Annotated in this window: 51 protein-coding genes (2 of these 51 cut by a window edge); 20 read left to right on the forward strand and 31 right to left on the reverse strand. The window is 62.5% G+C overall.

Annotation, left to right across the window (positions count from 1 at the left end; genetic code table 11):
- A protein-coding gene (locus tag AABE10_RS30300; protein ID WP_342936836.1) for an AAA family ATPase crosses the window boundary here: on the reverse strand, positions 1–303 show its beginning. The gene continues 693 nt to the left of window position 1, outside the view; the window shows 303 of its 996 coding nt (coding positions 1–303); its start codon is at positions 301–303; the stop codon falls past the left edge of the window.
- A 174-nt stretch (positions 304–477) separates the two neighbouring features.
- Between AABE10_RS30300 and xsc the strand changes: the two genes are divergently transcribed.
- From xsc to AABE10_RS30315, 3 genes are all read left to right on the forward strand, one after another.
- Entirely contained in the window at positions 478–2,307 is a 1,830-nt protein-coding gene (gene xsc, locus AABE10_RS30305; RefSeq protein ID WP_342936837.1) for a sulfoacetaldehyde acetyltransferase, read from the forward strand.
- Between the two features lie 318 nt (positions 2,308–2,625).
- Positions 2,626–3,378: an IclR family transcriptional regulator gene (locus AABE10_RS30310; protein WP_342936838.1), complete on the forward strand. Its 753-nt coding sequence runs from the start codon at positions 2,626–2,628 to the stop codon at positions 3,376–3,378.
- Positions 3,379–3,826: 448 nt separating this feature from the next.
- A complete protein-coding gene (locus AABE10_RS30315; protein ID WP_342936839.1) occupies positions 3,827–4,753 on the forward strand; it encodes an NAD(P)-dependent oxidoreductase in 927 nt (308 codons plus the stop codon).
- Positions 4,754–4,792: 39 nt separating this feature from the next.
- On the opposite strand, the gene AABE10_RS30320 is transcribed toward AABE10_RS30315, so the two are convergent.
- The 3 genes from AABE10_RS30320 to sauS form a co-directional block, all read right to left on the reverse strand.
- Positions 4,793–6,175 carry an MFS transporter gene (locus AABE10_RS30320; RefSeq protein ID WP_342936840.1) on the reverse strand — a complete coding sequence of 461 codons (1,383 nt, stop codon included), beginning with the start codon at positions 6,173–6,175 and terminating at the stop codon, positions 4,793–4,795.
- A gap of 107 nt (positions 6,176–6,282) precedes the next feature.
- Positions 6,283–7,953, reverse strand: coding sequence for an AMP-binding protein (locus AABE10_RS30325; protein WP_342936841.1), 1,671 nt, complete (start codon positions 7,951–7,953; stop codon positions 6,283–6,285).
- Positions 7,950–9,395 carry an acylating sulfoacetaldehyde dehydrogenase gene (gene sauS / locus AABE10_RS30330; RefSeq protein ID WP_342936842.1) on the reverse strand — a complete coding sequence of 482 codons (1,446 nt, stop codon included), beginning with the start codon at positions 9,393–9,395 and terminating at the stop codon, positions 7,950–7,952. Before sauS ends, AABE10_RS30325 begins: the two co-directional genes overlap by 4 nt.
- Before the next feature lie 200 nt (positions 9,396–9,595).
- Between sauS and AABE10_RS30335 the strand changes: the two genes are divergently transcribed.
- Positions 9,596–10,360: an IclR family transcriptional regulator gene (locus AABE10_RS30335; RefSeq protein ID WP_342936843.1), complete on the forward strand. Its 765-nt coding sequence runs from the start codon at positions 9,596–9,598 to the stop codon at positions 10,358–10,360.
- Between the two features lie 52 nt (positions 10,361–10,412).
- On the opposite strand, the gene AABE10_RS30340 is transcribed toward AABE10_RS30335, so the two are convergent.
- Together AABE10_RS30340 and AABE10_RS30345 are read right to left on the reverse strand one after the other, a co-directional pair.
- On the reverse strand, positions 10,413–11,717 hold the full coding sequence (locus AABE10_RS30340) for an MFS transporter (protein WP_342936844.1): 1,305 nt from the start codon (positions 11,715–11,717) through the stop codon (positions 10,413–10,415).
- A 97-nt stretch (positions 11,718–11,814) separates the two neighbouring features.
- The gene (locus tag AABE10_RS30345) at positions 11,815–13,470 is read right to left on the reverse strand and encodes a choline dehydrogenase (RefSeq protein WP_342936845.1); all 1,656 of its coding nucleotides are present in this window, start codon (positions 13,468–13,470) and stop codon (positions 11,815–11,817) included.
- Between the two features lie 185 nt (positions 13,471–13,655).
- On the opposite strand from AABE10_RS30345, the gene AABE10_RS30350 reads away from it, so the two are divergent.
- Positions 13,656–14,519: an IclR family transcriptional regulator gene (locus AABE10_RS30350; protein ID WP_342936846.1), complete on the forward strand. Its 864-nt coding sequence runs from the start codon at positions 13,656–13,658 to the stop codon at positions 14,517–14,519.
- 83 nt (positions 14,520–14,602) lie between these two features.
- On the opposite strand, the gene AABE10_RS30355 is transcribed toward AABE10_RS30350, so the two are convergent.
- The 4 genes from AABE10_RS30355 to AABE10_RS30370 form a co-directional block, all read right to left on the reverse strand.
- Positions 14,603–16,048, reverse strand: coding sequence for an amino acid permease (locus AABE10_RS30355; RefSeq protein WP_342936847.1), 1,446 nt, complete (start codon positions 16,046–16,048; stop codon positions 14,603–14,605).
- Positions 16,049–16,222: 174 nt separating this feature from the next.
- On the reverse strand, positions 16,223–17,644 hold the full coding sequence (locus AABE10_RS30360; RefSeq protein WP_342936848.1) for an FAD-binding oxidoreductase: 1,422 nt from the start codon (positions 17,642–17,644) through the stop codon (positions 16,223–16,225).
- A 19-nt stretch (positions 17,645–17,663) separates the two neighbouring features.
- On the reverse strand, positions 17,664–18,065 hold the full coding sequence (locus AABE10_RS30365; protein ID WP_342936849.1) for a nuclear transport factor 2 family protein: 402 nt from the start codon (positions 18,063–18,065) through the stop codon (positions 17,664–17,666).
- 189 nt (positions 18,066–18,254) lie between these two features.
- Positions 18,255–19,784, reverse strand: coding sequence for a PLP-dependent aminotransferase family protein (locus AABE10_RS30370; protein WP_342936850.1), 1,530 nt, complete (start codon positions 19,782–19,784; stop codon positions 18,255–18,257).
- A 647-nt stretch (positions 19,785–20,431) separates the two neighbouring features.
- Here AABE10_RS30370 and AABE10_RS30375 point away from each other — a divergent pair.
- Positions 20,432–20,731, forward strand: coding sequence for a GNAT family N-acetyltransferase (locus AABE10_RS30375; protein ID WP_342936851.1), 300 nt, complete (start codon positions 20,432–20,434; stop codon positions 20,729–20,731).
- On the opposite strand, the gene AABE10_RS30380 is transcribed toward AABE10_RS30375, so the two are convergent.
- A complete protein-coding gene (locus AABE10_RS30380; RefSeq protein WP_428983412.1) occupies positions 20,728–21,174 on the reverse strand; it encodes a hypothetical protein in 447 nt (148 codons plus the stop codon). The two genes, AABE10_RS30375 and AABE10_RS30380, sit on opposite strands and share 4 nt — an antisense overlap.
- Before the next feature lie 122 nt (positions 21,175–21,296).
- On the opposite strand from AABE10_RS30380, the gene AABE10_RS30385 reads away from it, so the two are divergent.
- The 5 genes from AABE10_RS30385 (at position 21,297) to AABE10_RS30405 (ending at position 25,368) form a co-directional block, all read left to right on the forward strand.
- Positions 21,297–22,142 carry a YkgJ family cysteine cluster protein gene (locus tag AABE10_RS30385; RefSeq protein WP_342936852.1) on the forward strand — a complete coding sequence of 282 codons (846 nt, stop codon included), beginning with the start codon at positions 21,297–21,299 and terminating at the stop codon, positions 22,140–22,142.
- 54 nt (positions 22,143–22,196) lie between these two features.
- On the forward strand, positions 22,197–22,916 hold the full coding sequence (locus tag AABE10_RS30390) for a DUF1223 domain-containing protein (RefSeq protein WP_342936853.1): 720 nt from the start codon (positions 22,197–22,199) through the stop codon (positions 22,914–22,916).
- Positions 22,917–23,225: 309 nt separating this feature from the next.
- Positions 23,226–23,837, forward strand: coding sequence for a sigma-70 family RNA polymerase sigma factor (locus tag AABE10_RS30395; protein WP_342936854.1), 612 nt, complete (start codon positions 23,226–23,228; stop codon positions 23,835–23,837).
- Positions 23,827–24,477: a DUF1109 domain-containing protein gene (locus AABE10_RS30400; RefSeq protein WP_342936855.1), complete on the forward strand. Its 651-nt coding sequence runs from the start codon at positions 23,827–23,829 to the stop codon at positions 24,475–24,477. Before AABE10_RS30395 ends, AABE10_RS30400 begins: the two co-directional genes overlap by 11 nt.
- A 174-nt stretch (positions 24,478–24,651) precedes the next feature.
- Positions 24,652–25,368, forward strand: a complete 717-nt coding sequence (locus AABE10_RS30405; protein ID WP_342936856.1) for a DoxX family protein — start codon at positions 24,652–24,654, stop codon at positions 25,366–25,368.
- 287 nt (positions 25,369–25,655) lie between these two features.
- Here the strand turns inward: AABE10_RS30405 and AABE10_RS30410 are convergent, their stop codons facing one another.
- Genes AABE10_RS30410 through AABE10_RS30420 form a run of 3 tightly spaced genes read right to left on the reverse strand, consistent with a single transcriptional unit; the run spans position 25,656 to position 26,722 of the window.
- On the reverse strand, positions 25,656–26,060 hold the full coding sequence (locus AABE10_RS30410; RefSeq protein ID WP_342936857.1) for a cytochrome c: 405 nt from the start codon (positions 26,058–26,060) through the stop codon (positions 25,656–25,658).
- 19 nt (positions 26,061–26,079) lie between these two features.
- Positions 26,080–26,511, reverse strand: a complete 432-nt coding sequence (locus AABE10_RS30415) for a hypothetical protein (RefSeq protein ID WP_342936858.1) — start codon at positions 26,509–26,511, stop codon at positions 26,080–26,082.
- 31 nt (positions 26,512–26,542) lie between these two features.
- A complete protein-coding gene (locus tag AABE10_RS30420) occupies positions 26,543–26,722 on the reverse strand; it encodes a hypothetical protein (protein WP_342936859.1) in 180 nt (59 codons plus the stop codon).
- A 506-nt stretch (positions 26,723–27,228) separates the two neighbouring features.
- On the opposite strand from AABE10_RS30420, the gene AABE10_RS30425 reads away from it, so the two are divergent.
- From AABE10_RS30425 to AABE10_RS30440, 4 genes are all read left to right on the forward strand, one after another.
- A complete protein-coding gene (locus AABE10_RS30425) occupies positions 27,229–27,699 on the forward strand; it encodes a MaoC family dehydratase (RefSeq protein WP_342936860.1) in 471 nt (156 codons plus the stop codon).
- 13 nt (positions 27,700–27,712) lie between these two features.
- Complete coding sequence (locus AABE10_RS30430; RefSeq protein WP_342936861.1) at positions 27,713–29,449, forward strand: class I poly(R)-hydroxyalkanoic acid synthase; 1,737 nt, start codon at positions 27,713–27,715, stop codon at positions 29,447–29,449.
- A 210-nt stretch (positions 29,450–29,659) separates the two neighbouring features.
- Positions 29,660–30,430 carry a TerC family protein gene (locus tag AABE10_RS30435; protein WP_342936862.1) on the forward strand — a complete coding sequence of 257 codons (771 nt, stop codon included), beginning with the start codon at positions 29,660–29,662 and terminating at the stop codon, positions 30,428–30,430.
- A gap of 173 nt (positions 30,431–30,603) precedes the next feature.
- Complete coding sequence (locus AABE10_RS30440) at positions 30,604–31,026, forward strand: nuclear transport factor 2 family protein (protein WP_342936863.1); 423 nt, start codon at positions 30,604–30,606, stop codon at positions 31,024–31,026.
- Positions 31,027–31,132: 106 nt separating this feature from the next.
- On the opposite strand, the gene AABE10_RS30445 is transcribed toward AABE10_RS30440, so the two are convergent.
- From AABE10_RS30445 to AABE10_RS30485, 9 genes are all read right to left on the reverse strand, one after another.
- Entirely contained in the window at positions 31,133–31,510 is a 378-nt protein-coding gene (locus AABE10_RS30445; protein ID WP_342936864.1) for a BON domain-containing protein, read from the reverse strand.
- Between the two features lie 32 nt (positions 31,511–31,542).
- On the reverse strand, positions 31,543–32,688 hold the full coding sequence (locus AABE10_RS30450; RefSeq protein ID WP_342936865.1) for a porin: 1,146 nt from the start codon (positions 32,686–32,688) through the stop codon (positions 31,543–31,545).
- 84 nt (positions 32,689–32,772) lie between these two features.
- Positions 32,773–34,401, reverse strand: a complete 1,629-nt coding sequence (locus AABE10_RS30455) for a 3-(methylthio)propionyl-CoA ligase (protein WP_342936866.1) — start codon at positions 34,399–34,401, stop codon at positions 32,773–32,775.
- A complete protein-coding gene (locus AABE10_RS30460; protein ID WP_342936867.1) occupies positions 34,389–34,751 on the reverse strand; it encodes a Rieske (2Fe-2S) protein in 363 nt (120 codons plus the stop codon). Before AABE10_RS30460 ends, AABE10_RS30455 begins: the two co-directional genes overlap by 13 nt.
- A gap of 36 nt (positions 34,752–34,787) precedes the next feature.
- Positions 34,788–35,348 (reverse strand): RBBP9/YdeN family alpha/beta hydrolase, encoded by a 561-nt coding sequence (locus AABE10_RS30465; protein WP_342936868.1) that lies wholly within the window; start codon positions 35,346–35,348, stop codon positions 34,788–34,790.
- 19 nt (positions 35,349–35,367) lie between these two features.
- Positions 35,368–36,216 (reverse strand): TauD/TfdA dioxygenase family protein, encoded by an 849-nt coding sequence (locus AABE10_RS30470; protein WP_342936869.1) that lies wholly within the window; start codon positions 36,214–36,216, stop codon positions 35,368–35,370.
- Positions 36,217–36,226: 10 nt separating this feature from the next.
- Positions 36,227–37,207 carry a quinone oxidoreductase gene (locus AABE10_RS30475; protein WP_342936870.1) on the reverse strand — a complete coding sequence of 327 codons (981 nt, stop codon included), beginning with the start codon at positions 37,205–37,207 and terminating at the stop codon, positions 36,227–36,229.
- A gap of 122 nt (positions 37,208–37,329) precedes the next feature.
- Complete coding sequence (locus AABE10_RS30480; protein ID WP_342936871.1) at positions 37,330–38,652, reverse strand: MFS transporter; 1,323 nt, start codon at positions 38,650–38,652, stop codon at positions 37,330–37,332.
- Positions 38,653–38,824: 172 nt separating this feature from the next.
- Positions 38,825–39,880, reverse strand: a complete 1,056-nt coding sequence (locus AABE10_RS30485) for a 3-keto-5-aminohexanoate cleavage protein (RefSeq protein WP_342936872.1) — start codon at positions 39,878–39,880, stop codon at positions 38,825–38,827.
- Between the two features lie 225 nt (positions 39,881–40,105).
- Between AABE10_RS30485 and AABE10_RS30490 the strand changes: the two genes are divergently transcribed.
- A complete protein-coding gene (locus tag AABE10_RS30490; RefSeq protein ID WP_342936873.1) occupies positions 40,106–41,107 on the forward strand; it encodes an AraC family transcriptional regulator in 1,002 nt (333 codons plus the stop codon).
- A gap of 49 nt (positions 41,108–41,156) precedes the next feature.
- On the opposite strand, the gene arcC is transcribed toward AABE10_RS30490, so the two are convergent.
- The 3 genes from arcC to arcA all read right to left on the reverse strand — a co-directional run bounded on the left by arcC (position 41,157) and on the right by arcA (position 44,494).
- Positions 41,157–42,095, reverse strand: coding sequence for a carbamate kinase (gene arcC, locus AABE10_RS30495; RefSeq protein WP_342936874.1), 939 nt, complete (start codon positions 42,093–42,095; stop codon positions 41,157–41,159).
- A gap of 81 nt (positions 42,096–42,176) precedes the next feature.
- Positions 42,177–43,187, reverse strand: coding sequence for an ornithine carbamoyltransferase (locus tag AABE10_RS30500; RefSeq protein ID WP_342936875.1), 1,011 nt, complete (start codon positions 43,185–43,187; stop codon positions 42,177–42,179).
- 53 nt (positions 43,188–43,240) lie between these two features.
- Positions 43,241–44,494, reverse strand: a complete 1,254-nt coding sequence (arcA, locus tag AABE10_RS30505) for an arginine deiminase (RefSeq protein WP_342936876.1) — start codon at positions 44,492–44,494, stop codon at positions 43,241–43,243.
- Positions 44,495–44,954: 460 nt separating this feature from the next.
- Between arcA and AABE10_RS30510 the strand changes: the two genes are divergently transcribed.
- From AABE10_RS30510 to AABE10_RS30525, 4 genes are all read left to right on the forward strand, one after another.
- Positions 44,955–45,200 (forward strand): hypothetical protein, encoded by a 246-nt coding sequence (locus tag AABE10_RS30510; protein ID WP_342936877.1) that lies wholly within the window; start codon positions 44,955–44,957, stop codon positions 45,198–45,200.
- Positions 45,201–45,380: 180 nt separating this feature from the next.
- Positions 45,381–47,744 (forward strand): ornithine decarboxylase, encoded by a 2,364-nt coding sequence (speC, locus tag AABE10_RS30515; RefSeq protein WP_342936878.1) that lies wholly within the window; start codon positions 45,381–45,383, stop codon positions 47,742–47,744.
- A gap of 32 nt (positions 47,745–47,776) precedes the next feature.
- Entirely contained in the window at positions 47,777–50,026 is a 2,250-nt protein-coding gene (potE, locus tag AABE10_RS30520; RefSeq protein ID WP_342936879.1) for a putrescine-ornithine antiporter, read from the forward strand.
- Positions 50,027–50,107: 81 nt separating this feature from the next.
- Positions 50,108–52,423, forward strand: coding sequence for an Orn/Lys/Arg decarboxylase N-terminal domain-containing protein (locus AABE10_RS30525; RefSeq protein WP_342936880.1), 2,316 nt, complete (start codon positions 50,108–50,110; stop codon positions 52,421–52,423).
- Between the two features lie 64 nt (positions 52,424–52,487).
- Here AABE10_RS30525 and AABE10_RS30530 read toward each other — a convergent pair whose 3' ends face one another.
- The 5 genes from AABE10_RS30530 to AABE10_RS30550 form a co-directional block, all read right to left on the reverse strand.
- Positions 52,488–52,991, reverse strand: a complete 504-nt coding sequence (locus AABE10_RS30530; protein ID WP_342936881.1) for a hypothetical protein — start codon at positions 52,989–52,991, stop codon at positions 52,488–52,490.
- Positions 52,992–53,134: 143 nt separating this feature from the next.
- Positions 53,135–54,013, reverse strand: a complete 879-nt coding sequence (locus tag AABE10_RS30535; RefSeq protein ID WP_342936882.1) for a hypothetical protein — start codon at positions 54,011–54,013, stop codon at positions 53,135–53,137.
- Between the two features lie 69 nt (positions 54,014–54,082).
- Positions 54,083–55,000 (reverse strand): DUF2950 domain-containing protein, encoded by a 918-nt coding sequence (locus AABE10_RS30540; protein WP_342936883.1) that lies wholly within the window; start codon positions 54,998–55,000, stop codon positions 54,083–54,085.
- 12 nt (positions 55,001–55,012) lie between these two features.
- Positions 55,013–56,443, reverse strand: a complete 1,431-nt coding sequence (locus AABE10_RS30545; protein ID WP_342936884.1) for a DUF3300 domain-containing protein — start codon at positions 56,441–56,443, stop codon at positions 55,013–55,015.
- 230 nt (positions 56,444–56,673) lie between these two features.
- On the reverse strand, positions 56,674–57,671 hold the 3' portion of the coding sequence (locus AABE10_RS30550; RefSeq protein ID WP_342936885.1) for a hypothetical protein. Its footprint extends 55 nt past the window's final position; the window shows 998 of its 1,053 coding nt (coding positions 56–1,053); its start codon lies off the right edge, out of view — the gene reads right to left on this strand; the stop codon is at positions 56,674–56,676.

Below are 57,671 nucleotides of genomic sequence, written 5' to 3' on the forward strand. Positions count from 1 at the left end.
GCTGATGTGACCATCCAGATTGACGCGCACGCACGGCCAGTTCAGGCGCGCGGCTACCTGTTCGATGTGAGACGACTTGCCTGTGCCGTGAAGCCCCTGAACCATCACACGCCGGTTGCACATGAAGCCGGCGAGGATCGCTAACGTCACTTCAGTGTTGAAGCGATAAACCTCGTCGATTTCCGGAACGCGATCGTCCCGCTCGCTGAACGCGGGCACTTTCAGATCTACATCGATGCCGAACACGCTGCGCGCGTCCATCATGCGATCCGGCTTGCCAGTCACGATATCGGTCACTTCCATCCTCCTGTTCGAACGCGATCACCAACGCCTTTCCCATCATAACGTCGTTATCTTTTAGATACAAATCGTTCCATTAATCGTTTTTGTAGGTTGACTGTGGCCTCCTTTCATCCTAAATTCTGATCATGCATCTTATTTGGAACGTTTCGTTCCGTTTAATTAACTGGAGACACCATGAGCGAGCAAGATCCGGCCATTTCCGCCCCGCATGCCACCGCCGCCAGCGGTCCACAGGACATGACGCCGTCCGAAGCCTTTGTCGAAACCCTGGCCGCCAATGGCGTGACCGAGATGTTCGGCATCATGGGCTCCGCCTTCATGGATGCGATGGACATCTTCGCGCCCGCCGGCATCCGTCTGATTCCCGTCGTCCACGAACAGGGCGCCGGTCACATGGCCGACGGCTATGCGCGCGTCTCGGGCCGCCATGGCGTGGTCATCGGCCAGAACGGGCCCGGCATCAGCAACGCCGTCACCGCGATTGCCGCCGCCTACTGGGCGCACAGCCCCGTGGTCATCGTCACGCCCGAGGCGGGCACCATGGGCATCGGACTGGGCGGCTTCCAGGAAGCGAAGCAGCTGCCGATGTTCCAGGAGTTCACCAGATACCAGGGCCACGTCACGCATCCGGCGCGCATGGCCGAGTTCACGGGACGCTGCTTCGACCGCGCGATGGCCGAGATGGGACCCACGCAGCTCAACATCCCGCGCGACTACTTCTACGGCCAGATCAGGGCCGAGATCCCGCAGCCGCAACGGCTCGATCGCGGCGCGGGCGGCGAGCAGCGCCTGGACGAAGCGGCCGGCCTGCTCGCGCAGGCGAAGTTCCCCGTGATCATCTCCGGCGGCGGCGTGGTGATGGCCGACGCCCTGGACGAATGCCAGGCGCTCGCCGAGCGGCTCGGCGCGCCCGTCGTCAACAGCTATCTGCATAACGACTCGTTCCCGGCAAGGCACCCGCTGTGGTGCGGCCCGCTCGGCTACCAGGGCTCGAAGGCCGCGATGAAGCTGCTCGCGCAGGCCGACGTCGTGCTCGCGCTGGGCTCGCGTCTGGGCCCGTTCGGCACGCTGCCGCAGCACGGCCTCGACTACTGGCCGAAGAACGCGAAGATCATCCAGATCGATGCCGATCACAGGATGCTCGGGCTGGTGAAGAAGATTTCCGTGGGCATCTGCGGCGATGCAAAGGCCGCGGCCAGTGCGCTCACCGCGCGCCTCGCGCAGCGCACGCTCGCCTGCGATGCCACGCGCGAGGCGCGCGCCAGCCAGATCGCCGAAGAGAAGGCGGCATGGGAGAAGGAGCTCGACGGCTGGACGCATGAGCGCGACCCGTACAGCCTCGACATGATCGAGGAGCAGAAGAACGAGCGCCCCTTCAGCGGCGGCGAGTATCTGCATCCGCGCCAGGTGCTGCGCGAGCTGGAAAAGGCAATGCCCGACGATGTGATGGTGTCCACCGATATCGGCAACATCAACTCGGTGGCCAACAGCTATCTGCGCTTCAACAAGCCGCGCAGCTTCTTCGCGGCGATGAGCTGGGGCAACTGCGGCTACGCGTTCCCCACCATCATCGGCGCGAAGGTCGCGGCGCCGCATCGTCCCGCGATCTCCTATGCGGGCGATGGCGCGTGGGGCATGAGCATGATGGAGACGCTCACCTGCGTGCGGCACAACATCCCCGTGACGGCCGTGGTGTTCCACAACCGCCAGTGGGGCGCGGAAAAGAAGAACCAGGTGGACTTCTACAACCGCCGCTTCGTCGCCGGCGAGCTGGACAATCCGAGCTTCGCGGGCATCGCGAAGGCCATGGGCGCCGAGGGCATCGTCGTCGACCGGCTCGAGGACGTCGGCCCGGCGCTGAAGAAGGCGATCGACCTGCAGATGAATCACGGCAAGACCACGATCGTCGAGATCATGTGCACGCGCGAACTGGGCGATCCGTTCCGCCGCGACGCGCTGTCCCGCCCCGTGCGCCTGCTCGACAAGTACAAGGACTACGTCTGATCGAGCCCTCCCGCAGCGCGGCGTTCCCCGACACCTTCCGGCTGTGCCGGGAACGCCGCCTGTCACGCCGCAATAACATTACATCGTCGTCCGGGAGTACGGGAGGCACGCACCATGGACACGACAGCGTCGTTCGGCGACGCAGCGATGGAGCCAAAAGCATCCGACAACAGGGGCAGCATCACATCGACTCGTTCCGAAATTCGAAATCGGACGGCTTCTGACGCGTCCACTTCGTATGATCCGGACCCTCCGCCGAGCCCACGCGGCAAGCGCATTCAGTACAATACGGCCGATCCATTTTCCGGAACGGCGGACATGAACAAGGCTGACACTCCGACGCTGCGCGCGTTCGCTCTGCTCGAACATCTCGTCGCCGCGGACGGCCCCGTGTCGCTGGCCGACATCACGCACGACATCGATCTTCCGAAGGCGTCGTTGCATCGCATGCTGAGTTCGCTTGAAGCCGGCGGCCTCGTGATACGCGAACCGGGACAGAAAAACGCCTACGTGATCGGCCCGCGCCTCGCGCAACTGGGGCTTGGCGTGATGATGCAGTCGAGCGCCCGGCGCCTGAGGCATGCGATCCTCGGACACCTCGTCGCGGATCTCGGCGAGACGTGCAACCTGACGATGCTTCACGAAACGGAAGTGCTCTATCTCGACCGCATGGAGGCGCCGTGGCCGTTACGCCTCGACCTGAAGCCCGGTTCGCATGTGCCCGCCTATTGCAGCGCGAGCGGCAAGTTGCTGCTTGCGATGCTCCCTCGCGAAGACCGCGCGGCGCTCGTGCGGGCGCTGCAATTGCAGCGTTTCACCCCTAACACGCTCACCGACCCCGCGTTGCTCGAAAGCGAGCTGGACCGTATCGCGCATAAGGGAATCGCTGTGGACAATGAAGAATTTGTCGTCGGAATTGCCTGCGTGGCCGCGCCCGTCAGAAACGAACAAGGGAAATGTATTGCCGCCATCGCGGTGCATGCCCCCGTGTCGCGGACGCCGCTTTCACGGGCTCTGGAATTCATTCCCCGGCTGCAGGAAGCGGCGAGTGAACTCGCCAGGACATTTTGATTCCTTGTAGCCGGCTGCGGGAGATAGCAGGTCGCAGGAACGTGGTCACGTCCGCGACGCTTCTATTTTTGACTGGCTCCCGTTACCACCTGCCTTCGCGCGATCCGCTTGCCGCCATCGATGTCACTCGCGCGGATGCCCACCGCGGCATCCCGCCCTACGCCTGCGTATAGTCAAGATTGCGGCTGCCGAGCCTCGGCGAAGAAGAACTACCGCGCAGCCACAAGTCCCGACTGCTGAATCATCGACGCCGCGCAAGTCAGCACGAACGACAGCCCAATCGAGCGCGCGCTTGCGCCCGGCGCGATCAGGCTGAACGGCGAGACGAACGCAGCAGCCGACAGCCGATTCGATGATCGGCAGTCAGCCGCTGTATGCCGTCGATTCAGTCTCGCGCCGTCCTGCGATAATCGTTGTTCCCTTCCCCGTCTTCTTCCAAGGAGTCACAGTGAGCGATACATCAGCCCCGGTTACGGGAGGCGCGGCACCGCGTGTCGCACGTGTTGCGTTTCTCGGCCTCGGTGTCATGGGTTATCCGATGGCAGGGCATCTGGCGAAGTCCGGCCTCGACGTGACGGTCTATAACCGCACCGCGTCGAAGGCTGCGCAATGGGCGTCGGAATATGGCGGACGCGCAGCTCCGACGCCGCGCGAAGCAGCGAACGGCGCCGAGCTCGTGCTCGCGTGCGTCGGCAACGACGATGATCTGCGCAGCGTCGCGCTAGGTGATGATGGTGCTTTCGCCGGGATGGCATCGGGCGCCGTCTTCATCGATCACACGACGGCCTCGGCCGATGTGGCGCGCGAACTCTTTGCGCTTGCAACGCAACGCGGCCTGCACTTCATCGATGCGCCCGTATCGGGCGGCGAAGCGGGCGCGAAGAATGGCACGCTGACCATCATGTGCGGCGGCGACGCTGACGCCTTCGAACGCGCTCGCGGCACGCTGGAGCACTACGCCGCTGCTGTCACGCTGCTCGGCCCCGCAGGTGCCGGCCAGCTCGCGAAGATGGTCAACCAGATCTGCATCGCGGGCCTGGTCCAGGGCCTGTCGGAAGCGCTGCATTTCGGCCAGCGCGCCGGGCTCGACATGGCGCGCGTGCTGGAGGTGATCGGCAAGGGTGCGGCGGCCAGCTGGCAGATGGCCAACCGCGGCCCGACCATGCTCGAAGGCAAGTTCGACTTCGGCTTTGCCGTCGACTGGATGCGCAAAGACCTCGGCATCTGTCTCGACGAAGCGAAGCGCAACGGCGCGTCGCTACCCGTCACGGCGCTCGTCGATCAGTTCTACGGCGACGTGCAGGCGCTCGGCGGCAACCGCTTCGACACGTCCAGCCTGATCTGGCGGTTGCGCAAAGTGAATCCCGCGGGCTGAGGTTCGTCGCGGCCGGGATTCGTCACGCACATCAATGCATCACTTGCGCCAGCGCAACGGGCGACGCAAGTGATGCCGTTCGAGCCGCAGCCCCGGCGCCGCATGCGCGAAAGCAGGCATTCCGCTCATCTCGACGCCTTCGAGACGCTCGCGCTCCTCGTCCGCTTCGACCGTCTTGCCCGTATCGATGAAACACGCCGCTATCACGCCCACGGCCAGCAGTCCCGCCGAGATCGTGAATGGAACGTTGTAGCTGCCCGTCGTCTGGATCAGATAGCCGAACACCACGGGCGACACCATCCCCGCCACGCCGAAGCCCGTGTTCATCATGCCGCCCGCCGTGCCCGCGTACTTGCCGGCGATATCGAGTGGCAACGTCCACAGCACCGGGTTCGTGATCTCCAGGAAGAAAAACGACGCCGACAGGAACCACACAGCCGTCAGCGGATTGGTGGCCGAGACCATGGGCAGCAGAAACGCGAGCGACCCGCCCATGCCGACCACCAGCACCGCGCAGCGAGCGAGACGCAGACGTCCCGTCGCCTTGTAGAGCTTGTCCGATACGACGCCGCCGAGCGTATCGCCGATCACGCCCGCGAGCAGCGGCAGCGCCGTGAAGAGTGCGAGATGCTTCAGATCGAAGCCGCGCGATTCCTTCAGATACGACGGCAGCCACGTCAGATAGACCCATAGCAGCCAGCCATAGCAGAAGTCGACGAACGTGACGAGCCACATCCGGCGAATCAGCTTGCGCCACGGTGTCGCCATCCGCTTCGCACGGTCGCAGTCGCCGACGCAATAGCCGATTTCTGCCGTTTCTTCCGGCGTGATGCGCCTGTTCTGCTCCGGCGAATTAGTGAAGATGCACAGATAGAGCACGGTCCACGCAAGACTCGCGACGCCCAGCAGAATGAACGCGTCTCGCCAGCCGCCCGCCGCGACGACGGCAAGCACGAGGGGAGGCGTCACGGCGCCGCCCAGGCGCGCGAAACTGTGCGTGATGCCCTGCGCAAAGCCCCGCTCGGCCACGGGCATCCAGTACGTGAACGCGCGCGTGGCTGTCGGAAACGCGCCGCCTTCGCCGATGCCGAGCGCAAAGCGCAGCGCGACGAGCATCGCGACACTGCCGGCGAAGCCCGTCGCGAGCGTCGCCACGCCCCATATGATCGACAGCACGGTCAGCACGGCCTTGGGCCCGTACTTGTCGGACAGCCATCCGCCGATGATCTGCATCATTGCGTATGGATAGGCGAACGCAGAGAACACCAGACCGAGTTCCGCCGATGTCAGCCCCATCTCATGACGGATCAATGGACCCGCCACCGCGATGTTCACGCGGTCGATGTATGAGATGAAGTACATCACGCACATGACCGCCAGAATGATGTGACGCGTCTTCACGCGCCGCGTATGCTTTTCCATGCTGTCTCCTGTGTCTCTCGTTATGGAACGCCTACGACGTCGATGGTGTGTCGATAGCCAGGGCGGATCGAGGCCGCTTCTGTATGTGTCTCCTCGTTGCGCCGCGCTCAGGTGTTCAGCAGCTTGAGCCGCTGCACCTTGCCCGACGGCCCGCGCGGCAGTTCCGTGACGAACCGGAACTCCTTCGGCGTCTTGTACCGGCCGAGTTCGCGCAAACAATGCGCACGCAGATCGGCGACATCCAGCGATACGCGCGCTTGTCCTTCTTCGAGCGCCTCTTCTTCTCGCGCCCGCGCGACGATGAACGCGACGATGTCCTGCCCATACGCGCTATCGGGCACGCCGACCGCGGCTGCATCGAGCACGCCCGGATGTCTGAGCAGCGCTTCGTCGATTTCGCGCGGCGCGATGTTTTCGCCGCCTTTGATGATCAGTTCCTTCGCACGGCCGTTGATGTAGAAGTAGCCGTCATCGTCGCGATAGCCGAGATCGCCTGTCCGAAGCCAGCCGTCCGGCGTAAACGCGGCGAGCGTGTCTTCCGGGCGCTTGTAGTAGCCGCTCATCACCTGCTCGCCGCGCAGCACGAGTTCGCCGCATTCGTGTGGCGCGCATTCGCGGCCTTGCCGGTCGATCACCTTGGCTTCCGCGCCCGAAGGCAAGCCGATGCTGCCGACCCTGCGTGCCTGTGCCTCATACGGATTGCTGAAAATGGGCGCAGCCGTTTCCGTCATGCCCATCGTCTCGATGATGCCGATGTGAAAGCGGGACTCGAACGCACGGTGATGGTCAGCGGGCAATGCCGCCGACGCGCTGCGGCAGAACTTCAGCGCCGACATGTCGTATGCGCACGGTTCGTCGCTGTTCAGCAGATATGCGACGATGGTCGGCACAACATTGATCCATGTGCAGCCGTGACGGACAGCATCGCGCCAGAACGTGCGGGCGGAGAAGCGCGGCGTCATCACGACGGAGCCCGCGTGAAAAAGCGGCGCGAGCAGCGTCACAACGAGACCGTTGATGTGATAAAGCGGCAGCGATGCGAGCACGCGATCGTCGGCGCCGAGACGATGCTCGGCTGTGATATTCGCCGAGTTGGCCAGCAGATTGCGATGCGTGAGCAATACGCCTTTCGGGGCGCCCGTCGTGCCGGATGTGTACATCAGCAGCGCGACATCGGATGCGCGCATGTCGTTCGATGCGGTAACAGCGTCGCCGGATTCGGCGGCGCGTCCGGCCGTTACCGTCGTGAGCCGCGCGTCGCCATCGGTAAGCGTTTCCGCGAGTGCCCGTTCCGCGCGCGGGAGCGTCGGGATTGCGGATGCATCCGGCGCGGTCTGCACGATATGGATTTCGCGCGCGAGACCCTGCGCCTGCAACTCTGCAATCGACGACTCGATCGCCTGGCGCGTATCGCGTTCGACGAACACGGCACGCGTGTCCGAATGCTCGACGATGTAGCGCAACTGCGACGGCTGGCACAACAGATTGAGGGGATGTGCAACAAGCCCGCTGTACATTGCGGCAAGCAAGAGCCGCGCGGTCTGGATGCCGTTGCTCATATAGACGGACACCGTGTCGCCCGCATGCAGGCCGGCGTCGCGAAAACGCGCTTCAAGCGCGCGGCAGTCGTCGCGCAGTTCGCCGAAGGTCAGCGCGCGGCCACGGGTAGTTCTGCCGCCCGCGTCGTCTTCATCGGGACAGGCGAGCAGGAACGGCTTGTCGGGATACTGGGCGGCGCGTTCGTCGATCAGCGCGCGGAGCGTCGAAGGCGTATTCATCGGCCGTATCTCCGGAAGAAGTCGCCGAGCAATTCGTCTGCGTCGGGCACGTGCTCCTCGATCGGATAAGCGACGCGCGTGATGTTCAGATACTGCTGAAAGCCCAGATTGCTGGAGAAGTTATTGCGTCCCCAGGTGCCGCATCCCATCGACAGCGAGAACGGCAAGCCATTGTCGAAGTTGCCACCCGTCGCCAGGCAGTGCGCCTGATTGACGATCACGCGCGAAACCGGCAGCGTCGTGCCTAGTTGGACGGCCTGCCCGGCATCCGCGGAATGCAGGCCGACGGAATGACCCGCGCCCATATACGCATAGATGTTGCGAACGATCTCCGCAGCGGCGTCGAAGTTGCGCGCGCGATAAATCGTGAGCACGGGGGCCAGTTTCTCGCCTGAAAAAGGATGCTGCGCACCGAAGCCCGTTTCTTCGACCATCAGGAAAGCAGGCACGCGCATCGCGATGTCGTCGAGACCGGCCACGCGCGCTATCGTCTGCGCCGGACGCGCGGTGCATTGCGCGGACAATTTGCCGTCCTGCCACATCGCGGCCTGCAGCTTCGCTTTTTGCGCTTCGTCGAGCAGCACGCCGCCGCACGAGATCAGTTCGTCGAGCATCGGCTGATAGACGGCTTCTTCGATCACGACACTGTTTTCCGATGAACAGCTGGTCGCGTTATCGAAGGTTTTCGAACGCGCGATCTTGCGCGCCGCATCGCGTAGATCAGCCGACGCCGTGACGAGCGACGCGACGTTGCCAGCACCGACGCCGAAGGCGGGCGTGCCGCTCGCATACGCCATCCGCACGTTCGCCTGTGAGCCCGTCGCCACCACAAGATCGCATTGCCGCATCAGCTCCGCCGTCGCCGCCTTGCTGATGGGGGCGGGCAGCATCTGCACGAGGTCAGTCGAAAGTCCCGCTTTTGCGAGCTGCGTATGGATGAAGCCGATCAGCAGTGCGCACGACGAATACCCTTTCGGCGACGGCGCGACGATCACTGCATTGCCGCATTTGAGCGCATTGACGATCTTGTTCGCGGGCGTCGCGGCGGGATTGGTCGACGGCGTGACAGCTGCCACCACACCCACCGCTCGCGCGATTTCCACGATGCCCTTCGACGCATCGCGCGCGATCACGCCCGTCGTCGCTTGATCGTGCAAATCGCGCAGCAGGCCGAGCGTCTTGCGAAAGTTCTTGCGAAACTTGTCGTCGGCATTGCCGAGGCCCGTGTCCTGTACCGATAGTTCAGCCAGTTGCCGGTTGCGCGCGGGCTCCATGATCGCCCACGCGGCAGCGGCGGCAGCCATATCGAGTGCTTCCTGTCCCGCGTTTTCGAACTCCCGCTGCGCGGCGCGGGCCCGTTGGACTAGCGCCGCGACTGCTCGCCGGACGTCGGCATCCTGTTGTTCGCCCACCACTTCGGCGGATGTGGCTCTGACATTCATACGGTTTGCTCCGACTGGAAAGATTGGCTGTGAAGTGAATCTAGCCAGCCTTGAGAACCGCGTAGTCCCGTTTTCCGAACGATCCTTTACTGCGTGGTCCTGAGAATCGGAAAACGCGAAATTCGGGACTTTCCGCAGTCCCGAAAACCGTATGAATCGATGCAAAATCTATTCTGACCACAAGAAGCACAGGAGATGGGATGTCGACTTCGAACCAGTCGAATGCGGCAGCCGTGCGCGCGTTTCGCGTGCTGGAGACGCTGGCGCAAGCGGGCCAGCCACTCTCGATGATGGATCTGGTCAACGCGCTCGGATTGCCGAAGCAGACCGTGCACCGGATCCTCGTGCAACTGATGGATGCATGGCTCGTCACGCGCAGCGCGGGAAGCCGTCTCTACGAATGCTCGCCGCGCGTGCGCACGCTCGCCGTCAATGTGCTGATGCATGCGGGGCCCGCCGCCGCGCGCCATGTGCTGCTCGAACAGCTGGTCGCAAAGGTCGGCGAGACCTGCAATCTCACGATGCTTGCCGGCAACGATGTCGTGTATGTGGATCGCGTCGAAACCGAGTGGCCACTACGAATGCACTTGCAGCCGGGCTCGCACGTGCCGCTGCACTGCTCGGCGAGCGGCAAGCTTCTGCTCAGCTTTCTTCCGAAGGAACGGCGCGAGCGGATGATCGATACGCTGCCACTGCGCGCATATTCGGAGCGCACGATCACCGACCGTGATGCACTGCGGCAGGAGTTGATGACCACACGCAGGCGGTTGCTCGCGATCAACGACCAAGAGCATCTGCAAGGGCTGATCGCGATTGCCGTCCCCGTCATGCTCGACCGCAACCGCGCGTGCGCGGCGATTGCGGTTCAGGCACCCGTCGGCCGCGTAACGCTCGACGACCTGTTGTTGTTCGTGCCCGATCTGCGCCATGCGGCCGACGAAACAGCGAAGACGTTTCGCGAGTGAGCGGAGCGTCGCGCGGTAAGCGGCGTCCGCCTTGCTCCACGTACCCGAGCCTTCAGTGCGCGCTTGCCGTCACGCCATACGCCTCGGCGCGCCGCTCGATCGCGCGTGCCGACCACGCCGACACCAGTGCCGACAGCATCACATACGCGCAGACCATCCACGGTTTGCCCTCGTTGATACGCAGCAGTGCCGTCGCGACGATCGGCGTCAGCCCGCTCGCGAAGATGCCCGAGAACTGATAGACGAACGAGATGCCCGTATAGCGCACCTTCGCATCGAACAGTTCGGCAAACAGTGCCGCTTCGGGGCCATACACCATCGCGTAGAAGATGCCGAACGGCACCACGATCGCAAGCCAGATCATTAGCGTGCTCGTCGAATGGGTCTCGATCAGCCAGAACGCAGGCAGCACCGAAAGTCCGCAAATCAGCGAGCCCCAGCGATACACGCGCGTTCGCCCGAGCTGATCGGAGAGCGCGCCGAAAAGCGGTATGAAGAAGCACATCACGATGGCCGCGATCATCACGCCGAGCAGCGCGTCGGTACGGCTCATCGACACGTGCTGCGTCAGATAGCCAATCGAGAAGACGGCGAAGATGTTGAAGAACACGCCGTCGATATAGCGCGCGCCCATGCCGAGCAGGACCGCGCCGCGATAGCGGCTCATCATGTCGACAAACGGAATCTTCGCTTCGCGGCGGCTGCGTTTGAGCGCGAGAAACTCGGGTGTTTCCATCACCTTCAGACGAATGTACAGGCCGATCAGCACGAGCAGCAGCGACGCGCCGAAAGCGATGCGCCAGCCCCACGCGAAGAACGACGCTTCGGGCAAGAGCCGCGAGACGCCCGCCACCATGCCGGACGCGAGACACAGCCCGATCGACAGGCCGATCTGCGGCAAGCTCGCATACAGCCCACGCTTGCGCGGCGGCGCGTATTCGTAGGCCATCAGCACCGCGCCGCCCCACTCGCCGCCAAGGCCGATGCCTTGCAGCACGCGCAGCGTCAGCAGCAGGATCGGCGCCCAGATGCCGATCTGCGCGTAGGTCGGTACAAACGCGACGCCTGCCGTCGATACGCCCATGATCACCAGCGTGAGAATCAGCGCGGACTTGCGCCCGACGCGGTCGCCGAAGTGGCCGAACAGCACGCCGCCGAGCGGCCGCGTAACGAAGCCGACTGCGAAGGTCGTATAGGCAAGCATCGTCGACACGAGCGGATCGCCGGCGGGAAAATAGAGCCGGTTGAAGACGATGCCAGCGACGACGCCGTACAGAAAGAAGTCATACCATTCGACGGTCGCGCCTATCACGCTGGCGAGTGCGACACGACGGACGACGCGTTGATCGATTGTCATAGCTGCTCCTCCATAGGACGGCCGGGCCGCCATTGCACGGCGGCATTAGCAAAGGCCCGCGTGGTCTCCCCCGGGCCCGACGCTGCAATGCTGTGAATCAGGCGGCGGCTTCCGCCGGCACGTTCGCGCGATCGTGAAGACGGGATGTGCGTGCGTCGTCGAGAATCATGTCGGACGCTTTTTCCGCGACCATCACGACCGGAACGTTGGTATTGCCGGAAACGAGCGTCGGCATGATCGAGCAATCGACGACACGCAGCCCGCGTGTGCCGTACACGCGCAGACGCTCGTCGACCACCGCGAGCGGATCGCCGGCCGTGCCCATCTTTGCCGTGCCCGACGGATGGAAAATCGTCTGTCCGTACTCGCGGCAGAAATGCAGCAGTTCATCGTCCGTCTGCGCGTCGGCGCCAGGGCGCACTTCGCGTTTCATCAGCGAGGCCATCGGCTGCGTCGCGGCGACGCGCCGCGCAAAGCGCACGCCCGCGACGGCCGTGCGCCGGTCGAGCTCGGTCGCGAGGTAGTTCGGCTGGATCGACGGCGCTTCGAGTGGATCCGTCGAGCGGATGCGCACTGCGCCCCGCGATGTGGGCCGCAACTGGCAGACCGAATATGTGCAGCCGGAAAACGTGTGCACGTCGCCGCCGGCGGAATCGGCGGAGAGCGTCGAGAAGTGGAACTGGATGTCGGGTGTCTGCGCTTCGTCAGGCAGCGCGCGGCAGAACATGCCGCCCTGGTTGATGCCGACGGCGAGCGGACCGCCACGAAACAACGCCCATTGCAGGCCCATCTTTGCGCGGCCCGTCCATGAACGAAGCTGGTCGTTGGTGGTGATCGGCTTCGCAACCTCGTAGATCAGGCGGAACTGCAGATGGTCCTGCAGGTTTTCGCCGACGCCCGCGCGAGCGGCCACGACGGGAATGCCGTGCTCTTGCAGCAGCGCGGCCGGCCCGACACCCGACAGTTGCAGCAGCTGCGGCGACTGCAATGCGCCTGCCGCCAGTATCACCTCGCGATCCGCATGCACTTCACGCACCTCGCCGCGCTGCACGTATTGAATGCCCATTGCGCGCGTGCCGTCGAACAGAATCCTTGACGCCTGCGCATCCGTTTCAACGTGCAGATTCGCGCGCTGCCGCGCGGGCTTCAGATAGGCGACGGCTGTCGAGCAGCGCAAGCCGCGGCGTGTCGTCAACTGATAGTAGCCGACGCCTTCCTGATCGCCCGTATTGAAGTCGTCGACAGTGCGCACGCCGAGCCGGTTCGACGCGGCGATGAACGCATCGACGAGTTCATGTCGCTGCCTGATCGTCGACGCCCACAGCGGCCCGTCGACTCCGCGCGTCGGCCCCTCCCCCAGCTCGTTGTGTTCGAGCCGACGAAAGTACGGCAGGCATTCGTCCCAGCTCCAGCCGCAATTGCCGAGCGCGGCCCAGCGATCGTAGTCCTCCTTCTGCCCGCGCACGTAGATGAGACCGTTGATCGAACTGCATCCGCCAAGCGTGCGGCCACGCGGCCAATACAGCTTGCGGTTGTTCATGTTCGGATCGGGGTCGGTATGGAAGCCCCAGTTGTAGACGGGATGAAACATCGTCTTGCCGTAGCCAATCGGAATGTGAATCCACATATAGCGATCGGCGGGACCGGCCTCGAGGAGACAAACGGAATAACGCCCGTCTTCCGACAGACGGTTGGCGAGCACGCAGCCGGCCGAACCGGCGCCGACGACGACAAAGTCGAAACGACGTGGCATAGCAAATGTCTCCTGCAGTCTCCAGCCTGGTTTTCTCGAGTGCTCGGCGAAACCAAAAACCGGAATGTTTCGTGTAAATTTATTGACAGAAGACACCGACTTCAAGGGAACGTCGATTCCATCGTCGAATCTGGTACAGGAACCGACCTTTTTGTTTCACTTTGCACATCCGAACCGGAGTACGAATGCGAAACGACACGGCGTTGCCGCCGAACGATCCGCTGCATGACAACACGCGCGCGCTGCGCCCGCTCGCCGTGCTCGAACAACTGGCTTCGGCGGGGCAGCCGTTCTCGCTGTCGCAGTTGTCCGCGCGGCTTCATATTCCGAAGGCCACGCTGATGCGGCTCATCGAATCCCTCGAGACACAGGGATATGTCACTCACATGCCGGACTCGCGCGGCGCGGAGCGCGCGATCGCACTCGGTCCGCGTGCCGCGCGCCTTGCGCTCGCCACGCTCGCGAACAACACGTTCACGCGCGCATGCCGTTCGCTGTTGCGCTCGCTTGTCGACGTGCTCGGCGAAACATGCAACCTGACGGCACTCGACGGCGACACGGTGCTGTATATCGAGCGCGTGGAAACGGCCGAGCCGTTGCGCCTGCACATGCAGCCCGGCATGCGCGTGCCGCTGCACTGCACCGCGAGCGGCAAGCTGTTCCTCTCGCAGATGCCGCTGGCGGAGCGGCGACTTGCCGTGTCGCGTCTGACGCTCAAGCGCATGACGTATCGCACGCTGACGGATCGAAGTCTGCTGGAAGCCGAACTCGACCGGCTTGGCGTGCGCGGGATCGGTATCGACAACGAGGAATTCGTCCGCGGGATGGTTGCCATCGCAGTGCCCGTGAGAGATGCCGCGAACGGCAATGTGCTGGCGGCGCTGGCCGTTCATGCGCCGACCGCGCGCGCGAATCTCAACGACTTGCTGGAGGCCGTACCGAAGATGAAGGAGGCCGCATCGGCGATCGCGCCGTTGCTCCAGTTTGCCGGTACGCTACCGTGCAAAGACGTCGGAGAACCTTCGGATCGGCACGCGACGTCGCTTTGAGAATCAGCCGATACGACATCGCTCCGGGCGCTTGAAAGTGCCCGGAGCCCTCTTCTGTCCGAGTTTCTGCCTGGGCTTCTGCTTCAATACCGCCGGCCGGAAACGCGCATCCGTTCAGTATCGATCGACTGCTGCGCATGGCCGACTTCCTTGCGCCAGCGGCCGCGCTGCCAGTAGACCGCGATCAGCACCGCGAGGCTGACCACACCGAACCACAGCGGCTTGCGCTGATCAGGGATGAACGCCATTGCCACGATGATCGCACCCATGCCGATGATCGCGAACCATGTCAGATATGGGTAGCACCACATCTTCACGCGCAGCTTGCCAGGCGCTTCGCGTTCGAGGCGGGCGCGCAGCTTCAGTTGCGACAGCGCGATCAGCACATACACGAAGATCGCGACGGTGCCATACGAATTGACGAGAAACGCGAATACCGTATCCGGCGAGACATACGACATCACGACCGACGCGTAGCCGAACAACGTGCCGATCAGAATCGCGCGGACGGGCACGCCGCGACTGTTGACCTTCGCGAGTGACCGCGGTGCATCGCCACGGCGCGTCAGCGCGAACATCATCCGCGACGCGGCATAGAGGCCCGAGTTCAGCGCGGACAGCACTGCCGTCAGGATGATCGCGTTCATCAGATGCGCGGCAGCGGGAATGTGCATTGCTTCCAGCGCGCTCACATACGGCGTCGACATCGCCGGTGAATTCCACGGCACGATCGCGACGACGAGCAGGATCGAGCCCGCGTAGAAGACCAGCACGCGCGTGATCACCGAGTTCGTCGCTTTGGCCACGGCCCGTTCGGGCTCGTGTGCTTCGGCGGCCGCAATCGTAACGATCTCCGCGCCGAAGTAGAAACCCGTTGCCGCGACGGCGCCGCTCAGCACCGGGCCGATGCCCTTGGGCATGAAGCCGCCATGCGCCGCTATCTGCGCAATGGGCAACGCCGCATGATTGGCGTGCGGCCACATGCCGAGCACGAACAGCGTGCCGACGAACAGGAACACGATGATGGCCGCCACCTTCACCGACGCGAACCAGAACTCGAACTCGCCATAACTGCCGACAGAGATGAGATTGGTGAGCGTCAGCACGAGCAGCAGCGCGAGCCCGATGGCCCATGCCGGCACCTGCGGCAGCCAGAACTGCACGAGGTGCGCGCCCGCGACTGTCTCGACGGCGACGACGATGACCCAAAAATACCAGTACATCCAGCCCGTCAGAAAGCCGGCCAGTTCGCCCGATGGCTTGCGCTCGCCGAACGCGAGCCGCGCATATTCGTAGAAAGAACCAACGGCGGGCATCGCGGATGCCATTTCGCCGAGCATCCGCATCACGAGCACGACGAGGCCGCCCGTCAACAGGAACGACACAATCGCGGCGGGGCCTGCCTGCTGGATCACCACGCCGCTTCCCACAAATAGCCCTGCTCCGATCACGCCGCCCAGCGCGATCATCGTCATATGCCTTTGTTTCAGACTGCACTTCAGTTGACTGCCGTTCTCCGCGTGCTGCATGTCACCTCCATGTACGTTCAGGACGGCTCTTGCGGGCCGCATGGGCCTGCATGTGCTGCTGCGCCGCGTTGGCGCGTGCGGGCCCCGGATGACTCCGGCCGGCCGCCGCATCCCCGCTGAAGACGTTCTTATGTGAAGAAAGAATGCGCGTTTCGTGTCCTGCGCGAGCCGCGCCTAACGCTGCTCGTCGCGCAGGAAATACCAGTGGTACAACATGCGCTGACCGACGCGCCTGAACGGCGCGAACATATGCGCGGGCAGCGGCGACGTGAAGATGGGCAGTGTCTGTTGCGCGCCCTTCCCGGCGATGCGCTCGGCGAGCCGCCGACCCGCCTGCGACGAATACGACACGCCATTGCCGCCATAACCGAGCGCGTAGAAGACCGATTCCTTCGGATCGGGCTGGAACACGCGCGGCATCATGTCGTGGCTCACGTCGACCCAACCCCACCACGAGTAATCGATATCGATGCCCCGCAGCGCCGGAAACTTGCGCTGCAAGCCGTGTACGAGCAGCTCGTAGTGCTGGGGGTTCGGCGCGTCGCGGCCCGTGATCGCGCTGCGGCTGCCGATTTGCACGCGGTTGTCGGGCAGCAGACGGTAATAGAAGCGCAGCGTGCGCGTATCGGTGAGCACCTGGTGAGTGCGGAAATTGCACGCGTCCAGTTCGGCTTTCGTGAGTGGACGCGTCACCATCGAGTTCGACAAGATCGGCATCACCTTGCTGTGCAACGAAGGATGCAGCCCCGGCGCCGTATAGGCACCCGTCGCGATGCCGACCGCGCGCGCCCGCACGATGCCGCCCGGCGTGCGCAGGTGATGCACGCCCTTGACCGTTTCCCAGCCGATGACGGGGCTTGCCGGATGCACTTTCGCACCCGCTTCGCGCGCGAGCCGCAGATACCCATAAGCGAGCTTCAGCGGATGAATGCCGATGCCTTCGGGCTCATGCAGTGCGCCCGCCGCCTCTGCATCATTCACGTACTCGCGGCGAAAAGCTTCCGCGCTCATCAGCTCGGACGGATAGCCGAACACGTCCTTCCACACCTTCGCTTCTGCAGCGAGCTTTTCCATGATGCGTGAGCGATGCGCAATCAGAAAATGGCCGCCCGGCTGCGGATCGCAATCGATCGTCGCGACCAGCGACTTGAACGTCTCGAAGCCCTGCGCAATTTCGTCGTGCATCTTGAGTGCGACGTCCTTGCCCCAGCGCTCGACCCATTGCGAGCGCGACAGACGCCCCGACGCGTTCTGCCCCTGGCCTCCATTGCGGCTGCTGCATCCCCAACTGACGCGGTTCGCTTCGAGCACGACAGCCTTGATGCCGTGCTCGCGCGCCAGAAAGAGCGCCGTGCACAGGCCTGTGTAGCCGCCGCCGATGATCGCCACGTCGACGTCCATGTCCTGCGTGACGGGGCCGTCGTCGGGCGGCGCCGTGCCCGCCGTCGCCGCCCAGTACGTCGGCGCGTACTGCTTGCCCTGGCCGGGGCCTGGCGAAACGAGCGGATCGTAGGTCGGGTCATAACGGGTGTCGTTGCCGTCCGTGCGCCCGAACGAGGTATCCGCGCCCTCAAGATGAATCACACCGTGTTTCATGCGACTCTCCTCATCGACATCACGCGACTTGCTTCGGACGTTCCTTGCGGAACGCGCGCTTGACTGCAATCAGGCCATCGCGGAACTCGAAAAGATCGCAGCCTTCGGCCTCGATGCGCCAGCCCTCCGCATGCGTGCCGCTGAACACCCATTCGGATACGCCTCGCACGCCCACGACGTAGTGCCTGCCATGGCCCCAATGCGCATCGGGGAAGGTCTTGAAGACGGCTTCGAAGGCCGCGCGCACAGCGTCTTTTCCGACGAAGCGCGTGCCGTAGACCTCGTTCCCGCCAGCGGCATCGAAGATGCAGTCGTCTGTCATGAACGCCATCAACGCGTCTGCATCGTGGCGATTGAATGCGTCGGAAAAGGCGGCGAGCGTATCCGCGTTGACGGACGCTGGCTTGAGCGTGTCTGACATACCGTGTCTCCTGTTAGATGACTTCTTGAGCCACGCGACGTCTCATCGCCTATGTGGCATCCTCAGTCGATACGGTAGATAACGCCCGTCTTGCGCGGTAGTTCCAGTTGGCGGCTTTCGCCTGGGCCAGCAGAAATGGAAGCGCCATGTCGCTGCCGGCGCAATACCGGCATTAGCGGATCCGCGCGTTCAGGCGCGCGCCCGCGGCTTTTGCTCGCGGATGACGCGCGCCAGTGCCTGCACACCGGCGTCGATCTTCTCCGGCTTGATCGCCGAAAAACCCATGCGAAAGCACTGCTGCCGCTCCAGCCCGGTCATGAAGAACACATTGCCGGGCTCGATCAGAACGCCATGCGCCTGCGCGTCCTCGGCAAGACGCATCGCGTCGAGCCAGTGTTCGCCTTCGACCCAGCACGATGCGCCGCCCGTGACGGGCACATAGCGCACTTCAGGCATATGCGCGTCGATTGAGGCCATCAGCAGTTGCGCGCGCTCGCGGTAAGCGTGCGCGAGCTTGCGCAGCAGCGTATCGTGATGCCCGAGTGCGAGGAAATTCGCAAACGCCCGCTGGATATACGCGGCAGGATGGCGAACCATCAGCCGCCGCAGCGCGCGCAGTTCGCGAATCAGATCGCGCGGCCCGACCACATAGCCCAGGCGCAAGCCGGGTGCAAAGGTCTTCGTCAGGCTGCCGATATAGATCACGCGGTCCGTCGTATCGAGACTCTTCAATGCGGGATGTGGCGCGCCCGAGAAATTGTTTTCGCTCTCATAGTCGTCTTCGATAACGACGAAATCGTGCCGCTGCGCGAGATCGAGCAGCGCCTGGCGCCGTTCGAGCGGCATCGTCGCGGTCGTCGGACATTGGTGGCTCGGCGTCACGTACACGTAGTCGCATTGCGCGAGCACGTCGCGGTCTTCGTCGGTGCGAACGCCGCCAGCATCGATAGGCAGCGGTAACAACCGCGCGTTGCGGTTCAGCAGGATATTGCGCGCATCGGGATAGCCGGGGTTCTCGAAGCCAACCGTGGTCCGCTCATTCGCGAGCAGATCAGCGACGAGATACAGCGCCTGTTGGGCGCCAATCGTCACGACGATCTCATCGGGCTTCGCGAATACGCCGCGCCTGGGAAGCACGCGCGTGCAGATCTGCTGGATCAGCGTCTCGTCGTCGCGTTCGATCAGATCGGGCGCCCAGTTGCGAATCTCCATCACGGACAGCGCCTTGATGCAGCACTCGCGCCAATCGTTGGTTGGAAAGAGTGTCTGATCGAACTGCCCGTAGATAAACGGGAACTGATAGCTCTGCCAGTTGCCGGGCTTCACGATGTTGCGCTGCTTCGACGGCGGACGCGACACGCGCTGACACCAGTCGGGGCGCACGACATCGGCGACGCTCGGCGCGTTCGCAGCCTGTATCGGCACGAAGTCGTGCTGCCCTTCCAGCATCGCCGGATTCACGAAATGGCCGCTGCGCTCGCGCGAAACAAGATAGCCCTCTTCGACCAGCTGCTGATACGCGAGCACGACCGTATTGCGCGCGACACCAAGCTGATCGGCTAGTTCACGGCTCGACGGCAACGCACTGTCGGGCATCAACTGGCCGTCGAGAATCGCGGCGACGAGCATCTGCCGAATCTGCCCTTGCAGGCTCATGGTCGACTCGGTCGACCGCTGGAAACGTTGGGTCCAAAGCGCCGGCGAGGTCCGGCTGGGCATGTTTTCTCCTGATGTGCGGCGCGTGGTGCACGCGGTGCGAGTGACGCGCCGACTGCGCGCTTCCTCCAGATTGGCAACGGATGACAGCTGCCCCGGAGCTGAAAACCGGTCGCAGGACTGCGGGAAAACCCGCCAGGCCACGTCAACGTGAATTCGACGATCGGCATCGCCCGGCTCCAACTGCTGCCTTTCTAATGACGATACTCGAATCAACCGCTTTCGGGCGATTGGGACAAGCCCCTGTCGATAAGAACCGGATTTGCGTATCACGCGCACAATCTTCGCGAGAGATGCGATTGAACGCCTTCGTATCCCGCATTCCCCTGCTCTCGTTCCGCCCAGTCGTCGTTGAATTCGTTGACGTACTGCATTGCCGCTGCAATGCCTATGACCACGCAACACAACCTGCTCGCGCGCACGTCAACCCAGCACAGTCCATTAGTGCATTCCGCGATGCGCCGGAAATCCCGATGCATTCAACGATACCAGGACACTTTGCAGCGCGCTTTCCCTCGCATATGAGATGACTTGTTCGCCGGCCGTTTTTGCGCGACGATAAAAAACAGCACGGATATGCAGCGAAAATTTCGATGGCCCACGGCTAATCGCGTATGCGCACATATATCTTCAAGGATCGCGCGGCTCATGTGATCATCATCGAGATTGACGATGAAGGGAATCGCGCGGTGGCATCGCACCGCGCCGAGTCGGTCGGCTGGATCGAGTTCGAACATTGTTCGAACTTGTCCACGAAGGCGCCCGTCACGTTGCTTGATGTCTATGTCGTGCCTGGGTATAGGAGAAACGGAATCGCCCATACGTTGATCGCCTACGTGAGTAGCGAAATGGGCGGGCCGATCCAGATCGGTGTTCCCACACGCTCCGTCAACGCCGACTTCGACAGGCTGTGCAGCAATCTGATGCATGAGGGATTGCTCGTTCGTTAAGGCGGTTGAAGACAAACCGATGTCGACCCTACGCGATCAATGACTATCCTTGAAAGCGGTCGTCCACCAATGCTTTCAACGCGGTGGACGTCTAACGGCGCGCGCCGAATGCATCGGTAAAGCGGCCGTGCAGACTGGATATCGTTCGAGCGATCTGGGCGCGCACGCTTTTCTTTTGACCGCCATAGGCTTTCACGAGGCCATCGGGCGTTTCTTCGAGCACGCGCGTTTTGCTCGATCACGAGCACGCGGCCCGATGGACTCACGACAGCAAAGTCTGCTTCGCCGAAAATCGAAAAGCCTTTATTCAATTGCGTCCAATGGACGCCGCGATAGACCGTATAGCAATCGGGCAATTCACGCCGCAATACGCCGAGCGTCTCGACTTCGCGCTGTGCGCCAGCCTTTAGAAAGTTGCGCGTCTCATCCAGCTTCTGCAACATCTATTTCGGCAGCTGACCGGGACGGCCTCCCATCGGAGCCTATCGACTGTCGATGTGTAACCATTGTCGTGCGGCCGACGAACTAACTAGAATCACCACTCTGCCACGCGCCAATCCGCGAAATGTCCGTTCACTTTTCATGCACGATGTGCGGCCGTTGCTGCCATGACCTGCGGCTGCCGCTCGCCGTCGATGAGGCGCTCGCCTGGATTGCGCGCGGCGGCGACGTGCAGCTGTTTTGCGATGCGATCGCCTGGCCGCAAGAACCGCCCGAAAGTGACGCGCTCGCGCAACACCGGCGCCACCGCTCTTTCGCGGCGCATAGCGGCGTGCTGCCCGTGCGCGTGACGGTGACGCTGGTGGCGGCATTCGCGGGACCGTGTCCCCATCTGCGCGCGGACATGGCCTGCGGCGCGTACGATCAGCGCCCGCGGGTGTGCCGGATCTATCCTGCGGAAGTCAATCCTTTCGTACCGCTCGATCCCGCTGTGAAGGCCTGCCCCTCCGATGCGTGGTCCAGCGCCCATCCGTTGTTGATGCGCGCGGGCCAGCTTGTCGATTCCGACATCGCCGCATTGATCGCGCAGTCGCGCGAAGCGGATCGGCGCGACCGCGTCGCCAAGGCGCATCTGTGCATGCTGCTCGGCTACGACACGGCTGCCCTCGCCAACGAAGGCTTTGCTGTCTACGCGCCGCAGCGCATGCGCCTGCAGGCCGCGTTGCGGGCGGCGCAACAGGCAAGCGCGCACGTCGAGGATCCCGAACCGCGCTCGGCGCATCCATGGCGCGTCATCACGAATCGTTCGACGACGCTCGCCACGCTGCGCTCGATTGGCGCGACGGCCGACACGGCCGCCGAAACACCGCACTCCGCGCACACGCCGACGTACTTCGGCTTCTTCGCTGACGACACCGCCAACGGCGAGCGATGCGACCCACCCGACGCGCCGGAAACGGATCAACTGTAACCCGCGCGCGCCGGCAATCGAACTAACGATACCGTCGTCATCAGGAGTCAGCACATGTTCGCCCGTTCACTCACTGTCATCTGTGCCGGGGCCGCGGCGCTGCTCGCATCACATGTATTCGCCGCAGGGCCGCGTCCCGTCGTCGTCGAACTGTTCACGTCGCAGGGCTGTTCATCGTGCCCGCCCGCCGACCGCTATCTGTCGGAACTGAGCGACACGCGCACCGACGTGTTGCCGCTGGCATTTCACGTCACATACTGGAACCAGCTCGGCTGGAAAGATCCGTTTTCGTTCGAAGCCGTCGATGCGCGCCAGGCGCAGTACGTCAAGCGGTTCCGCGACTTTGCGTACACGCCGGAAATGGTGATCGACGGCAAGACGGAAGTGGTCGGCTCGAATCGCGGCGCAGCGGACTCCGCCATCGACGATGCGAAGTCGTCGGGCGTCACGGTCGCGACAGTCAACGCCGCTCGCGAAGGGGGCGGCGTATCGGTATCGATCGGCCCTGGGCGAGGACGCGCGCGCGTACTGCTGGTCGGCTACGACGCGCGCCACGTCACGCCGATCGGACTCGGTGAAAACGCAGGCCGGACGCTCACCGAGTCGAACATCGTGCGCAGCTTCGCGCCGATCGGCCAATGGTCCGGCGCGCCGCTCACGCTGCATGCGAACGCCGTAACCGGCGAACGTATGGCGATACTGCTCGAAGCATCCGATGGCACGATCGTCGGCGCGGCGCGCGTCGCCGATGGACAGCAAGCGCCTGCGCGTTAAGCGACCGGATCGATAGATCGACCTGATTCCATATGATCGCTGGCGGAATTTTTCCCTGATCGCGCATTCATCAAGTGATTCGTGTAACCACGGCGCGCGTCGGGCCGATCTATTCATTGATCGCCCTCGCGTGAGGCGCAGTCCGAATCATGTTCGGGGCGTGCGTCATCCGATCTCACACATCACTACCATGCGCCGTTCAACTTCGCTTTTCATGACTGTCGATGCGGCATCCGCGCCAGCGCGCTTTCGTGCGCTGGCGCGGATTGTCGCCCGTGCACTGCTCGCGCGATGATCACGCTCGCGACAATGGCATCCCCGCCGGACGACAGCAGCCGAACCGCGCGCGGCCGCGAAAGCGCCGCCGCGTCGGACGCCGAGCGCCGACTCACCGTGCTCCTCGAAGCGTCGATTGCCGGCGACAAGCACGCGTACTGCCGCTTTCTCCGCGAATTGGCCAGGCACCTGCGCATCCGTCTGCGCAAACATCTTTGGCAGCAGGACGCCGACGTCGAGGATCTGGTGCAGGAAGTGCTCATCGCCGTGCACAAGGGGCTCGACACTTTCCGGCCCGATGTGCCGCTCACCGCATGGATCAGCGCGATCGTGCGCTACAAGCTGGCAGATCACTTTCGCGCGAGCGCGCGCCGTGGCGAGCTGTTCGAGCCGCTCGACGACGACGTCGACGCAATCGGTGCGTCGCCGATCGACTCGTTCGAAGCCCGCCGCGATCTCACGCGCCTGCTGGCGACGCTGCCCGCGCGTCAGAGAGAACCGATCGAGCACACGAAGATATGGGGACATTCCGTCGCCGAAACAGCGGCCACGACAGGGCTCACCGAATCGGCCGTGAAGGTCGGCGTGCATCGTGGGTTGAAAGCGCTCGCAGCAAAAATCAGGGGAAAAACCGATGAAGACTGAGGAGTTCATCGTCATGCTTGCGGATGGGCCGCGCGCGCCGTCGAGGTCGGCGGTGGCGTGCCGGCTCGGCGGCGGCGTCGCGTTCAGCGTCGTTGCGGCGCTGCTGATGCTCGCGTTCGTGGTGCCTGGCGGCATACCCGTTCAAGCGCTGATCGCACGGCTCGCGTTGACCATGTTCTGGCTGAAGGTCGCACTTCCGCTGTCGATCGCTATCGCCGCCGTATGCGTGGCGTCACGGCTTTCGCAGCCCGGCGTGCGCGTGGGGCGCGCATGGCACGGGCTGCTCGCGCCGTTCATCGTCGTATGGCTCGTCGCGCTGGCGACGCTGGTCGCCACGTCTGCCGATTCGCGCGGCGCGCTGATCCTCGGGCATACGTGGCGCACGTGCTCGCTGAACATCGCGCTGCTGTCCATTCCTGCGCTGTTCACGCTGCTGCGAGCGATGCGCAGACTGGCGCCCACACGCCCCGCGCTCGCCGGCGCAGCGACGGGGTTGCTGGCCGGCGCTATCGGCGCCCTCACATACTGCCTGCGATGCCCGGAGATGGAGGCGCCATTCTGGGCGACCTGGTATCTGCTCGGCATGTCGGCACCGACGCTGGCTGGCGCGCTGCTCGGCCGTCGGCTGATGCGGTGGTGAGCGATCGCAAGCACGCGCGGATCTTCTGATCGCGAATCCCTGATCGCGAATCTTGAACAGTCGATTACGCTGATGCCGCTGCAACCGTGGACGATTGGCGGGCATCCGACTGTCAGGATTCGCTGATGAGATCGACCAGGCATTCGTATTCCGTCAGCGGCGCGATGCGCATTCGTGAACTCATCGAGCCTTCAAATTCGCCTTTCCGGTCTGGTGCGTTGTTCCTCGAACACCGCCGCTCATACGAACGTGTGTCGTGCTGTAACCGCATTCGATATCGGGTCGATCTATTCAGTAGGCGTCGGCGATCGCCGCCCACCACATGGGCAACGCGCAGCGAGCCGCGACTTCTTTTCCCATTGCCATCCACGTCTGCTCATGAACAGCCTCCGCTCCCTTCTCGCCGTTTTCGTTCCTTCATGGCTTGCCGCACGCTTGACCCGCTATTCGCCGCTACCGATTCGCTTCATCGTCGGTTATGGCTTCATGGCCCATGGATACGCGAAAATCATCAAGCATCCCGAGAACTTCGCCACCATCCTGCATGCGCTCGGCGTACCTGCGCCACATTTGATGGCGTGGGCGACTATCGTCGTCGAATTGCTCGGTGGCTTTGCGATCCTGATTGGCGCATTTGTGCCGCTGGTCGCGGTGCCGATGATCGTCGTGCTGCTCGTCGCTACCGTCACGGTGCATCTGCAATACGGTTTCACGTCGATCAAACTGATGGCCGTGGTGAATGGCGTTCCGCAGTTCGGGCCACCCGGATACGAGACCGACGCGCTGTATGTCGCCGGGCTGATCGCCCTGCTCTTTAGCGGCGTGGGACCGCTCGCGGTCGATGCAATACTCGAGTCGCTGTACGCCCGGGTCGCGATGCGTTCGCTCTGACAAAATAGTGGAAGTGGCGCTCAAAGAATTCGGAATCCGCGTGGACACGCCGCTATAGACGCCGGGCTCTCATGCTGGGAGGAAGCGGCCGCAGCTAGCGCGAAGCATGCTGCAACATCCCACTGGGTCGTGTGGCCAGGCAGGAGGAAGTCGCCAGAGGACAATACGGCGCCACGTCCGCAACAGCTATGCGGTGAGCTAACTGTTTATCGCCATTATCTGGATCAACCACCATCACCTTATGCGGCTCGTCGGTCGTCCGACGCTGCGACTGATATGGATTAACTTCATCCATCTGTTCGCGGTTTCGCTGCTACCCTTTTGCAACCGAATGGATTGCGCGCATCGGCCCGCATCGACGGATTGTCGCGATACGCGGGCATGCCACGGAACGGCTCACCGTCAAACACCATCCGGACAAGCATCTCGCGGCTTCGTGTGCGCGCGTACTCGACAATCGAAGGCGCCGCCAGCCCCTCATAGTCTTTGCCATGACAGCGGGCGCAGTCGACTGCGCGCAGGGTACGCCAAGTCTTGACGATGGCGTCATCGGTCAGTCGGGAATCTGTACGCGCGGTGTCCGCATCGGCCCGCGTCGGCATTGCAATCGCAATCACGACCAGGACGACAATCGCGCAGCATCGTGGCACGATCGGCGACACGAGCGCGTGTATGTCATCACTGGCGAGCATATGTTCGGGATGCGCGCATTCAATGGAAAGTCGTCGTAGACGACTGCAGCTTCGTCAACACGCCGCCTTTGAATCGGAACCAGCCCTGCGAGCTTTGCACCACGACTTCATCGCCTTGCCAGAACACGCGCTTGACGGTCACGCGCTTACCCGTGCGCTGCACAAGTGGCGGACGGCGGCGAAAGTCATACAGCACCGGGCCGGAATCGGTCTGCACAAGCGTGCGCGTGACGGTTCGATTGACGTTGCCGACGTCATCGAAATGCGGGTGCGTATCGGCGTCGAAGCGATCGAAAATTTCCTTGTCGAGCATCCCGACGAAATCGCGGTCGACGCGCGCGAATTGCAGTTCGCCCGAGGGCGTGACGAGCGGGCCGGGCGCGTTGCTTTGCGCACGAACGCAAGTCACGCAACAGGTGGCTGCGAGCGCAGCAAGGAACAGTCGCCTCATGTTTTTCCTTAGATTCTTTTGACGCAGCGGCTCAGTCGAGGCTGGAGAATGGCCCGTGCGAATCCATCCAGTCAAAGTGTTCCATTGCGCCCGTCCACGCCCAGTTCGCACGCGAATGCGTCGGCGCGCCATGCCCGCCCGCACCATCGCCATGCTGTTGTTCGCTGCGCTCCAGATTCGCGTTCTCCGTCTTTTTCGATTCGTGGGTCATCGTTACCTCCCGTTAGTGATTTGATGTCCGTTTCCGCCAATTCATTCGAACGGCCATGTCAGCAAGTACCGGGCCACTTCGATGAGAACCCTATCAGACGCCTGATTCGAAAAGACTTTCTCTGAATTCGCGGACTTCCAGTCGTTTCACAATTGCATCCGTGAATTTCAGTTTTGACTGCGCTGATTTGCTTCGTGGAATCTTCATACCCGTGCGCCAGATCATCTGGATTCCGATGCATTGCACGCGACGCGAACACGCTGCATGCGCGCTTCACCGCGCAGTCCTGCAATCGACCGAGCCGCGCAGTTCCCGCCCATCGTCTCTTGCCGCGAAAGCGACCGTGGCATGTTTTGTCACTACATCGGCAGCTTTGGACAGTGGAAGGCAGCGTCCTGACAGTACGATTCAGCCTGACATAAAGGTCGAATCAGCGGTCGCTGCATGACCACGGTGTAGCGCGACGATCGAAGCGGCGGTACGCCGACCCAGCAAACGGAAGAACCATGAACGAGCTTAACGGATACGACTTCGAAGACCTGCAACCGGGCATGAGCGCGACGTTCGCGAAGACCATCACGGAAGCGGACATTCTGATGTTCGCCGGCGCATCCGGCGACATCAACGCAATGCACATCAACGAGCAGTTCGCGCAAACGACGCCCTTCAAAGGGCGCATTGCGCACGGCATGTTGACGGCGAGCATCATCTCCGCAACGATCGCGGGCCGTCTGCCCGGCCCAGGCACGATCTACCTGGGGCAAAACCTGCGCTTCAAGGCGCCTGTTCGCCCCGGCGATACGGTTCAGGCCGAGGTGACCATCAAGGAACTACTGCACGAAAAGCGCCGCGTCGTACTGACGACCGTCTGCACGGTTGGCAGCAAAGTCGTGATCGAAGGCGACGCGATCGTCATGCCGACTTCGCGTGGCGACCGGGTCAAAGATAGCGCGGTTGCCGCCGCAATCAACGCATGAAAGCGGGTCTGATATGAGAATGCCATTCAGCATGCCGGATGAGTTCGCGATGGGCTGGCTCAAGGCCGGATTCAATTTCTGGCAGTCGTTACCCGTCACCAACGTGCATGACATGACCGTGCTCGACGCCAACGGCAAGGACATCTATCCCGTTTCATCGGGTGCGCGGAACATCGTGATGCAAGCGAGCGCCAACTACTGGCAACGGCAGACGGAGTTGTGGGGCAGCGCGTTTGCAGGCGTAATCGGCGCGCGGCCGAAATCAGTGGCCGAGCCCGAGCGCGGCGACCGGCGCTTTCACGCGGAAGACTGGTCCAGCAACGTCTGGTGCAACCTTCTGAAACAGAGCTATCTGCTCAACGCGAGGATGCTCGAAGAACTGGTCGAGGCGAGCACGCTCGATGAAAAAGAAAAGCACAAGCTGCGTTTCTTCGCGCGTCAGTTCATCGACCTCGCCAGCCCCGCGAACTTCGCCGCAACGAACCCGGAGGTCATCCGGCACGCAGTCGAATCGAATGGATCGAGTCTGTTTTCAGGCTTCACGCATCTGCTTGAAGATCTGAAGCAAGGCACGATTTCGATCACCGATCAGAGCGCATTCGAAGTGGGCCGCAGCGTCGCGGTATCGGAAGGATCAGTGGTCTATGAAAACGATCTGTTCCAGTTGATCCAGTACGCGCCGCTCACGCGGACGGTCGCGCAACGTCCGCTCTTGATCGTGCCGCCGTGCATCAACAAGTTCTACATCCTCGACCTTCAGCCGGAAAACTCTTTCGTGCGCTTCGCGTGCGAACAGGGGCTCACGGTTTTTCTCGTGTCGTGGCGCAATCCGCAGCAGGACATGGCGCAGACGGAGTGGGACGCGTACCTCGAACAGGGTGTGATGCAGGCGATCGAAGTCGCGCGCACGATCAGCCGCGCCGATAAGGTCAATGCATTGGGATGGTGTGTCGGCGGCACGATGCTGTCGTCGGCGCTCGCCGTGATGCGCGCGAACGGCGACGAGTCGGTGGCGAGCGTCACGCTGTTGACGGCGTTGCTCGACTTCAGCGAGCCGGGCGATCTGGGCGTGTTCATCGACGAGATGGGCGTGTCGATGCGCGAGCAGACGATTGGACGCGGCGGCCTCTACCCCGGACGCGAACTCGGCTTCGTCTTCCAGACGCTGCGCGCCAACGATCTGATCTGGCCGTACGTCGTGAACAACTACCTGAAGGGCAAAACGCCGGCTGCATTCGATCTGCTGTACTGGAATGCGGATACGACCAATCTGCCGGGGCCGATGTATAGCTGGTATCTGCGCAACATGTATCTGGAGAACAATCTGCGCGAGCCGGGCAAGCTCACGATGTGCGGCACGCCTGTCGACCTCGGGCGCATCGACATGCCGAGCTATCTGCTCGCGACAGAAGAAGATCACATCGTTCCATGGCAATCCGCGTATCGGTCGACGCAACTGCTGGGCGGCGAAACGGAGTTCGTGCTTGGCGCAAGCGGACACATCGCGGGCGTGATCAATCCGGCGTCGAAGAACAAGCGTAGCTATTGGACGAACGATGCACCCGGCAGCAACGCCGACGAATGGCTCGCATCGGCGACGAAGCAGCCGGGCAGCTGGTGGAATCACTGGATCGAGTGGGTCAAGCGGCATGCAGGCGAGCAGGTGAAAGCGCGTACGACACTCGGCAACGCGAACCACAAGCCTATCGAGGCCGCACCAGGCCGATATGTGAAAGTGCGTGCTGATTAACTGTTGATTAAGCGCTGGTGAACGTATCGAAAGCCGCTAAACGTCAGTAGAGTTAACGCAGAGTCCATGCCTCGCTTCGCGAAAGCGCGTTCGGGGCCGTCAATTTCCGTTCGTGTAACGATTTATCCGCAAATCTCGCCTATCCTGTCATGGTCGATTCAACATGCCTCGGCGGGCCTCGCGACCGGTGCTTGAACTGCTCCTGCGCTTATGGACTCTCTCCTCGCTCTCGCTGTCGACCCAGCCGTGTGGGCCGCGCTCGTGACCCTCGTGGTCATGGAGGTCGTCCTCGGTATCGACAATCTGGTTTTCATCTCCATTCTTAGCAACAAGCTGCCGCCGGCGCAGCGGGATCGGACCCAGAGGATCGGCATCGCGCTTGCCCTCGTAATGCGCCTCGCGCTGCTCGGCACAGTTGCTTGGATCGCGCACTTGACCCAGCCGGCGTTCTCGCTCTTTGGCCACGCCTTTGCCTGGCGCGATCTGATCCTGATCGGCGGTGGACTGTTTCTCGTCTGGAAGGCGACGGGGGAAATCCATCATCACGTCGCGAGCAATGAGGAGGCGCATGCCACAAGCACCGAGACGCCTACCCGTCTCACACCACGCGCTGCAATCGGTCAGATTCTGGTGCTCGACCTGGTATTCTCGGTCGACAGCATCATCACCGCAGTCGGCATGACCGAGCATGTGATCATCATGTACGTCGCCGTCATCGTGGCCGTCGCGGCCATGATGTTTGCGGCGGGTCCGCTGTCGCGATTCATCGATCGCAATCCGACGATCGTCATGCTCGCGCTGAGCTTTCTGCTGGTGATCGGCATGACGCTGATCGCCGAGGGCTTCGGCACGCACGTTCCGAAGGGCTACATCTACGCGGCAATGGCGTTCTCCGCGTTCGTCGAAGGCATGAACATGCTGGCCAGGCGCAAGAAGTGGAAGCGTGAACAACAAAGGGAAACTCACGATTGCGCGAGTTAGCAGATGCGCGCGACACTGCAGCCGCATCGCTGTCAGCGAGACTTTTTGCGTCCTACATGCCCGATCGCGATAGCCAATAACAAGGTTCGCGCGCGGCGCGAACCCGTTCGATTCCAGCGAGGCGAATCATGAAAATCTGCGTATCGAGGCCGTGCCTACTTGCTGCAGTGCTGATGGCTGTCATCCAGGGCAGCGCATTCGCGAAGACCGAGACCTGCCATGCCACATCGAAGAAACAGATTGCTGCGCTTTTTGATCGCTGGAACGATTCGCTGAAGACGGGCAATCCGGATAAGGTCGTCGCGAACTACGCGCCGCACTCCATCCTGCTGCCGACTGTCTCCAACAAGCCACGTGTAACGACTGAGGAAAAGGTCGACTATTTCAGGCATTTTCTCGAGAACAAACCCGTCGGCACGATTGATTTCCGCGAGATCATGATCGAATGCAATACGGCCATCGACGCGGGTCTCTACTCGTTCAAGTTCGGGGACGGCTCGGTTGTCAAAGCCCGCTATACGTTCACCTACGAGTGGAATGGGAACAAATGGCTGATCACCACCCATCATTCGTCGAAGATGCCCGAAGGCGATTAAGCGACACCGCGCTCGGTCAGCGCTCGCGCTCGCAGTGCGGGTCGAATGAAAATGCGCACGGATCGAGCGATCCGCGCGCAACAAGCCACTTGCCGACGACAGCCGCTTACATGCCGCCGAACGGTTTCTTCACCGTCAGCTTGTTGGTCACGGACGTCACGCCCGGCACGCCCTTCGCGATCTCCGCAACCTTGTCGATCTGCGAAGCGTCCTCGACCGTGCCGTTCAGCGTCACCACGCCGCCTTTCGCGATCACACTGATGTTGCCTGCTTCGATCTCCTTGTGCGTCCCGATCGCGGCATAAATCTTCCGGCGCAGCGCGCGATCCGCTTTCCTTCCGTTCGCGGGCGCCGTGGCACCGGACGCCGCCAACGCGGATGCGCCCGGCGCGCTGGCCGTCTGACCAGGCTGGGACCATGCACCGATCGACATCGCGACCAGCGACAAGGCGACCGCCAGTTCGAGTACCTGAATGCTTTTCATCGACTACTCCGTTTTATATGTGTATGACGCAATCAGAAGATATGGCGAATGCCGACCATTGCCGCCGTAGTGGACTCGCCCGGCGCGACAGGAGCCCCGTAGATGATCGTCTGGTTCATGGTTCCCTTGTTGCTGACATAGCCCACTTGCGCGTAAGCCTTGGTCCTCTGCGACACGTTGTATTCCGCGCCCACTGCGAACTCGCTCGAATGGTTCGATGAATTGTTCTTGTCCTTCAGGTAGTAGTAACCGGACGTGATCTTGAAGCGCGGATTGAACTGATAGCCGAGGCCGCCCGACGCCATTTCGAAGTCCGCGGTATTGCTATGCGCCGGGTTCTTGCCGACACCGTACGAAGCCGAAATCGAAAATCCGCTGATCGTGTACATCGCGCCGAAATAGTAGAAGCGGTTGTTGGCGACGCCTGTCGCGGGAACAGCGGGAGCCGCCGGGTAGGTCAGCGGGAACGGATTGGTATCGTGTCCGTTGTAGTAGACGGCCGAGAGATTCAGACCGTAGTTCGAGTACTTGAGCACGGCCGACTCACGCGTGCCGCCCTGGAAGTGTCCTGCGACGCCGCCCGGCGCGTACTCCAGCGCGAGCGATGCGCCATAAAACTTCGGTGAGTTGTAGACCAGCGCATTGCTGTCATAGAGCGCGCCGATCGGCGCATTCGTGCTCGTGCCGGGCCAGCCTGCCGCCTGATTCATACCCAGCCACGCGGTCAGAATACTGCCGAAATACTGCGCGCCGCGCACATCCGTTTCAGCCATTGCATAGATCATCGGGATGATCTGCCGGCCGGCATCGAACGTGCCGAACGGGCCGGACAAGCCGACGGTCGCGAACTGGTTGAAGATTGCGGTTGTGCCCGGCGTATCGGACAGGCCGAACTTGCCGTTCGTGGAGTTGAATACGCCCTGCAACTTGAAGTTGACCTTGTAGCCGCCGCCGATATCTTCGCTTCCCTTTATGCCCCAGAAGCTCGCATAGATGCCGCCGTCCTTGAGCTGATAGACATGGCCCAGGTTCGGGGCATGCGGCTGAAACGTCGCCGCCGAGGTGCTCTGATACAGGAATCCGGTGTCGATCACGCCATAGAGCGTAACGGACGATTGCGCATGAGCGGCCGTGGCGAAGATCGCCAGTGCAGCAGCGCTGCTTAACTTCATTTTCATTGAGTCTCCTCCAAACCTGGGGACGCCGGGCGAACCCGGCTGTTTTTTCATCGAATAGAACTGCGTTATCAAAAGCCCGACGCGTCAAGCCGTCAGGTAGTAGTCTCCGAACTGGTCACGCAAGCGGTTCTTGAGCACCTTGCCGGTTGCGCCGAGGGGAATGGTGTCGACGAACACCACCGCATCGGGCTTCCACCATTTCGCGACCCGGCCATCGAAGAAGCCCAGCAGTTCTTCTGCGGCGAGCGCGCTGCCCGGCTTCTTCACGATCAGCAGCAGCGGCCGCTCGTCCCACTTCGGATGCCGCGCCGCGATGCACACGGCCATCGTCACTTCGGGATGCAGGCACGCGACGTTTTCGATGTCGGTCGAACTGATCCATTCGCCGCCCGACTTGATGACGTCCTTGCTGCGATCCGTGATCTGCATGAAGCCGTCGGCGTCGATCTTCGCGATGTCGCCTGTCGGAAACCAGCCGTCGCGCAAATGCGACGCGTCGCTACTGCCGAAGTACCGCTGCACGACCCATGGTCCGCGCACGAGCAGATCGCCGGCCGCCTGGCCGTCCCACGGCAGTTCCTCGCCGTCCGGGCCGACGATCTTCATGTCGATGCCGAACACCGAGCGGCCTTGCTTCGCCTGAACGGCATAGCGCTCGTTCGTGGGCAGAGAAAGGTGATGAGCCTTGAACGCGCACACCGTGCCGACCGGGCTCAATTCCGTCATGCCCCATGCGTGCAGCACGTCGACCTGATAGCGCTCCTGGAACGCCGCCGTCATCGCGGTAGGACACGGCGCGCCGCCGATGATCGTGCGCCTCATCGACGAGAATGCGCCTTCGATCGCATCGGCATGCGCAAGCAGTCCTTGCCAGACAGTCGGCACGCCCGCCGACAGCGTGACCTGTTCCGTTTCGATCAGTTCGTAGAGCGACTTGCCGTCGAGCGCCGGTCCCGGAAACACCAGCTTCGCGCCGACCATGCAGGCGATGTACGGCAGTCCCCATGCGTTCACATGGAACATCGGCACGACGGGCAGAATCGCGTCGCGCGCCGAACAGTTCAGCGAATCCGGCAGCGCCGCTGCGTAGGTATGCAGCACCGTCGAGCGGTGGCTGTACAGCACGCCCTTCGGATTGCCCGTGGTGCCCGACGTGTAGCACAGCGACGACGCGCTGTTCTCGTCGATGACCGGCCAGTCGAACTCGTCGTCGTGAAGATCGATGAGATCCTCGTAGCACAGCAGCATCGTCGACAGGCCATGCTCTTGCGGCATGTGCGCGCGATCGGTCATCGCGACAAACACCTTCGGGCTCTTGACGCGCGGCGCAACGCTTTCGATCAGCGGCAAGAACGTGAGATCGAAGAACACGACGCGATCTTCCGCGTGCTCGATGATGTACGCGAGCTGATCGACGTGCAGACGCGGGTTGAGCGTATGCAGCACGGACCCGGACCCCGACACGGCGAAATACAGCTCCATGTGCCGATAGCCGTTCCATGCCAGCGTTCCCACGCGGTCGCCGGGCCTGATGCCGAGGCTGGTCAGCGCGTTTGCCATGCGGCGCGCGCGCTGCGCGAGATCGCGATACGTATAGCGGTGAATGTCCCCTTCGACCCGGCGCGACACGATTTCCTGTTTGCCGTGATGGCGCTCGGCGTGCATGAGCAGCGAAGCGACCAGCAGCGGCTGCTGCATCATCAAACCTTGCATCCTTCCTTCTCCTGATTGGTGGTGGCGTCCGGCTCATCGAGACTGACGACCAGTTGCCCATCGACTGTCCGCACCGGAAAAGTCGTCAGGCTCAATCCGCTCGATCCGTCGATGCCCGGCGTGCAGCCCGTGCGCAGATCGAAGCGCAGTCCGTGCGCGGGGCAGCGCAGCACGCACCCTTCCAGCTGTCCGCTCGCGAGCGAGGCGCCGTTGTGCGGACACGAGTTGTCGATCGCGTGAATCGCGCCGCTGACGTTGAAAAGGACGATGCTGCGTCCATCGGCGAATGCGAGCTTCCGCTGGCCTGGCGCGAGTTCATCGGCAGGGCTCACCACGATCTGACGTGACATCTCAACTTCCCTTTCTGATTTGCTGCGCAGCGCGGATCAAAGCAATTCGCGAATCAGCGTCTGCGCGAGCGGCCAGTCGCCAAAGCCCGCAGCGGGATTCAGATGGCCGACTTCACCCAGATCGACGAGGCGGCTGCCCCAGTCTTGCGCCATTGCACGCACACGCTCGAACTTCGCGAGCGGATCGTTGCGGCTCGCGCCGACGATGCTCGCGAACGGCAACGGCTTGCGCGGAACCGGATGCCAGCCGTTCTGCGTGAGCGCATCGATTGACGGATAGCCTGCGGGCAGCGGCGTTTCGAGATCCGCGGGTGCCGCGAGCAGCGCGCCGTGAATCTTGCGGCTGTGCTGCTGCGCCCAATGCACGGTGATCATCACGCCCGCGCTGTGCGCGACCAGGACCACCGGGCCGTCGATTTTTGCAAGCGCTGCGTCGAGCGCCGCGACGCGTGCCGCGCAACTCAGCTTGTCGTGTTCGAGCGGCGGCACCGAGGCGGCCTTCGGCAGCTTTTGCTCAAGCAGGGTCTGCCAGTGTTCCGCGACGTGGTCGCGCAAGCCGGGCACGATCAGGATGGTCGGCGTCGTATCGAGAGTCATCAAGCGTTGTCCTGAGCGATCAGTACGGCTTGTCGCCGATAATCCCGGCGCGTTCCATCTTGCGATGGCACGGCGCGTAATCCATCACCGCGTAGTGCTGCGTGCTGCGGTTGTCCCAGATCGCGATGCTGTTGGGCTTCCAGCGCCAGCGCACCTGGTACTCGGGAATATAGGCCTGGCTGATCAGGTAGCGCAGCAGATCGCCCGCGCCCGGATTCGCGTCCTGCCCGAAGCGCACGCGCGCCGGCGTGTGATAGTTCGTGAAATGCGTGGCGAAGGCGCTCACGAACAGCACCTTCTCGCCCGTCTCGGGATGCGTGCGCACTACGGGATGCTCCGCGTCCGGAAACTGCTCTTTCAGCGCGAGGCGCTTTTCGATCGGCATCGCGGCGCCGAAGCTCGCCTCGATGCTGTGGCGGGCGCGAAGATCCGTGATCTGGCTCTTGATGTAATCCGGCAGGTTCTCGTAGGCGAGGACCATGTTCGCCCACATCGTGTCGCCGCCGACGGGCGGACACTCCACGCAGCGCAGAACCGCGCCGAACTGCGGCGCTTCGCGCCACGTCGCGTCCGCGTGCCACGCGTTTTCGTAGCGGTCGTTCGGCTGATCCGGGTTCTTGTAGATGCGCACGAGGCCCGGATGCTCCGGATCGCTGCCCGCGACGGGATGATCTTCCAGTTCGCCGAAGCGGCGCGCAAACGCGACGTGCTCGGCGCGCGTGATGTCCTGATCGCGCAGGAACAGCACCCGATGCTTCAGCAGCGCAGCGCGCATTTCGGCGAACAGCGCATCGTCGTGGATCGCATCGGCGAGGTTCACGCCGGTCAGCTCCGCGCCGATCGCGCACGTCAGTTGTTCGATTCGCATGACTGTTCTCTCAGATAACGAAGACCGACGAGCCCGTGGTCTTGCGCGTTTCCAGGTCGCGATGCGCTTGCGCGGCATCTTCGAGCGCGTAACGCTGGTTCAGCTCGATCCTGATGCGGCCCGCCGCGATGTGCCCGAAGATCTCGCCGGCAAGATCGTTCTTCTCGGCGGGGTCGGCGATGTAGTCGGCGAGCGCCGGACGCGTCAGATAGAGCGAGCCCTTCATCGCCAGCATCTGCGGATTGAACGGCGGAATCGGGCCGGAAGCCGTGCCGACGCAGACCATCAGGCCACGGCGCTTGAGCGAATCGAGCGAGGCCTCGAAGGTGTCCTTGCCGACGCTGTCGAACACCACATTCACGCCGATGCCGCCCGTCAGTTCGCGCACGCGCTTCGCGACGTCTTCGCGGCTGTAGTAGACGATGTGGTCGCAGCCATGCGCGCGGGCCACTTCGCCCTTCGCTTCCGTCGACACCGTGCCGATCACCGTGAGGCCGAGCAGCTTCGCCCATTGCGACACGATCAGGCCGACACCGCCGGCGGCCGCATGCAACAGAATGGTGTCGCCCGCCTTGAAGTCGCAAATGCGGCGCATCAGATACGCTGAAGTCAGCCCGCGCATCGTCATGCCGGCAGCCGTTTCGCACGAAATCGCATCGGGCAGCTTGATCAGCGGTGCGGCTGGAATCAGACGTTCGGTGCTGTACGCGCCGAGCGTGTTGATGAAGCCTGTATAGGTCACGCGATCGCCCACCGCGACGTTCGTCACTTCGGGGCCGATGGCCTCGACCACGCCCGCCGCTTCGACGCCCATCCCCGCAGGCAGCGGAACCGGGTAAAGACCGCTGCGAAAGTAGGTGTCCGCGAAATTGAGGCCCACTGCCTCATGGCGCAGGCGGACCTGTCCGGGGCCGGGATCGCCCACTTCGACGTCCTCGTAGCGCAAGACTTCGGGACCACCCGTTTCGTGAAAGCGCACTGCTTTTGCCATGTTGAATCTCCTATCCATTACTCGAACCTCGAACCGCAAGGTCCGTTTCGTTTCGTCTGTCGCGCGCGGCTTCAGGCTGCCGCATTGAAAGCCCGGGCCCGTTGTGCGCGCGGGGCCTGTGGTCAGCGCAACGCCTGCTCGCGCAGGGCGTTCAGGCGGTCCAGGTCGCCTGCGTAATTCCGTTTGCCGATAAAGAATGCAATGGCCGCGACAAGAGGCGCGAACGGCACGAGTTGCAACGCGCCGAGCAGCCCGATCCGGTCCGCGACTATTCCAGTCAGCACGGCAGCGGGCGCGAGACCCAGCAGGTTGTTCGCGAGCGTGAGCGTCGCAAACGCCGATGCGTGAATAGACGGCGGAGTGAGGTTCGCCACCATCGCGCCCGAAGGACCGCTCGCCCCTGCGCAGAAGAACATGCCGATGCCGATCACGACGAGTTGCAACGGACCCGCGGGCATGTGGAATCCAATCGCGAGCAGCGTGAAGCACGCGAGGCAGAACGCAATCGCGGCGACCCATTTTCTTTCGCGCACGTTCTTGCTGAGCCGGTCGGCGAGATTGCCGCACACCACCATGCCCAGGCCCGTCACCAGCACGAACAGCGCCGCGCTCATGGCCGCCTTGCCCGTCGCCATGCCGTAGTAGCGGTTCAGGAAGCTCGGCATCCACGCCCAGATAGCGGCGGGCACGAGCAGATGAATGCCGCTGCCGACATAAGCGCACACGACGGACTTCGTCGAGAAGAGCCCCTTCATCAGCGCGCGGAAGCTCATCCGCACGCCGGGTCCTTCCGACGGCCGGTTCGCGCTTGCAGGCTGCAGCGGCGCAAGACGCTTTTCGGTAACGACGAACCGGTAGCAGACGACCAGCACGATCCCCATGACCGCCATCGCGCCGAACGCCGCCCGCCAGCCGAGATGAGCCGCGACCGCGCCGCCCGCGGCCATGCCCAGCACCGAGCCGAACGCGCCGCCCGCCATGAACGTGCCCGTGAGCGTGGAGCGCAGCCGGGCCGGAAAGATGCTCAGCACGACGGCGATCCCGACGCTGCCATACGCCGCTTCACCGATGCCGACAAATGCGCGCGCAAACAGCATCTCGCCGTAGTTCGTCGAGATCGCGCAGCCCAGCGTCGCGAGACTCCACATCGCCGCCATCAGGACGATGCTTTTCACGCGGCCCCAGCGGTCGGCGAGCACCGACAGTGGAAACGTGAGCACGCCGACCATCAGCGCGACCACGCTGCTCAACGAACCCAGCCGCGCGTCTGAAAGATTCCAGGTTGCCTTGAGCAGCGGAAACACGGCATTCAACACCTGCCGCGACATGTAGTCGGAGAGCAGCAACCCGACAGTCAACGCAAACACCACCCAGGCATACGCGCGTACATCCGTTTTCGTTGTCGTAACGTCACCCGCCGTGGGCTCGGCATGCTGCATCAGCATGATTTGTCTCCTTCCCGTCCGCCTCTTTGTCGGCCGTCCTTGCGTCCTTGCGTTCTTGCCAGCAGGGCAAAGCGACTGACGATCGATATTTCCTGTTGCTCCCCGGCGCGTGCCGGCGAGTCCCGCCTTCGAAGCCCGGCATCCGTCGATGCTTCGGCCGGGCTTCGCTCCGTCACGCTGCGCGCAGCGGCAGATTCCTCACGCCCGTCTGGCGGTTCGGCGCCATGCCGTTGGCGGCGAGCGTGTCGTCGACGGTCTCGTACTGCACGCCGATACGGTAAATCTCGCGCGCTTCCTTGCCGCTCGCAACCTCGCGGCCGAGTTCGCGCGCGACGCGCACGCACTGCTCGATCTGCTGCACCGACGTAAAGCGCTTGCCGTGCTGGTCGATGATCGTGTCTTCGATGCCGCAACGCGGATGCAGGCCCATCGACATCGCCATCATGTTGAACGGCAGCACGTTCTTGAGCAGCGACTCAGCCGTGAGCGTGCAGCCATCCGGCGCGCGATGCACGAAGTTGAAGAAGTTGAACGGGTTCGGGCCGTCGAAGCCGCCGCCGATGCCGATCCACGTCAGGTTCAACGGCCCCTTGTAGACGCCCTTGCGCACGAGGCGCTCGAGCGTTTCGAGCGCGTGAATGCCCGTGAGCTGGAAGTGCGGCTGGATGCCGGCGGCCTGCAGGCGGCGCAGATGCTCCTCGACCCATGCCGGGCCCGCCGGCACCGTCATTTCGCTGTACGCGGACATGAACGCAGGATTCGACAGCGAAGTGCCCGCCAGGTACTCCGGATAGAGCAACTCCATGATGTTCATCTGCGTGGTGTTGATCGCGACCGTCACCTGATCCGGCGCGGGATCGAGATCGGCCAGCATGTGACGGGTGTCGTCGGACAGCCACTTCGCGGCCTGGCCTTCGTCTTCCGGTGCGAACGAAATCGAGCCGCCGACCTGGATAATCATGTCGGGCACGGCTGCACGCACGCCGGCGATCAGCTCGTTGAACTTCGACAGGCGCTTCGAACCCTTGCCGTCCAGTTCGCGCACATGCAGATGGAGCACCGTGGCGCCGGCGTTATAGCAGTCGACGGCCTTCTGGATCTGCTCTTCCATCGTCACGGGGATGTCTTCCGGAAAGTCTTCGGGCATCCATTCCGGGCCATACGGAGCGGTGGTGATGACTACCTTGTCCTGATTCTCAGGGTGCAGCGAATCGTCGAGAAACTGCATGTTTTCCTCCAGAGATGAATGACGCACCGATGTCGCGGGATCGCGTGAATACGGCACATCTCGAATCGTCGTGCTCGCACAATACGGCATCCACGCGCTAGACTTTTAGGATCAGGCGCCATCCTTTTAGCGAACGGTGCCACTGCGTGTTAACACTAGTATTGGCCGCAGTGCGCAACGCTGAAGGCAAGGCGCAGCCCGTCTGGAGACTGCGGAGAAAGAACGATGGAAACGATGCTCGGGTCGATCGCCATGAACGGCTATTTCGATGTGACGCGGCGGCTCGGACTGAACCCTGTCGAGCTTGCGCAGCAGGTCGGCATCGATCCCGCGGCCCTTGCGAATGCGAACGATCGCGTGCCCGCCGCCGCCTGCTGCCGGCTGCTGGAACTCACGGCAAACAAGGCGTCGTGCCCGACGTTCGCGTTGCAGATGGCCGAAACCCGGCAGAAGTTCGGCACCGGCGTGATCAACGTGCTGCTCGCGCACAAGCGCACGTTGCGCGAGGTGTTGCTGGCGGCAGCCGAATACCGGCATCTGCTCAACGAAGCGCTGGCCATCTACGTCGAAACGACGGGCGAGACGGTCACGATCCGCGAGGAACTCGTCGTCGCGCCGGGCACGCCGACGACGCAGGCGATCGAACTCGCGCTCGGCGTCCTCGCGCGCCATTCGAGCGCGTTGCTCGGCCAGTTCTGGAAACCTCGCGCTGTCCATTTCACTCACGCCGCGCATGCAGACCTGACGTTTCACCGGAGATTCTTTGGCTGTCCGCTGGAGTTCGGCAGCGACTTCAACGGGTTCGTGTGCGCCACCGCCGATCTCGACTACCCCAATCCCGCAGCGGACCCCGAACTCGTGCGATACGCCGAAAGCCTGGCCGGTCCCCTCAACGCGACCGGACCGGATTCGGCCGCACTGGAAGCGCGCAAGGCGATCTATCTGCTGCTGCCGCTCGAACAGGCCACCGTCGAACTGGTCGCCCGTCATTTGGGCGTGAGCGTGCGCACGCTGCAGCGTCAGCTGAAATCATCCGGTACGAGTTTCTCGGATCAGGTCGAGGAAGTGCGGCGCGAGCTTGCCGTGCGCTACATGAGCAACCCGCGCTATCCGATCGGACGCGTCGCGTCGCTTCTGGGTTACGCACAGCAGGGATCGTTCACGAACTGGTTCGTCGCGAACTTCCGGATGACGCCGCGCGACTGGCGCGCCAGCCAGGCGAAATGACCGATCGGCGCGCGGGTCGCGTGCGCGCCAGCGAACATCGCCCGCCGCGTCACGCGAGCGGGTAGAACTCGATGCCTGGCCTGCGCACGCTGATCCGCGTACCCGCTGTGCCTTGCGTGATCGCGACGATATCGCGAAGCGCGCCGATCACGGCATCCTTGCCCGTCTTGCGCGCGAACTCGATGGCGGCCTGGACCTTGGGCCCCATCGACCCCGACGCGAAGCCCAGCTTCTCGAGTTCGTCCGGGTGCGCCTGGGCAATGCCTTTTTGCGTCGGCTTGCCCCAATCGACGTAGGCCGCGTCGACATCCGTCGCGATGATGAGCACGTCCGCCTCGAGTTCCTGCGCGAGCAACGCGGAGCACAGATCCTTGTCGATCACGGCTTCCACGCCGCGCAGCTTGCGGTTTTCGTCGTAGCACGTCGGGATGCCGCCGCCGCCCGCGCAGATGACGATGGTGCCTTTTTCCAGCAGCCATTTCACCGGACGGATTTCGAAGATGCGCTGCGGCCGCGGACTCGCGACCACGCGACGATATTTGTCGCCATCCTCCGCGATGCTCCAGCCTTTTTCATCCGCCAGCTTCTGTGCCTCTTCCTTCGAGTACACGGGACCGATAGGTTTGGTCGGATGCTGGAACGCAGGGTCCGCGAGATCCACTTCGACCTGCGTCAGGATCGTCGCAAACGGCACTTCGAACGGCAGCAGATTGCCCAGTTCCTGTTCGATCAGATAGCCGATCATCCCTTCCGTCTGCGCACCGAGCACATCGAGCGGGTACGGCGATACGTCCTCGTAGGCTGCGCTTTGCAGCGCCAGCAAGCCGACCTGCGGACCATTGCCATGCGCGATGACGAGTTCATTGCCCGTCGCCACGCTGGCGATCTGCGTGGCGGCAATCTTGACGTTCTCGCGCTGCTGGCTCTCCGTCATGGGCTGGCCGCGCTGCAACAGCGCATTGCCGCCCAGTGCGATGACGAGGCGCATGATGCGATCCTCCTGCGGAATGCCTGGCCGTGCGGCACGCTTGCGCCGCACGGCGACGAACATGGGGCGAAACCGATACGCTCAGATATCGGCCAGTGTCGAGACGAGAATGGCCTTGATCGTATGCATCCGGTTCTCTGCCTGCTCGAATGCGATGTTGTAGTCCGACTCGAACACGTCGTCCGTCACTTCGATCCCGTTCGTCAGGTCCGGATAGCGCTCCGCGATCTGCTGGCCGACCTTGGTCTCGCAGTTGTGAAAAGCGGGCAGACAATGCATGAAGCGGGTTCGCGGGTTGCCTGTCGACTCGATCAGCGCGCGGTTCACCTGATACGGCAGCAGCGCCTTGATCCTTTCGTCCCAGGCTTCGACCGGCTCGCCCATCGACACCCACACGTCGGTGTGAATGAAATCGACCATTTTCACTGCTTCTTTCGGATCGTCGGTGAGCGTCACGCGCGCGCCGCTTTGCTTTGCGAATTGCTGGCATGCAGCAACGTGCTCCTCATGCGGCCATAGAGACTTCGGCGCTGCCACGCGCACGTCCATGCCGAGCTTCGCGCCGATCAGCAATAGCGAGTTGCCCATGTTGTTGCGCGCGTCGCCGAGGTACGCATAGCTGATCTCGTGCAGCGGCTTGTCGGAGTACTCGCGCATCGTCAGCACGTCGGCGAGCATCTGCGTCGGATGGTATTCGTCCGTCAATCCGTTAAAGACGGGCACGGAAGCATAGCGCGCCAGTTCCTCGACGATTTCCTGGCTGAATCCCCGGTATTCGATCGCGTCGAACATGCGGCCGAGCACGCGCGCCGTATCTTTCATGCTTTCTTTATGGCCGATTTGTGACGACGTCGGATCGATATATGTGACGTGCGCGCCCTGATCGTGCGCGGCCACTTCGAATGCACAGCGCGTTCGAGTGGATGTCTTTTCGAAAATCAATGCAATGTTCTTGCGCTGCAAATGCTGTTGCTCGGTGCCTGCGTATTTGGCACGCTTCAGATCGCGCGAAAGATCGAGCAGATAGCGCAGCTCGCGGCCGCTGTGATGCATGAGGCTGAGAAGACTGCGGTTTCGCAGATTGAAAGCCATGAGTTGTCTCCATCGATCGATTGGTCACGCGTCGGCTCGACGCGGCAAACGCTTCAGTAGTCAACGGGATCGCGCGCGATCGGGCACGTCATGCAATGCCCGCCGCCACGGCCGCGCCCAAGCTCGCTGGCCGCGATCGTGATCACTTCGATGCCCGCCTTGCGCAGCAGCGTGTTCGTGAACGTATTGCGGTCGTAGCCGACGACGACGCCGGGCTCGATGCACACCATGTTGTTGCCGTCGTCCCATTGCTCGCGTTCCGCCGCGAACTGGTTTCCTCCCGTTTCGACGACGCGCAGTTCCTTCAGCCCCAACGCATCGCCCACCGCCTTGACGAAGGGCTTGTCTTCGCGCTGGATGCTCATGCCATACGAACTCTTGTCGTCGGGTCTGATCGTGAACGTGACGATCTTGCCGACCACTTCGGGGAATATCGTCACGAGATCGCGGTCGCAGAAACTGAACACCGTGTCGAGATGCATGGCTGCGCGCGACTTCGGCATGCCTGCGACCAGTACCTGTTCAGCCGCGCCTTTATCGAACAAGGCTCGCGCGACCTGGCCGATTGCCTGCCGCGACGTGCGCTCGCCCATGCCGACCAACACGGTGCCTTTGCCGACGGGCATGACGTCGCCGCCTTCCAGCGTCGATGCGCCGTGGTCCGTGTCGGGATCGCCGTACCAGATCTCGAAGCCCGCGTTGGCGAACGTCGGATGAAACCGGTAGATCGCGGCTTCGAGCAGCGTCTCTTGCCGCCTCGCAGGCCAGTACATCGGGTTGAGCGTCACGCCGCCGTAGATCCAGCATGTCGTGTCGCGCGTAAAGACCATGTTCGGCAGCGGCGCAAGCAGGAAGCTGGAGTAGTCCAGATATTCGCGAAAGAGCTTGACGACGGGCGCATCGCTGCCAGGAATGTCGTCGAGCGAAACGCCGCCGATCAGAAATTCGGCAAGCCTGCGCGACTCCAGTTCGTTCATCCACGCGCGCACTTCGCCGCTCAACCCCACGCCGACGCTGTCGTCGGTGATTCTTCGGTCGAGTATCCATTTACGCGCTTCGGGATTGTCGAGCGTCTGCGTCAGGAGATTGTGCACGTCGAGAACTTCCACCCCGCGCTCGCGCATCTTGGTGACAAAGTCGAAGTGATCCCGCTTTGCCTGGCTCACCCAGATGACATCGTCGAACAACAGCTCGTCGCAATTGCTTGGCGTCAAGCGTTGATGCGCCAGTCCGGGCGCAGAAACCATGACCATGCGCAGCTTGCCAACCTCGGAGTAGGCTCCGAGCCTGGTGACCTCTGTATTCATCGCTGCCTCCTATATGCGAATCAGAGCGTCGCGGCTTGCCGGTTGCAACGGAAGCCCGCTTATCGACTTACTGCATTCAGGCGAAAGACGGTTTGCGCGTGTTCATTGACAGAACGTCATCGCACTCGCAAGAGCGCCACGCGGCTTCGATCCGCCGCTTTGCAACACATGTGAAGTGACGTGCGGCCAGGATTTTATTTGTGCGGCCGCATCTTGAGACACACGAACTCTTGTCAGGCAATGAACGAAAGCCAAAGCGCATCTGCAAAATGCTCTGTCTGATTGTTCCTACGGAAAAACCGGCACGTCATCTGCAGATCATTCTGGTTGATAAAACCGCATTGTTCAAGATTCTACGTAAATAGCATCTCAGCAATTTCGGCCGTCGAATAGCGCGACAGCAATTGAAAATATGCGCGAGATTTTTTCTAAAAAATGAATGAACTGAAATCGATATTCGATGAAGAATCGATATTCAACAAAATGCGAATACGGACGGTATCTGCTTGATTCGCTATGCCAGGTTCTTGTGCGAACAAAAAAATTTGCAATAAGCGATAAGCTCGCCAACTATATACGTAGCGCTTACGACGACTATATCGATACGCATCTGGCGGCCCGTTTTCGGGCTCCAGCAAGAGGCGGGAGAGACCCGCAGCAAGGTATCGCCATGCCGCTTTCTGCTCCGATGCCCGATGACCACTGACACCCGGAAACCTCGGTAGTCCCCGGTTGTGCGTTCTGCCTTCCTGTTGTTTGTCGACCTGAAAGAAAAATTGCATTGCCGAGCTGACGGTACAGAATCCTGCACCGGACGGCCGCTGACGTCCGGCGCATGGGCGACAGATCAAGCTGATTCGCGAAGCCGGTTGAAGAAGGAGTGACCATGGTCCCTCGCCCTTTGAAGGCACCCACCATCCCGATTCCCTTCCACAAGTTTCTGAAGGTAGTCGCGATCGTGGACCGTAATGACGCGCAAACCAGCGAGTTACTGGAGCAGATCACGGCGGAGCACTTCCGCGTCGAAGTGACGGATAAGTTCACACGCGACGTCAACGAAGATGCCGACGTCGGCGCTTACATCGCCCTGATCGACGGCGCCCGTCTGGAAGCGGCGCGCACACTCGCCGCTTCCGTGCGCTCACTAGGCTTCCGGACGCCGCTCTGGGCACTCGCAAACTCTCACCATCTGTCGGACCTCGCGGTGACGGCGGGACTCGGCGAAGTCGACGGCTATATCTATCTCGGGCAGCAAACGCCCGCCTTCTACGCAAAGCAAGTGATGGCGAGCCTCGTCAAATACGGCTTGAGCCTGCTGCCGCCGTTCTTCGGCGGACTCGTCGCGTACGATGCCGAGGCCAATATCGCATTCGACTGTCCGGGACACCAGGGCGGGCAGTTCTATCGAAAGTCGCCGGCTGGGCAGTTGTTCTTTAAGCATTTCGGCGAAAGCATTTTTCGCAATGATCTGTGCAATGCCGATGTCGATCTCGGCGATCTGCTGATACACGAAGGCGCCGCCGCGGATGCGCAGCGTCACGCCGCCGAAGTGTTCGGCGCGGACCAGACGTACTTCGTTCTCAACGGCACTAGTACATCCAACAAGATCGTGACGGGCGCCGTTCTCAAGCGCGGCGATCTCGTTCTGTTCGACCGCAACAATCACAAGTCGCTGCATCAGGGCGCGCTCGTTCAGGCGGGCGCGATTCCCATCTTCCTGCCGACTTCGCGCAACGCATTCGGGATGATCGGCGCTGTCGACTGGCAGGCCTGGAACGAAGACTATCTGCGCGAGCAGATTCGCAACAACCCGCTGGTCAAGGACCCGGAACGCAGCCACGCGGAGCGTCCGTTCCGGCTCGCATGCATTCAGCTCGCGACTTACGACGGGACGATCTACAACGTGCGCAAGGTGCTGGAGAAGATCGGTCATCTATGCGACTACGTGCTGTGGGATGAGGCGTGGATCGGCTACAACGCATTCCATCCGCTGTTCGACAATCACAGCCCGATGCGCCTGAAAGATCTGACACCGGATATGCCCGGCCTCTTTTCGACTCAGTCCGTTCATAAGCAGGGAGCCGGCTTTTCGCAGGCGTCGCAGATTCACAAGCGTGACGAACACATCCGGGGACAACAGCGCTACATCGAGCACAAGCGTTTCAACGAGTCGTTCCTCATTCACGCAAGCACATCGCCTTTCTACCCGCTGTTCGCGTCGCTCGACGTCAACGCGAAAGTGCATGAAGGAAAAGCGGGCGAAGTACTGTGGGACAGCTGTATCGAGCTTGGTATCGAGGCGCGCAAAAAATTCCGCCAGTTCGCCCGCCACTATCAGGAGAGAGGCAAGACCGCACAGGAACAGTGGTTCTTCGATCCTTTCGTTCCCGACGTCGTCGATATCCGCAATTCGAATTTCACAGCGGACGCATCGAATGTCGCGTGGGAAGACATTCCGACCGACGTCATCAAGCGCGAGCAGCAGTGCTGGGAATTCCGCCCGGAAGCAGCATGGCACGGCTATACCGGTTACGCCGACGGCTACGTGATGGCCGATCCGAACAAGCTGAATCTGCTAACGCCCGGGATCGACCGGAGCACAGGCGAGTATCTGAGTTTCGGCGTGCCCGCGACAGTCGTGGCGAACTATCTGCGCGAAGAAGGAATCGTCCCTGAAAAGTGCGACCTGAACAGCATCCTCTTTCTGATGACGCCGGCAGAAGACGAAAGCAAGCTCAATACGCTGATAGCCCGTCTCGTCAAGTTCAAGAACCTGTGGGATCGCGATGCCTCGCTGGCTGAAGTACTGCCCACGCTCTGCGCCGCGCACAGCGAACGCTACGAGGGCTACACGCTGCGGCACGTGTGCAACGAGATGCACAACTTCTATCGAGAGGCGAACGTCAAGAATCTGCAGCGACTGTGCTTCCGCGCGTCGAGCTTCCCGGAACTCGCGATGTCGCCGGAAGAAGCGTATGAGGCGCTCGTCGCGAACCGGGTCGAGTACGTGCCGCTCGATCGTGTCAAAAACCGCGTCTCCGCGACTCTGGCGCTCATCTATCCGCCAGGAATCGGTGTTGTGCTCCCCGGCGAGCGTTGGGATGACCGTGCCCAACCAATGCTGGATTACTTCATGGCGTTCCAGGAATCCTTCAATCGTTTTCCGGGCTTCAATTACGAAGTTCAGGGCGTGTTCCAGGAACGCGAAGACGGTCGCATCCGTTTTTATACCTACGTGGTCAGTGAATAACCGACAAGGAAAGCCACTAAGGAGTGTGCGCCATGGCTGCTCAACCGAAGAAGATGAGCGTCGTGCAATTGACGTTCATCGTTACCGTAAACATGATGGGCTCGGGCATCATCATGCTGCCCACCAATATGGCGAAGGTCGGCGCCATTTCGCTGCTGTCGTGGGTAGTGACGGCATTAGGCTCGATGGCGATCGCCTATGGCTTCGCGCAGGCGGGCATTCTCAACCAGCGTGCGGGCGGCATGGCAGCATACGCTGAGGACGCTTACGGAAAGCCCGGCTATTTTCAGGTGTTCTTCCTTTACTTCCTGTCGCTTGCGATTGCGAATGTCGCCGTCGCGAGTTCGGCGCTCGGTTATCTGGCCGCGTTTTTCCCCGTGCTCACATCGTCGCCCGTCGCGACGTGCGTCGGCGTGATCGCGCTGTTGTGGATCACCACGGTCGCGAACTTCGGCGGTCCGAAGCTGACGGGGCGGATCGGCTCCGTCACGGTCTGGGGCGTGATTCTGCCCGTCGGATTCATGTCGATTGCCGGATGGTTCTGGTTTCACTCCAGCACCTTCGCAGCCGCCTGGAACCCGCAAGGAATGCGGCTCATCGAAGGCATGGGCTCCAGCATCTCGCTGACGCTGTGGGCATTTCTGGGCATGGAATCGGCGGTGCAGAACTCGTCGGCTGTCGAGAACCCGAAGCGCGATGTGCCGCTCGCATGCATGTTCGGCACACTCGGCGCCGCAGTCATCTACGTGCTTTCGACGACGGCCATCCAGGGCATCGTCCCCAACGCGGACCTCGCGAAATCGACGGGTCCGTTCGGCCTCGCCTTCGCGCATATGTTCAGCCCGGCCGTCGGTTCGATCGTGATGGCGCTCGCGGCCATGGCGTGCGTCGGCTCTCTGCTCGGCTGGCAGTTCACGCTGGCCCAGACGGCAAAGGACGCCGCCGACAGCAACATGTTTCCGTCGATCTTCAGCAAGGCCAGCCACAATGGCGCGCCGATCGCGGGCATGATCGTCATGGGAATCGTGCAGTCGCTGATGGCGCTGTCGACCATTTCCCCGAATCTGTCCGAACAGTTCGCGGCGCTCGTCAATCTGGCCGTGGTCACGAATGTGTTGCCCTACATCGTTTCGCTGTCGGCGCTGTTCGTGATGATGCGCGACGCTGGAACGGAACCCGCCGCCTATCGGCGCAACGCAGTCATCGTGGTGATCGCGATGGCGTATTCGGTCTATGCGCTTTACGCATCGGGCAAGGACGCAGTGATGGGCGGCATGCTGGTAATGGCGATCGGCTACGTGATCTACGGCTTCATCGCCCCACGGCTTTCGCTGCTGGGCGCCAAGGCGCGCAAGCCGGCGATCGCGGCCGCAAGCATCATCGCGTTCGCCGTGCTGTGCGCGCCCGCGCCGCGTCCCGCGCACGCAGCGGGAGCGAGCGCCGTCCTGTCGGGCGCGCTCGCGCGGATCAAGCAGTCGGGGAAGGTCAACGTCGGCTATGTCGACGCGGCCAGCCCGTTCGTGTACCGGGATAGCGAAGGCCGCGCCGTCGGCTATCTCGCAGGCTTGTGCCAGGGCGTCGCGGATCAGCTGAAAAGCGGACTGGGCCTTCCCGCGCTGACGGTGAACTGGACGCAGGTCTCATCCGACGACCGCTACCGCGCGCTACAGGAACACCGGATCGACCTGCTGTGCGGCGACCCCGAAACACTGACAGGCCGCAAGTTCATCAGCTATTCGCTGCCCGTCTATCCGGGCGGTGTTGCCGCGCTGATGCGCGCCGACGCATCGCCCGGACTCAAGGCGATTCTCAGCGGCGACACGCAGGCCAACCGGCCCGTATGGCGCGCATCGCCGGCGGAAATCCTGAATGCGCAGACGTTTTCGGCCATCAAGGATTCGCCCACGCAGCGATGGCTGAACGACCGCATCAACGAGTTCAAGCTGACAGCGCGCGTCGTCAATGTGTCGAGTTATGAAGAGGGCGTGCGGCTCGTGCTCGACCGCAAGATCAATGTCTTCTTCGCGGAGCGGCAGATCCTGCAAGACGCCGTCAAGCGGAGCACTGCGGCGGATAGCCTGTTCGTTCTTCAGCGCCGTTTCACCGTCGTGCCCGTTTCGCTGGGCGTCGCACGCGACGACGAGGACATGCGCCTTTTCGTCGACAGCGCGCTCAGCAAGATGTACGCATCGGGCAACTATCGCGGGCTTTTCGTGAAGTGGTTCGGCGAACCGGATGAGTACACGAAGAACTTCTATCGTCTCGCTGTCTTGCCCGAGTAAGGTCTCGAGGCCCAGGCCTGGCGTGCGTTTGCGTCACGCGCCAGGCCGTTTGCCGTCAGCATGCGAACCAGGGGAGTGCACATGTCCGCCTCGTCCGAATCCATCTATCGCCGCCTTGGCATGAAAGCGTTGCTGGTGCATCACGAAGTCGATGCCCGCACTGCGAGTGGCCGCGCCGCCCAGTCGCTTGCAGCCGAACTGGAAGAACGGCGCGTGCGTGTCGTGACAGCGACCTCGGCTGACGACGCCGTGTCGGTCATCCGCTCCGATCCGCTGATTCAGTGTCTGCTGCTGGACTGGGAACTCGACAACGACGAAAGCCATCAACAGGCCCAGCGCGTGCTGGATGCGCAGCGGGTGCGCAGCGCGACCGTGCCGATCTTCCTGCTCGCGAGCCGCACGAGCGCGTCGACCGTTCCCGTGGACGCGATGCAAAAGGCCGACGACTTCATCTGGATGCTGGAAGACACCACGGCGTTCATCGCGGGCAGAATCGTCGCGTCGATCGAGCGCTATCGCGAGACCGTATTGCCGCCGATGTTCGGCGCACTCGCGCGCTTCTCGAAGGTGTTCGAGTACTCGTGGCACACGCCCGGTCATACGGGCGGCACGGCCTTCATGAAGTCGACGGTCGGACAGGCATTCTTCGAGTTCTTCGGCGAACAGCTGTTCCGCTCGGACCTGTCGATTTCGGTCGGGGAACTCGGCTCGCTGCTCGACCACAGCGGCCCCATCGGCGAAAGCGAGCGTTATGCGGCGAGAGTCTTCGGCTCGCATCGCACGTATCACGTAACGAACGGCTCGTCGATGTCGAATCGCGTGATCCTGATGGCGAGCGTGACACGCAATCAGATTGCGCTATGCGATCGCAACTGCCACAAGTCGTCCGAGCACGCGATGACGATGTCGGGCGCGATACCGACTTATCTCGTGCCCTCGCGCAATCACTACGGCATCATCGGTCCGATCATGCCTGAGCGCCTCACGGCCGCGGCTATTCGCCTTCTGATCGAACAGAACCCGCTCGTCAGGAATCGCGACGGCGTCAATCCCACGCCCGTTCATGCGCTCGTGACGAATTCGACTTACGACGGACTCTGTTACAACGTGACGCGGCTGGAAGAACTGTTGGGCGAAAGCGTCGACCGGCTGCATTTCGACGAAGCCTGGTACGGCTATGCGCGATTCAATCCGCTCTACAAGGACCGCTTTGCGATGCACGGCGATCCCGCTGACCATGACGCTTCGAAGCCGACGGTGTTCGCGACGCACTCGACGCACAAGCTGCTCGCGGCGTTGTCGCAGGCCTCGTTCATCCACATTCGCGACGGGCGCAATCCGATCGAGCACGCGCGCTTCAACGAAGCGTACATGATGCACGCATCGACCTCGCCGCAATACGCGATCATTGCATCGAACGATGTGAGCGCCGCGATGATGGACGGCCCCGGCGGCGAAGCACTGACGGGCGACGCGATCCGCGAGGCAATCGCGTTTCGGCAGATGCTCGGCAGGCTTCATGCGCAATTCGACGAACAAAGCGACTGGTTCTTCAACGGCTGGCAACCGGAAATCGTCGTGAATCGCCACACTGGCCGGCGCACGCCCTTCCATGAAGCCGACGAAGAACTGCTCGCGACCGATCCGTCGTGCTGGGTCATGCATCCCAACGATGCGTGGCACGGCTTCGGCGCCATCGAAGACGACTACTGCATGCTCGATCCGATCAAGGTGTCGATCCTGACGCCCGGCGTCGCGCCGCAAGGCGGGCTGTTGCCCGTCGGCATTCCGGCAGGTGTCGTGACGGCTTATCTGGATCGCCACGGCATCGTCGTCGAGAAAACGACTGACTTCACGATTCTGCTGCTGTTCTCGATCGGCATCACGAAGGGCAAATGGGGAACGCTCGTCAACACGCTGCTCGACTTCAAGAAAGACTATGACGCCAATCTCGCGCTCGATCAGGCATTGCCGAATCTGGTCGCGCGCTATCCGGAACGCTATAGCCGCCTCGGATTGCGCGATCTCTGCGATCTCATGTTCCGCGCGATGGGCGATCTGAAGACGACGGAGATGATGTCGCGCGGCTTCTCGACGCTTCCCGAGCCGGAATACAGTCCGCAAGAGGCGTTCGAGCTGCTCGTGCACAACCAGGTGGAAACGCTCGACCTGTCGCAAATGGAGGGCCGCACGGTTGCTAACGCAGTGGTGCCCTATCCGCCGGGTATTCCGCTGCTGATGCCCGGCGAAAATGCGGGCCCCGACGATGGCCCGTTGCTCGGCTACCTGAAGGCGCTCGAACAGTTCGACCTGCGCTTTCCGGGCTTCACTCACGATACGCACGGCGTCGAAGTCGAGGATGGCGTCTATCGAATCGCCTGCATACGCAAACCGTAGGGATTCGCCGCGCGCGGCGAGTGATCGATCAATTTAGGCCTCCATCACGAGTTCTGGCGAATCGCTAGAACATGCCGCGCCGGCTCGGATCGCGCATTGGATCAGGCGACTTCTGCGTTTGCCGCACGACGCCCTGATCGTCGAAATAGAAGTTGAAGATCATATAAAAGACGTTGCTTTCCTGATAGCGATACGACCAGACTTCGCGCTTCATCAGCGGGAAATACGACGTCTCGAATGGGCGGCCGAAATTGACGAGTACATCGTCGCGTGTCCACTTGCCGACTTCGGCGCGATAGAACTCGCTTTCCTGAAGCACCTGGCGCACGCTCACCATCTTTCCGGACGCGTCGAAATCGGCGGCCGTCGTCGTCGTGCCCATCGGCTGGGTCGGCCACATCAGGCGCTTGCCGCCATTGGGGAGACTGTAGGTTTCCTTTGGCGGTCCCAGGCGGGCAATGACCGTCGACTGGTCCGCGCCCGACTGCAATTGCTGATAAGGTTGCGCGCATCCGACGAGCGCCGATGTCAACGCAAGAACCAGTACGAGTGCGGCCCAGTTATTCATCGCCTTTCTCCCGCAGTAACAGTTCATCGCGGCCGAAGCGGCCGTGAATGTCTCGTAAGCGATTCAAGACTCAAAGACCCGAGCATCACCGACCCATCGACGTTCATGCTCCCGCTCCGCTAACGACCTACGGTCGACGTGCGCTACGGCGCATCGGCGCCGCCTGGCTGCGACGCCGCGCGCCAAGGTGCGGCGGTGCCAGGCGTGTCCGGTTCTCCACGGGACGAAGCGTCATGCGCGCTGTTCGGCATGATGGTCCGAAGCAGAACAAGATCGCGTTCGGGGTCGGGCATCGCGATGATCGCGTGCAACGTCACTCTCGTCGCCCAGCACGCGTCCGACGGCGTCGCCATCGACGGATTGGACGTGTATGACGCGAAGCGCGCCAGGTTCGTCTGATCGCCGTGCAGTTCCGCGACGAGCATGCGCGTCAGTTGCCGCTCGGCAGCGGCGTACTGTTGCGGCGTCGGATCAGGGACAGGCGCATTCGACGCATCGCTGAGCAGAACCTTGAAGAGAAGATTGAAGTACTGGTCGACGTCGGCGTCCGTCATCTCGCGCAGCGAAACCCGATTCATCACCGCGCGCATGTTGGAAAGACCAAAGCAGTTGACGGGGACCAGCTCGTCGAGGAACTTCGTCACGAGCTGCACGTATTTCAGGCGGTCCGGTGGCGCTAGACGGACGAGTCCTTGCGACATCAAGTTCTCGCGCGCGGCAGGGTCGAGAAAGATCTGTCCGACGCTCTGCGCGCCACCCGCGATGCCCGTCGCGATGACGGGGTCGTCGCGAATCTTCTCCACCCACGCAACGATGATGCGAGCCTTGTTCGAATCCGGGTCGATGCCATGCCTGAAAAACAGCGCGTGCAGATCGGCCTGTCCCGAGTCGGCGCTTGCGGCCGCTGCGGGATCGACGGGCGGCGGACGGACGTCCGTGTAACTGCGTATCGCGGCACTGGCCAATGCCGTTGCCGCCAGTGCCGCGAGCAGCGTAGCGGCGTGAGAGGCGAAGCGTCTCATGTTGCCTCGCGATACTGAAGCGCTATACGCGTCTGCTTGCCCGTAAAGGTCCGCACGCAGGCTCGGACGTCAGGGCTGCACTTTCGTCCAGCCGGGTCCAGGATCGAACGACGGCATGGCCTTCGCCTTCGACGCGCCATCCGGGCCGAGATCGCTTTCATAGACCTCTCCGGCGTGACTGACCATGAAGCTCTTGATACCCGTCTCTCCGTACCGGACCGGCCACGCAATGACGGCGAAGCCGCCGAACAGCTTGCCATGCGCCACGTAGTCGTATGCGCCGCCCGGCGCATGCGGGCCTTGCGACGTCAGCAGCCTGTAGTGGTAGCCGTGATAGCCGGCGTCCTCGGTGTTACGCGCGCTCGCCTGAACGAAGGCCGGCCCGAGCGGGCTGGGCGGCGCATCGGGCGGCGTGGGCCAGTACAGGCCGTCGTGCTTGCCCGGCGAACTCGACATCTTCGACGCGTACGTCAGCAGGCCCACGCCGTCGTGGTCGGTGAGCGCGTACTCGCGCTGCGCGTCGTAGACCGCGAGCATCGTCTGGATGACGGCAAGCTCGTTTCGGCCGATGCGGCGCAAGCGCATTTCCTCCGCGCCCGAGCGCATGTCGAAGTGCCATCCGCTCTCGCCCTTCACGAGCGGAATCGGGAAGGTCCAGCCGTCACTTCCGACTGCAATATGCGCATGGCCGTTGTCGGTCTGCTCGATCTGATGCGACTTGTTCCATTCGTCGAGGAAGCGGCTGCGTATTTCGGCGCCCACGGGCGGAATCAGATCGCGAAAGTTGCGTCCGAAAATGGCTTGCAGCGTGGCCTCCTCGTTGTTGCCGATGGCGTCGCCGAAAGCGTTCATCGCGGCATCGGGAGTACTGAAGTCCTTCTCCGCATGCGCGAACGGCACGACGCCCAGACACAGCGCGCCCATGACGGCGACCGCCCGCAGCACTCGCGCCGGCGAGCCCAGCCGAAATCGTGACGATGCTTTCATGCTCGCTTCTCCCTAGCGTCTTCCGCCGCGTCCGCCGCCCGCGCGCATGCCGCCACCGCCGCTCGGTCGATTGAAGCCCGAGCCCTGCATGCTGGAGCGTCCACGGTCATAACTGCGCTGCGTCGCGCCGCCCGCGCCGACGCCCTGAAATGCGTTGTCGCGGCCGCCGCTGAAACCGCCGCCACTGCCACCACCGCCGCCCACGCGATCGCTCGCACGCGAGACGTCTCCCGTGCCCGTGCGGTTCGATCCGCCGCCGAAATCGCCGCCGGCCGATCTGTCCGCAACGCCCGCGCCGCCACCTGCCCGATTGCCCGCATTCGACCTGTCCGCCACCGATGCGCGATTGCCCGCGCTGGACCGGTCCGCAGTCGCGGCACGGTTGCCTGCGTTGGCTCTGTCCGCCGTTCCGGCACGATTGCCTGCGCCCGCCCGGTCGGCTGTGTTCACTCGCCCGCCCGTGCCCGAATCGCGGCCGCGAAAATCGTTGCGTCCTTCGGCGCCGCCGACGTTGCGCGCGTACTTGTCGCGGGTCGCATTGTCACGGTAGGCCACGCCCTGTCGATGGCTCCCGTCGTGCTGCCAGCGTCCGCCGCCCTGGACCTTGGTGCGGTCGAAATTGCGGTCGATGTTCGCGGCTTTGTTGACGTTGATATTGACGTCGCCGCCGCCCCAGTTGCAGTTGCTGAAAATCGCGCCGGCAGCAGCGAGGCCGATCCCCCAGGCGAACCCTGTCGCGAGCGCGGCGCCCGGATAGTACGCCGGGTACGGCGGCCAGTAGGTCGGCGGATAGGCGGGGTAACTCCACGATCCATACACGACGGTCGGGTTATAGGCCGGCACGTAGATCACCTGCGGATTCGCCGGCTCGATCTTCACGATCGTCTGCCCGCCTCCGGCAGGGGGCTGTTCGACGACCACGTTCTGCTGCTCATTCGACTTGAGGTTGCCAGAGTCTTTCGCGCGGGCGCGCAAGCGCTGTACGGCAGCGAACACATCTTTTTGCTGCGCGAGAAAAGCATCGCCGAGCTTCTGGGTCCAATCGAGCTTGTCGTTCATCGGCTCGAGGATTTGCGGAAACGCGACCAGCGATTTCACACTGGCATCCCATGGCTGGTCTCCGACGGCCTTGACTGCGTCGTCTCCTTTGACTTTCGGATTCGCCTTCACCCAGCGCGCCGCATGTACGATTTCAAGCGGATACGTCGATGCCATCAGTACCTGCGCAAGCACGGAATCCGGATAGAGCGCAATGGGCGCGACAAGCGCTTCGAGTTCTTCCGGCTTGAACGACGCGGGCTGCGCCGATTCCGGTTGTGCTTGTGCTTGTGCTTGCGGTTGCGATTGCGTTTGGGCGCGCGCGGCGCTCCCTCCCAACGTCAGCGCGGCAAACAAAAGCCACAGGCACGAGACCTTGGCTCGTCGCTGGTTCCAAAGGGACATGGCCGCTCCTTCAGACGGTATGACAGGGGCGCGACTAATCGGCCCTGTCTGGACTGATGGCAATTGCAAAATGGGTTTGCAGCGGATTGCGGCGTCGACTCAATTTGATGTTAGAACATTCGTCGCGTTATGGATGCAAATACTCAGCGTACTATCACGACGAATAATGGCCGTGATTGTTGCATTGAATAAAAGCAGAACTTGCCGCGTGACGAACGACGAATAACGGCCTAAAAGCTGACGGCAAAACCAAACGACACGCCATGTACATTGTGGCCAAAGACATAGCGCACCAGCGCGCGCGTGCGCGTGATTACGATCGGGTATTTGCTGCTGTCGAGTTCCAGCCCGACGCCGAGTGACGTGAGATCGTTAAAGCCGAGCACGCCGGCGCTGTCGCCGAAATAATGCGAGTACGCCGCTTCGAGTACATAGCGAACGGGCCGATCGAGGGCGCGCCAGCCTGTCGGCGCGCGCCAGCGTGTCCATAGACTCAGTTGCTGTGCCATCGCCGAGCCCTGCACGGCCGTCGAAGAACCGCCGAAGCTTCGCAGGTAGATGTCCGTCGCGCGCAGTTCGACGTCGATCTCGTGCTCCTCGCGGTAGTGTTCGTAATCGAGCACCAGCGAGCCGCCATAGCCATATGCGTCGAGCGATCCGCTGTTCAGAAACTGAAGGTTGCTGTCCGTCACGTGATTGACGATTGTCTGTCCGACCTTCAGGTCGCTCGCGACGCGCCCAATCGTGCCGTTCACGATCGGACGGAATACAAGTTCATCGGTGATATGGAAATCCCAGCCGATGCCGACCGTGGTGCTGAATGTGTTCCATCGTGTCGGCAGTGAGCGTTGCTCGGCGCCATCCGTGGCGACGAATGTCGGGTCGTATCGGCTGTATGCGAGCGTGCCTTCCAGATACAAAGGGAAGGACTTGCTGATCGTGAATCCTCCGCCGAACTGGGTCTGCCCGAAGCCGGGGTTGCCGCTGGAACCGCTGTTGATCGACAGCGAACTGGTCGTGACATCGGGGACCGTCGTATAGCTCATGATCGCGAGCACGGCATCGGCGTGCTGCTTGACGTTGCCGCCAATCACGGTGCGATTCGAAAGCGGCGGCTCTGATGTCGCCTGCGCGTGCGATGGCAAAGGCAACAGGAATGCGATCAGGCCAGCGCATGCCGCAGCCGATGTGTGCCGAAAGAATTTCCACTGATTAAAACAAACCAGTA

Source organism: Paraburkholderia diazotrophica, assembly GCF_038900755.1.
GTDB lineage: Bacteria > Pseudomonadota > Gammaproteobacteria > Burkholderiales > Burkholderiaceae > Paraburkholderia > Paraburkholderia diazotrophica_A.

What these genes read in the sequence shown, in the direction of transcription:
- xsc (WP_342936837.1), top strand. Translation starts at nt 478, where the DNA reads ATGAGCGAGCAAGATCCGGCCATTTCCGCCCCGCATGCCACCGCCGCC.
- AABE10_RS30310 (WP_342936838.1), top strand. Translation starts at nt 2,626, where the DNA reads ATGAACAAGGCTGACACTCCGACGCTGCGCGCGTTCGCTCTGCTCGAA.
- AABE10_RS30320 (WP_342936840.1), bottom strand. Translation starts at nt 6,175, where the DNA reads ATGGAAAAGCATACGCGGCGCGTGAAGACGCGTCACATCATTCTGGCG.
- AABE10_RS30325 (WP_342936841.1), bottom strand. Translation starts at nt 7,953, where the DNA reads ATGAATACGCCTTCGACGCTCCGCGCGCTGATCGACGAACGCGCCGCC.
- sauS (WP_342936842.1), bottom strand. Translation starts at nt 9,395, where the DNA reads ATGAATGTCAGAGCCACATCCGCCGAAGTGGTGGGCGAACAACAGGAT.
- AABE10_RS30335 (WP_342936843.1), top strand. Translation starts at nt 9,596, where the DNA reads ATGTCGACTTCGAACCAGTCGAATGCGGCAGCCGTGCGCGCGTTTCGC.
- AABE10_RS30340 (WP_342936844.1), bottom strand. Translation starts at nt 11,717, where the DNA reads ATGACAATCGATCAACGCGTCGTCCGTCGTGTCGCACTCGCCAGCGTG.
- AABE10_RS30345 (WP_342936845.1), bottom strand. Translation starts at nt 13,470, where the DNA reads ATGCCACGTCGTTTCGACTTTGTCGTCGTCGGCGCCGGTTCGGCCGGC.
- AABE10_RS30350 (WP_342936846.1), top strand. Translation starts at nt 13,656, where the DNA reads ATGCGAAACGACACGGCGTTGCCGCCGAACGATCCGCTGCATGACAAC.
- AABE10_RS30355 (WP_342936847.1), bottom strand. Translation starts at nt 16,048, where the DNA reads ATGCAGCACGCGGAGAACGGCAGTCAACTGAAGTGCAGTCTGAAACAA.
- AABE10_RS30360 (WP_342936848.1), bottom strand. Translation starts at nt 17,644, where the DNA reads ATGAAACACGGTGTGATTCATCTTGAGGGCGCGGATACCTCGTTCGGG.
- AABE10_RS30365 (WP_342936849.1), bottom strand. Translation starts at nt 18,065, where the DNA reads ATGTCAGACACGCTCAAGCCAGCGTCCGTCAACGCGGATACGCTCGCC.
- AABE10_RS30370 (WP_342936850.1), bottom strand. Translation starts at nt 19,784, where the DNA reads ATGCCCAGCCGGACCTCGCCGGCGCTTTGGACCCAACGTTTCCAGCGG.
- AABE10_RS30380 (WP_428983412.1), bottom strand. Translation starts at nt 21,174, where the DNA reads ATGTTGCAGAAGCTGGATGAGACGCGCAACTTTCTAAAGGCTGGCGCA.
- AABE10_RS30385 (WP_342936852.1), top strand. Translation starts at nt 21,297, where the DNA reads ATGTCCGTTCACTTTTCATGCACGATGTGCGGCCGTTGCTGCCATGAC.
- AABE10_RS30390 (WP_342936853.1), top strand. Translation starts at nt 22,197, where the DNA reads ATGTTCGCCCGTTCACTCACTGTCATCTGTGCCGGGGCCGCGGCGCTG.
- AABE10_RS30395 (WP_342936854.1), top strand. Translation starts at nt 23,226, where the DNA reads ATGGCATCCCCGCCGGACGACAGCAGCCGAACCGCGCGCGGCCGCGAA.
- AABE10_RS30400 (WP_342936855.1), top strand. Translation starts at nt 23,827, where the DNA reads ATGAAGACTGAGGAGTTCATCGTCATGCTTGCGGATGGGCCGCGCGCG.
- AABE10_RS30410 (WP_342936857.1), bottom strand. Translation starts at nt 26,060, where the DNA reads ATGCTCGCCAGTGATGACATACACGCGCTCGTGTCGCCGATCGTGCCA.
- AABE10_RS30415 (WP_342936858.1), bottom strand. Translation starts at nt 26,511, where the DNA reads ATGAGGCGACTGTTCCTTGCTGCGCTCGCAGCCACCTGTTGCGTGACT.
- AABE10_RS30420 (WP_342936859.1), bottom strand. Translation starts at nt 26,722, where the DNA reads ATGACCCACGAATCGAAAAAGACGGAGAACGCGAATCTGGAGCGCAGC.
- AABE10_RS30425 (WP_342936860.1), top strand. Translation starts at nt 27,229, where the DNA reads ATGAACGAGCTTAACGGATACGACTTCGAAGACCTGCAACCGGGCATG.
- AABE10_RS30430 (WP_342936861.1), top strand. Translation starts at nt 27,713, where the DNA reads ATGAGAATGCCATTCAGCATGCCGGATGAGTTCGCGATGGGCTGGCTC.
- AABE10_RS30435 (WP_342936862.1), top strand. Translation starts at nt 29,660, where the DNA reads ATGGACTCTCTCCTCGCTCTCGCTGTCGACCCAGCCGTGTGGGCCGCG.
- AABE10_RS30440 (WP_342936863.1), top strand. Translation starts at nt 30,604, where the DNA reads ATGGCTGTCATCCAGGGCAGCGCATTCGCGAAGACCGAGACCTGCCAT.
- AABE10_RS30445 (WP_342936864.1), bottom strand. Translation starts at nt 31,510, where the DNA reads ATGAAAAGCATTCAGGTACTCGAACTGGCGGTCGCCTTGTCGCTGGTC.
- AABE10_RS30450 (WP_342936865.1), bottom strand. Translation starts at nt 32,688, where the DNA reads ATGAAAATGAAGTTAAGCAGCGCTGCTGCACTGGCGATCTTCGCCACG.
- AABE10_RS30455 (WP_342936866.1), bottom strand. Translation starts at nt 34,401, where the DNA reads ATGCAAGGTTTGATGATGCAGCAGCCGCTGCTGGTCGCTTCGCTGCTC.
- AABE10_RS30460 (WP_342936867.1), bottom strand. Translation starts at nt 34,751, where the DNA reads ATGTCACGTCAGATCGTGGTGAGCCCTGCCGATGAACTCGCGCCAGGC.
- AABE10_RS30465 (WP_342936868.1), bottom strand. Translation starts at nt 35,348, where the DNA reads ATGACTCTCGATACGACGCCGACCATCCTGATCGTGCCCGGCTTGCGC.
- AABE10_RS30470 (WP_342936869.1), bottom strand. Translation starts at nt 36,216, where the DNA reads ATGCGAATCGAACAACTGACGTGCGCGATCGGCGCGGAGCTGACCGGC.
- AABE10_RS30475 (WP_342936870.1), bottom strand. Translation starts at nt 37,207, where the DNA reads ATGGCAAAAGCAGTGCGCTTTCACGAAACGGGTGGTCCCGAAGTCTTG.
- AABE10_RS30480 (WP_342936871.1), bottom strand. Translation starts at nt 38,652, where the DNA reads ATGCTGATGCAGCATGCCGAGCCCACGGCGGGTGACGTTACGACAACG.
- AABE10_RS30485 (WP_342936872.1), bottom strand. Translation starts at nt 39,880, where the DNA reads ATGCAGTTTCTCGACGATTCGCTGCACCCTGAGAATCAGGACAAGGTA.
- AABE10_RS30490 (WP_342936873.1), top strand. Translation starts at nt 40,106, where the DNA reads ATGGAAACGATGCTCGGGTCGATCGCCATGAACGGCTATTTCGATGTG.
- arcC (WP_342936874.1), bottom strand. Translation starts at nt 42,095, where the DNA reads ATGCGCCTCGTCATCGCACTGGGCGGCAATGCGCTGTTGCAGCGCGGC.
- AABE10_RS30500 (WP_342936875.1), bottom strand. Translation starts at nt 43,187, where the DNA reads ATGGCTTTCAATCTGCGAAACCGCAGTCTTCTCAGCCTCATGCATCAC.
- arcA (WP_342936876.1), bottom strand. Translation starts at nt 44,494, where the DNA reads ATGAATACAGAGGTCACCAGGCTCGGAGCCTACTCCGAGGTTGGCAAG.
- AABE10_RS30510 (WP_342936877.1), top strand. Translation starts at nt 44,955, where the DNA reads ATGAAGAATCGATATTCAACAAAATGCGAATACGGACGGTATCTGCTT.
- speC (WP_342936878.1), top strand. Translation starts at nt 45,381, where the DNA reads ATGGTCCCTCGCCCTTTGAAGGCACCCACCATCCCGATTCCCTTCCAC.
- potE (WP_342936879.1), top strand. Translation starts at nt 47,777, where the DNA reads ATGGCTGCTCAACCGAAGAAGATGAGCGTCGTGCAATTGACGTTCATC.
- AABE10_RS30525 (WP_342936880.1), top strand. Translation starts at nt 50,108, where the DNA reads ATGTCCGCCTCGTCCGAATCCATCTATCGCCGCCTTGGCATGAAAGCG.
- AABE10_RS30530 (WP_342936881.1), bottom strand. Translation starts at nt 52,991, where the DNA reads ATGAATAACTGGGCCGCACTCGTACTGGTTCTTGCGTTGACATCGGCG.
- AABE10_RS30535 (WP_342936882.1), bottom strand. Translation starts at nt 54,013, where the DNA reads ATGAGACGCTTCGCCTCTCACGCCGCTACGCTGCTCGCGGCACTGGCG.
- AABE10_RS30540 (WP_342936883.1), bottom strand. Translation starts at nt 55,000, where the DNA reads ATGAAAGCATCGTCACGATTTCGGCTGGGCTCGCCGGCGCGAGTGCTG.
- AABE10_RS30545 (WP_342936884.1), bottom strand. Translation starts at nt 56,443, where the DNA reads ATGTCCCTTTGGAACCAGCGACGAGCCAAGGTCTCGTGCCTGTGGCTT.